The following is a 57,671-nucleotide window of genomic DNA, read 5'->3' as shown; positions in this document are numbered from 1 at the left end:
GCTTTTCGAATGCGTGTCGTACATGTCGCGTCTAAATAAAAAAAGGGACATCGTCGCTGATGTCCCTTTCTGCTGCATACTTATTTTCGCTCGCCGCTTTGTGCTTGCTCATCCAGCGGAACGGCTTTGTTAATGCCAAAAGCGTAAAAGCTAAGTGTCACGATCCCCAGGAACACGATCCCGGCAATCAGCGAGATGCGCGTGTCATCGTTGATCCACATTCCGACCAGCACCATCAGCAAAAAGGCGATGGTAATGTAGTTCGTCAGTGGAGCAAGCGGCATCTTGAACGGATGGTTGCCCAGTTCGGCCGCTTTTTGTTTGCGGAATCTGATTTGACTGATCAAAATCACAAACCAAGGAATCATCCCTGGAAGCACGCTCGCGCTGTACACGTACACAAACAGATTTTCCGGCGCGATATAGCTCAGGATGACGCCGACACCCAAGCCGACGAGAACACCGATCGTTCCCAAAAGCGGCACACCGTTATGGGACAGCTTGGTGAAAATTTTCGGCGCCTGTCCATTGACACCGAGTGTATACAGCATGCGGCCCGCACTGTAAATCCCGCTATTACAGCCAGACATCGCTGCTGTGATGACTACGAAGTTAATCAGTCCCGCTGCTGCGGTAATGCCGATCTTGGCAAACGTCGCTACGAACGGACTGCCGATCGACTGCAATTGATCCCACGGGTAAACGGTTACAATTACAAAAATCGCACCGATGTAGAAAATCAGAATCCGCCAAATGATGCTCTGGATCGCGCTGGTCAACGTCTTCTTCGGATCTTTTGCCTCACCAGCCGTAATCCCGATCAACTCAACCCCTTGATAAGCCCCGATCACTAATGACAAAGCGAAGAAAAAGCCTGTCCAGCCGCCGGTAAAGAAACCGCCATTTTCCCACAGATTGGATAAGCCAATCGCATGACCGCCGTTGCCGATTCCGAAGAAAATCAGGCCAAGTCCGGCAATAATCATCAACACAATCGTAACGATCTTGATCATGGCAAACCAGAACTCAAACTCACCAAACGATTTAACGGAGAACAAGTTCGCTGCGCCCAAAATCACCATGGCAATAATCCCGGGAATCCAGGCTGGCAAATCAGGGAACCAATACTTCATATACGCCCCGACCGCGATAATCTCCGACATCCCGACGACTACCCACTGAAACCAGTTGCTCCAGGCCGTCAAATAACCAGCTAACGGATGAATGTACTTATGCCCGAAAGTTGCGAATGAGCCAGTGCTTGGCTCCACATACAGCATTTCTCCCATGGCGCGCATGATAAAAAATATAAAAATTCCTACAATTGCATAAGCAAGCATTACGGATGGACCTGTCCATTTGATCGTGCTTGCAGAGCCCATGAATAGCCCTACACCAATCGTGCCGCCCAAAGCGATCATCTGAATGTGACGAGCTTCCAGACCCCTTTTCAATTCTTTGTTTTCCACTTCGGTTCTTCTTCCTCTCTGCCTTGGCTAGCGTATGCTCAGAAAACTGTGGAACATGGGCAAACCATCCACTTCATGTGAGCTCTTGTAAAGCATTCCTAATAGTTGGTCAGATTATTCTTCTCCCTATTAATGCTTTACTTCAGCAACACTTGTTTATTGTAATACGTTTTTTTGATAATAACAATTATATTCCCTGGAAAAATAGCTGGTAAATCAATATATTCGGATTATATAAAATTAAAAAATATATTATAGATAAAATAAATTCTTTTGCACAAAAAGAAAACACCTTATGCAGGTGTCTCGCCTTAGTCTACGTCTTACAACACAATCTCAATCGACGTCCCCTGTCCTTCTTCGCTGCTGATGACAATCTCGCCTTGGTGTGCGTCGATGATATCGCGTGCGATCGCCATCCCAAGCCCCGATCCTTTGTGGGCATCGCCTGTGTTCGTTCCTCGGTAGTAGCGGTCAAAAATCCGTTCCAGTTCCGCCTTCTTGATCCCTTTCCCGTCGTCCTTGATCGAGATATGCACGCGTTCTTGCTTTTCCACGCGCACCTCGATTTTTACCTCGTCATGATTGTGGACGATCGCATTGTAAATCAGATTGTTGATCGCTCTCACCATCAAGATTTCGTCGACTTCCACTGGGATGAACTCTTCGGTTACCGTAAACTCAATGTGGCGCTTCGCATACTTGGGATCGTTCAGGATGTCGATCACGATGCCGCGCAAAAGGGTAACGATGTTGACCGTCTTCTTTTGAATGGACAGTTCTTTGTTCCGCAAGCGTGTCGTCAAATTGAGGTCTTCGATGACTTCTTTGATATACACTGACTTTTTCTCGATAATTCCTGCGTACTCCCTGATCTCGTCCCATGTAAACTGATAGTCCGGGTCCTTGATCATTTCCGAGTAGCCTTGAATCGAAGCAAGCGGCGTCTTCATGTCGTGGGAAATGTTGGCGATCCATTCCTCTTTTAATTGATCGAGCTTTTTGCGCTCCTTTTCGTTCGCCTGCAACTGGTGCGACAGCTGATTCAAGTTATCGAATACGTGCTGGTAGACGCCTTCCGGTTTGTAATGGACGTAAAACTGATTGTTTGCCAACTGCTTGATCCCGTCGATCAGCGAATGCATAGGCTGCGTAAGCCGCTTGCTGAACCAATAGCCAATCCACAAAGCGATCAGGATGTCGATCATAAAAATGATGAGCCCTACATTGAATGCGCGCAAGATAACCTGGTTGTCGTAGAAAATGACGTACCTGTTCAAGTCGCGGTTTTCAATCCCGATCAAGTAGCTGTAGCGCTTTGCTGCACTTGCCTTTTCCCCGACGAAAACGGTCGTATCCCCATCTACTTCCTGGTATTTGTACATTTGAATCATGTCTGCGGGCGTGTAGTGCTTCTTTAGTCCGGCGGGCACTCGGTAAGTCAACACTTCATTGCCGTTTTCGTCCAGAATCTGTAGCCAGGCGTTTTTCTTTTGCAGCTCGTCTTTTCCTTCTGCGGTTATCGCGATGCTGTCTCCCGCTAGATCGAGCCGCTGCTCAAACTCTCTCGTAAATTGCTCGGGAGAAGCCGCCTGATCCTGAAAAATCGGGACGTCGAAGCCTTTTTGAGCAATAAATAATCCCAGCATAACGAAAAAATTGATGAAAATAACCAAAATCACAACCAAGACAACGGACAGCAAATACCGTCCTGTGACCTTCCACTTCATCCATCACTGCTCCTCGATCACCAGTTTATAACCTAAACCCTTCACGGTAATCAAATATTCGGGAGAAGAAGGCTGGTCCTCGATCTTTTCCCTCAGTCGGCGTATGTGCACCATGACGGTGTTGTCGATCCCGATAAAATCCTCGCCCCAGACCGTATCGTACAGCTTTTCCTTGCTGATGACTTTGTTGGCGTTTGCCAAAAAAACCTTTATCAGCCCAAGCTCCTTCGGCTTCAAGTCAATCGGACTGCCGTTCTTCAAAAGCTCTGCTTTTTGCGGGTCCAGCTCAAACGGCCCAGCCTTGAACACAGGGTCTTCCTCAACTACAGGCTCAACGACCGCATAATCGGCTCTTCTCAGTTGCGCTTTGACCCGGTAGGCAAGCTCCTTGGGACTGAACGGCTTCGTAATATAGTCATCGCCGCCAATGGCAAAGCCCAAAATTTTATCAATTTCCTCGGTTTTAGCGGAGATGAACAAAATCGGCACCTTGGAAAAGCCTCTGATTTGTTTGCATACTTCATAACCTTCTCCGTCTGGCAGCATGATGTCCAACAGCACGAGGTCAGGCTTTTTCTCCTGAAATTGAGCCAGGCCGTCCTTGGCGGTGGTCGAAGTCCAGACGTGCTCGATCCCTTCTTTTTTCAGAACCGTTTGAATCAGCTTCAAAATATCTTCTTCGTCGTCAATGATCAGTACCTTTTTCCCGGACATTGCCGCTTCGCCTCCTTTAAAAACCGAACCCTTTTTATGTGAGAGTATGCCTGACCGCCCTCCATTTAGCAAGCCAAGCCGTTCTTCCATAGAGAAAAGGCGCAAAAAGACTTTTGCTGCCAGCCTTTTTGCGCGCGCCATGATTGCTTATTTCGCCTTTTGCTTGCCGTACGTCATAAAGCGCCACATCTTCTCCAATGGCCCCATCGCGAAAAATTTGAACCACACATTGCTGTAAATGATTTGGACGACGAAGATCAGGCTGGCGATGATGACGACATTCACCGGAGATACATACTCCAGCCCCATGATCGAAATGATCAGCAAGCCGATAAAGCTTTGCGCCACGTAATTGGTCAACGCCATCTGTCCGACCCGGGCAACTGGCGCGAAGAAAGCGCGAATCGCCGCATGCTCCAGAAGCAAAAACATCACAGCGACATAGAACAAGACCGTTGGAATCGTGCCAAGCGAAACGATCAGTTGCAAACTCTCGGCTGCTCCTGCCGAAGCAAACCACGTCCAGATCGCAAAACCAGCGACGACAGGCAACAAACCTGCTGCCAGAAGACGCAGCTGCTTTTTGCATTCACCGACGCGTCTGATCAGATCAGCCTTTGCGACAGAGAACCCAGCCAAAAACATAGTGAAAATCAAAGTCCAATCACCGATGATCACATCAAGCACCGTAGACAGGGCACCTTCTGTTCCGATCAGTTTGGCAATCAGCGCCACTACGTACACAGCGACAACTCCGGCGAGCCATTTGTTGATCGTGGCAAGCTTTGCCCGGTAAAACGGCAGCAGGAGAAATCCAATCAGTGCGTAAGCTGGCAAGATCGTGCCCCAAAAAATAAACACATGCACAATTCCGATCAAAAACATCATCAGCAAACGCCGGGAAAAACGGCGCAGCGGCCTGTCTCCCCGCATCTCGGCACGTGAAGCAAAAATGTAAAACCCTACTCCGAACAGAAACGAGAAAATCGAGAAAAATTTCTTTTCAATGAGAATGAGGGTAAGCGTATCAATCCATTGGTTCACTCCTGTAAATTCAGGAATGCTCATTCCTTCCGTCAGAATAATATAGCCTTTGATGTTAATAAACAAAATACCGAACAAGGCAAGACCGCGAATGATATCTAAAGCGACAATCCGTTCCTTTTGCGGGACAGAGGGATTCATTAGCTTGTGCTCCTTTCTTTATTGCAGTTTTTCGTCCGCTTTCTTTGGCAATTCTTCCTTGGCTACTTCCTGATAAGAAGTCACGCCTTTGCCCTCTTTCACAAACAGACTCAAGTATGCTTTTTCCCGCAGTTGTTTATCTGCCGTGAAATTAAATGTCTTTTGACTGCCGTCCTGATCGTAGGCGGGCAACTCGTATTCGTAGCGGACCAGCGTCTCTCCGCCGCCGATTTTGTCGACCAGCTTCTTGCCCTCTCCTTGAATTTGCGTATAGTAGACGTCTGCTCCCAGCCTGTTCAAATTCACTTTTTGCATAAGCGGCACGGCAGCAATCAGGATGACGGCAATGACGATCCACGTAATCATGCTCTTTTTCATGACTTCCTCTCCCAACCTCGTGTCCTTTTGATTGCTTCTGAGACGATTATAGCTGCCCGTACCTTACAGCGTTTTAATCCGAACCTTAACTAATCCTTAAAAAAATAACAGCAAACCTCGCTCAGAGATTTGCTGTTGCGGTTACAACGTATTCACTTTTTGCTCGGAACGATATCGGCGGCGGCATCAAAGTAGAAGGTACGCTCTCCCTTTTTCAGAAGCACGAGCACAACATGCAGGCAGAGAACGGCGACCATGATCGCCATGCACGCGAAGAGGACAACGGTCATCCAGACGTGGATCGGGTACAGTGCCGAATCCATCTCGATCTCCACCCGACTCAAGATTCCAATGAAAGCCGAGACTCCCCAAGGCAAGTACAGGGCAAACGTCCTTTTTAACAGCGCCCTCCACGAAGGAACCTCTCCTTGCGGGCCTGCCAGCCTGAAACGCAGCAATCTCGTTCCGACTGTCTGGCCGCCCCACAGCAACGGAAGGACGAAGTACACAACGAGGAAACCGACCGTGGTGTACACCAGCTCCATCACGTCATTGGACGAGAACAATCCGATCGTGACCAGCCAGACTGCCTGAATCAAGAAATAGTCGACCCACACTGCCAGCAATTGCGACAGCGGCGGCACCAGTCGGCTAGACTCGATTTTTGCCTTTTTCGCAAGCAGCGTCTTTTTGGACGGGAACAAGGCGAGAATGATCGGGCCAATCCAGTAGCCAGCAAGCGCGCCTGTGCTGTTCAGCATCAAATCGTCTACGTCGAAAATGCGGTACGGACAATTGTAGATGCCGTAAATCCCGGTTACCTGCGTGACTTCATAGAACAGGGAGAGGGCAAAGCCGAAGCCAAATGCCTTTTTCCAATACCGCTTGTCTTGCCAAAAATAGCGCAAGTAGACGCCGAACGGCAGCAGCAGCAAGAAATTGAAGGCTGCCTGCCAGAAAGCGCTCTGCTTGAAAATTTGCATGTACGTCGCGGGATTGGACAAGACGATCGCCCCATCCTTCAACGTATCTGTGACGAAGGAAAAAGGGATCAGCGAGTAATACACGGTATCCGCTGATTGGTAGGCGCATGTGTTGCGGGACTCCGGCAAAGGCAACAGCACCAGAAACAAAGCAGACAACATATAGTACATAAAAGAATAGGCCACGATGGAAGCCCACAGGCTCAAAAAGCCGTACTTCCGATAGCTGTAGATCAGCCAGGGAATGACCAGCACGAATCCCAGCAGGATGAATGCGATAAATGCCGTTTGAATCGGTATGAAATATGCCGACATGCTGCACCTCGTTTAATAGTCTTGGACGCTGGACGCCATTTGCGCCACTGGATTGACGCCCGCCCAGCTGTACGGTTAGTCTGTCTCGGTTGACCTTACAAAAATTATCATAGATGTTCGTCAGCGTGCAACGCAAAAAAGGATCAGCTGTCATCTTTTTGACAGCCAATCCGCTTTCTTGTCTTTACTTCGGTTCTTTGCCGGACCACACAAAACGCGGCAGACGGCTAAGCATGGCAGGCAAGACCGTCACATGGTCTTCCCCTGTGAACTTTATCCACTCCAGATGAAGACCTTGCTCGGCAAGCGTCGCCATACCCGCGGCGACTTCTTCTGCGCCTTCCAGCATATCCTCCAGCTCGTCAGCGCCAATGGTCAACAACAGTTGACGCTGATACTCGCCCTGCCAGCCCGCTTTGAACTTCTGCATTTCCTTGAGCACCTCGTTGTTGGCCCACCAGACAGACGGACTGCCCGCCACGTAATGCGTAAACAATTGCGGCCTGGTGAACAGAGCATGCAAGGCAAACAATCCACCCAACGAATGGCCGACCAGCAATTGTCGGTTCGGATCAACCGGCCATTCCTTGGCAATCGCCGGCATCAGCTCAAATTCGAGAAAATCGAGAAACTGATCCGCTTCGCCATGCGGTGGCCACGGTCTGCCATCAGGCCGCTCGGGAAGCGACGCTTCGTCGACATGCATCGTAAAATCACGGCATCGCCGCTCCACATCAAACGGCTCGCGTGAAGGATACCCGATGCCGACAACCAAAATGGGGTCGAAGCCTTTAGGCTTGCGAGTCTGGAGCTTGACTGCTTCGGCAAGCGTCTGGAATAGCGCATCTCCGTCCAGGGCGTAGATGACAGCATACCCGCCGGGAGGTGCCTCATCTGCTGGATTCCCGAGCAAAATCCGGTATTCCAGCTGTCTTTTCGATGTCAGCTTGTATTCGTAGCAACGCTCCGGAATATGAGGTGTTTCGATCATCTTGTTCATGGCTGCATGAACCTCACCACATCGTCAATCACTTTGCTTTGGGCGATAAAACCGCCGCTCAGCCAGTAGTCATTGGATGTCTCAAATACGTGGCCGCTTTTCACTGCCGGGACGTTTTTCCATACGGCACTGTCCTTCAATTCCTTTAAAAATGCATCCCCCTGGTTGCCGTCGTTCACGAGAAAAATGTAGTCGGCATCCAGTTGAGGCAATATTTCCATCGATACTTCAAACGCGCCGTCTTTGACCAGCTTGCTCGGTTCAAAGCCCAAATCGTGGGCAAGCACATAGCCGCTGAAGTAATCGCTGTTCATGAAAAACATTCCTTTTGCGTTAAAGCGGATGATCGCGGCTTTTTTACCCTCTGCTTTTGCCGCAAGCTTTGCCTTTGCATCGGCTGCTTTGTCCGCGTAGTTTTTCAAAGCTTGCTCCGCCTTGTCTTCAACCCCCAGCAGTTTTCCCAACGTGCGAACCGAGCTGTTCAAATCAGTAGAGGCGCTTTTGAAAACGTAGGTGGGAGCGATTTTGGCGTATTTCTCATACGCGCCGTTTTCCGCCGAATACGAATTGTGCAAAATTATGAGATCCGGCTGCGATTCCAAAATGACTTCAAAAGAAGGGGTTCCGCCAGCGAAGCTGATCTGCGGCACGCTGCCAAGCTGGTCTTGCAAGTATTCTTGCGGGCTTACCCCGTTCGACCATTGCATCGCGGGCTTGATCCCGAGTGACAGCAGAGAATCCTCCATGACAGGTGCAAATACTTTTCCAGGCTTGGCCGGAATCGTCAGTTCATGACCAAGCTCGTCTTTTACCGTCAACGGGTAGGCAACCTCTGTCTGGGCAGTACCTTTTGCCGAATCGGTCGGAGTGCTCTCGGCTGCCGTCTGTTGCTTGCTGTCCTGTGGCTTGGCTGTTTCTGTACCGCATGCGGCAAGCAGCCCGGATACGAGCAGCACGGTTGACAGCAGGGCCATTGTTTTGTGGGCGCGACTTGGTCGCTTGCTCCATCTCTTTATCATAAATAAGTCCCCCTTTTCGAATGATAACCATTCTCACAAGAAAGGATTATAGAAGAAAACATCAGGTGACTCCATGGACAGGAACAAGAGAAGAGGCTGGATTTTTCCCTGTTAGCATCAGCGTCGCTTCTTCCATCATCCGAATAATCGCCAGGGCGGAATACTCAAACCACGGGTTGGACGGAATGACGTACAGCTTGCTGTTTTTGACCGCCTCAAGACTTCTCCATTGCATGTGATACTGCAAGGAAAGCCAAAATTTTCGCGTCCGCGCGTCCGGGCAGATCAATACCAGCAGTCTGTCAGGATTAATGTGAGACAGTTGGTCGAGCGAAATCACTTCGTTGCACAGCTGTTTCTGCTCCGGGATCGTTGCCAGGGCCAAATCCTGGTACAGCATGTCGCGAATCCCCCTGTTGCTGTAAAGATAGATGTCCTCCCCGGAGATACGCAAGGTGACGAAAACGTCATTTCCAACTGCTTCGCGCACGCTTTGCCTGGCTTGCCCTGCGCTTTCCTCGTAGGCTTGCAGCCATTGCTCACAATCTGATTGTCTGTCCACCATCGCTGCCATTTCCCTAAGCTGCTCCCGCCATTTTGTTGCTTTGATTTCGACGCACTTAATCCCGGCTGTTTCAAGCTGACTGCGAATCGCCTGGTCGTATTCATGGTGCAAAATGAGCAAATCCGGCTTGGCCAAGCTCAGCTTTCTGAGGCTTTCCTCGTCCAACTCCGTCTCCGGTGAGCTTAAATGAATTGGAATCCGGTCTTGATAGTAATAGTGGTAAAAAGGACTCCATTTCGGATCAAGCGGAGCCGCAACCGGAACAATCCCCAGTGCGAGCAGATTTCCCGTCCCGGCCGTGGACGTGACCGCTACCCGCCTTCGCGTCTCCTTGCTGTATGCGGAAGGCGATACGCCGACTGCTTTCTTGAATTTTCTGCTGAAGTAAAACTCGTCCGTGTAGCCGACTTTTCGCGCCACTTCGTGCATGTACAAATCGGAATCGCGCAGAAGCTGCTTGGCACGCCCGATGCGCAGCTCCGTCACATAATCCATCACGCTCTGTCCGTACGCTTTTTTGAACGCATCTCCAAAGTAATTGGGGCTAAGTCCGGTCAACTGGGCCAGCTCATGAATCGATATAGGTTCGGCAAAACGGCTGGCGATATACTCCCGGACTTCCGCAAGCGACAAACGAGCAGCCATGCCGCTTTCCTTGCCTTGATTCCGTTCATTCCTGAACATGCTCAGCCACCTCCTGCGCTTTTTCATAGAAAATCGGTTTTATTCATGATATTGATAATCATTTTCATATTATTACTATAGTCCATCGCCTTATCGAAGACAATCGCGGGTAGCGACCACGCGACCCTCCCCGCAAAATACCACTCCCGGCCACCCCGAGCTGCATCTGCATGGGAACTCCTTTTTGTCTTATCATTTCCATCGCGGATGATCCGCTGCCTGTTGCGCTTTGATTATGCGGCGGGTGAAAAATGAAAAGCTGCCCGCAAAAGTGGCGAGCAGCTTCTGATAACCCGGTCGGTTGACCGTTATTTTTTGTTTGCTTTCGCCGACATGACTGAGACGATTTCGTCCAGCAGCAAGTCCAAGGTCAGCGGGTCATCGTAGTTGAATTTGCTATCCAAAATATACACGCGACCTTGCTGCACAGCCGGAATCGTCTTCCAGACGGAGCTGTCCATCAACTGTTGCTGGAGGGCAACCGTCTCGTTGCCACCATCCGTCAGCAGAAAAATATCGGTGCCCATATAGTCAGGGAGAACTTCGTTCGAGACATCCACGAAGCGCTCGTTTTTGTCTACAAGTTTTTGCGTTCCTGGTGACGGCTTGAAACCGAGCTGGCCGTATACCGTCGTATTCAGCCCTTGATTCCCCATCACATACATCTCTTTGCCCAAAAGCAGCAGCGATACGGCAGTCTCATCGCCTTTCAGTTGCAGCTTCTCCTTGGTCGCTTTTGCTTTTTCCTCGTACGCTTTGAACCAAGCTTCTGCCGCCTCCGTCCGTCCAAGCACATCTGCCGTAAACATCACGCGCTCTTTGGTCGGTGTGGCATCGTCCAGCCCCGTGACGACAGTCGGTGCAATCTTCTCCAGAGCCGCCAGCCCTTTTTCATCCCAGTCGTCGAAAATGATCAGGTCCGGATTTAACGCCAATACTTTTTCCTGCGAGTATGGATAACCGACGTCTTCGATTCCTTTTATTTGTTCAGGGTAGGCAATCTGACTCGCGATGACGCTCAAGGTGGCGCCAATCGGCTTCACGCCGATCGCCAGCAAATCACCCGGATTGCTGCCGACATAAACAACCCTCTGCGCTTGAACCGGGACCTCCACTTCGCGTCCCTGCACGTCTTTTACGACTTTTGTAGCCAGTTTTGTATCGGGAGCAGCGTCTTTGCTTGTCTCGGTACCCGCATTCGCTTTTCCAGCATCAGGTGTGGCAGGTGCAGTCGTTGCGCCGCAAGCTGACAAAAACGCCATCACGAGCAGCAGACCGAGCAGAGAAAGCAGGCGTTCCTTTTTAAACATAGCTGAATCAAAGCCCCTCTCTATTAATGAATAACGATCAATAAAGAAAATGATAATCATTATCACCAAAAGAGTATACATCAAGTGCTCATGCGGGTAAATAAAAAGAAAGCCCTATGCTCCCACCAGCCTATCTTTGCACAAATTCCGTAAAACTGATTTCGCTTACCTCGTACTCCGCACCTATGCTGGCCAGCTCGTTTGCGACCTTGGCAGCGACTGACTCCAGTCCTTTGAACACGAGCAGAGGAGCCGCTTCCAGATGAGCTTTTGCTTGCCCGTAATCGCATTTGAACCATTTTTTGATGAACAGCAGCGTCTTGAGCTTGTCAGCACCCGCACCTGTGATCATAACTTTGTTGTATATAAAGTCTTCCATCTCTTCTACGTCTGTTTCCGTGATGCTCCGCGGTCGCAGAGCGCTGCGCAGCAACTCCGCCAGATTGTCGTACGCGACAGCAAAATCCCAGACTCCCCTGCCGTGTTCTGCGGTATAAATCACGGTGTCGCCTCTGGACAGATCGATGCAGTATGGATCGCCCTCGTCGTTAGCAATCACCAAAAAGCTTTTCGGCCAGTCCTCTATCACTTCATCTGTCACCGGATTGTAGTTGTACCCGAGCTGGCCATCCGGCAAATCCTTTGCCCCGTATATATCCAGGTTGATATAATCATCCGTGCTCCAGGACACAGACTGTGGAACATAGTGCTGCAAAAAGTACACGTACTCCTCAGGCAGCGTCCATGTTTCCGTCACGCTTTTGATTGCTTGCTCGTCTGCTTCGGCAAGCAGTTGCATCGGATGTTTCGCGTAAAAGTCAGGGTCTTGTTCGCACATTGCTTGCACGACTGACCGCATCTGAGAAAGGATAGCATCGATTTGCGAATATACAGGTTCCACGCGGTTCACCACTTTGTCTGAAAATTGTCTCCCGAAATGACTCTCTTTCTTTTTCCACCATTCTCCAACATATTCCTTTGAAATCAGGGAAGTCTTTGAAAATGCTACTTGCGGCCTATCCGTAGCAGTCCCATGCCAGCCTGTCATCCACGAACAGACGAGCGGCTGACCAAGCAAACAGCCAAAATAAAACGGCCTCTCTTCCCGCAACGCAATGTGCAGGAGAAAGGCCGCTTGCTTATGATTGGATTAAAGAACCGTCTGCCGTCTACTGGACAGCAACCAGTTTGTTGTCAAGCCCCAGCGTCTTTGCTGTGTTTACATGAATGTCATGCAACAGCTCTGGATTGTCCATCAAAGACATGCCATAAGAAGGAATCATTTCTTTAAACTTCACTTCCCACTCGGTTACATGTTGCGGGAAGCATTTTTTGAGGACTTCCAGCATGACAGATACTGCGGTAGAAGCACCCGGAGATGCCCCCAACAAAGCTGCGATCGAACCATCGCCAGCCGTGATGACTTCCGTACCGAACTGGAGCGTTCCTTTGCCGCCAGCTTCGGTATCTTTGATTACCTGTACGCGCTGACCGGCAACAACCATATCCCAGTCTTCGCTTTTCGCATTCGGAATAAACTCGCGCAGCTCTTCCATGCGTTGTTCTTTCGAAAGCATGACTTGCTGAATCAGGTATTTGGTCAATGACATCTCTTTCGCGCCTGCTGCCAGCATCGTCATCACGTTGTTCGGTTTGACAGAAGTGATCAAATCGAACATGGAGCCGGTTTTCAGGAACTTAGGCGAGAAGCCAGCAAATGGCCCGAACAGCAACGATTTTTTATTGTCGATATAACGTGTGTCCAAATGAGGTACGGACATCGGCGGAGCGCCGACCTTGGCTTTACCGTATACTTTTGCATGATGTTGCGCCACAATATCCGGGTTTTTACAGACCATAAAAATACCACTTACCGGGAAGCCGCCAATGCGTCTTCCTTCCGGGATACCGGATTTTTGCAGCAAGTGCAGGCTTCCGCCCCCACCGCCGATAAAGACGAACTTCGCTTTATGGCGTTGAACACTGCCGTTATGCAGGTTTTTCACTTTCAGCTCCCAAGAACCGTCGCTGGCCCGCTTGAGGTCATCAACGCTGTGCTCGTAGTTCACTTCAACGTCTTTGCTCTTCAAGTGATCAAACAGCATACGCGTCAAGGCCCCAAAGTTGACATCCGTTCCAGAGTCGATCTTTGTGGCAGCAATTGGCTCGTCGGAGTTGCGGCCTTCCATCACAAGCGGAATCCATTCCTTCAGTTTTTCTGGAGAATCGGAGAACTCCATGCCTTGGAACAAAGGATTGTTTGCCATCGCTTCGAAACGTTTCTTCAAAAACGATACATTTCTCTCCCCTTGCACCAAACTCATATGGGGCAATGGCATAATGAAATCTTGCGGATTGCTGATCAGCTTGTTGTTCACCAGATAAGACCAGAACTGCATGGAAACTTGGAACTGCTCATTGATCTTGATTGCTTTGCTGATGTCGACCGATCCGTCTTTCTTTTCGCTGGTGTAGTTCAGCTCACAGAGTGCAGCATGCCCAGTTCCTGCATTGTTCCACTCGTTGGAGCTTTCCTCTCCTGCTTTTGAGAGCTTTTCAAACACTGTAATTTTCCAGTCTGGTACTAATTCCTTCAGCAGTGACCCCAGGGTCGCACTCATGATGCCGGCACCAATTAAGATAACGTCTGTTTGCATTTGTCTGCTACTCATTTTTACCGTCCTAACTCGCTGGTATTTGGAGAAAAGATGCAGGCGGCTCCTGATCTGGCCCCGTTGCAAGTCAGGGTGCTACCTAGTACACACCTTTTCTGGAATAATTACAACCTGTATATAGTGTAACACTTTTATCTTTAGAATAAAATATTTGCTATATATTGATAGTTATATGCTATTAAAGGTGCCTTAAATTTTAGTAATGATGCACTTTTAATAGAGACATACTGAAAAACGGTCATAAAACCTTATAAAGGCACAAAAACCAAAGCCACTGCTCGATGAGTGTTGCGGGGTTATCGGCAGGGTTCTTCCGTTATTTTGCCTTATAGCGGGATATTATATGATCGCATCGCAAAAAAGCGTTCGGGGATGTGTACAATTGCTTCGCCCCCCACGATATTCATGCCATCTACCCGTCTGGTCAAACATACATTGTTACATTCGATGGCCTGCAACAAGTAGCCTATGTCAGTCGGAACTTGATCACACAATTGTATAAAAGGATCAATTTTTACATATATGCTGGTTGTTTGTGGAAATTTATCTGTTTTTGTCGAACGGTATCAAGCGAAAATCATGCAAAAATAGACTTTCACCAACAATAAATAATTTAAGAGAATACTGGAATTCTTACAAATCCGTTATGATTTTGCCAAATTATATCAAATGTTGTAAGATTGTAGCATAGGCGTCATAGTTTCAGAAGTTTGTTGATGGAGGTAATAAAATGTCAATTTCTGGCACATTTTCGAACTGGCTTAAAAGCACGCAATCGACCTTGCGGGACCAGGTTAAAAAGTTTCAGAATCGTGACTTTATGGATGCAGTCGTCGCGGGATGCGCATTGGTTGCCGCAGCCGATGGACAAATAGACTCCACAGAAAAACAAAAGATGGCCGCTTATATCAACCGAAGCGAAGAATTGAAAGTTTTTAATATGAACGATGTTATCGCCCGGTTCAACCATTTTGTCAGCGGATTTGAATTTGATCATGGCGTAGGCAAGATGGAAGCGCTCAAAGCAATCGGAAAAATCAAAAATAATTCGGAAGCAGCACGAGTTCTCATCAGTGTGTGTTGTGCCATTGGTGCAGCAGACGGCGATTTTGATGAGAAAGAAAAAATGGTAGTTCGGGAAATTTGCCAGACCGTTAATTTGAATCCAGGCGATTTCCAGCTGTAACCAACAAGCGGGATTGCCTTATACCAGAGGCAGTCTTGTTTTTTTTATCGTATGGCGAATTGGGATGAAGAGGGGAGTCGTTTCTTTTTATGCGGCATTTTGATTACTTGCTAGAAGATGAAAGAGCAGAACTGTTCAGTATACACCCTCTTCCGATCAATCGAAGTACCGAAAAGGAAGTGCTGGCCCACGCACTGGGAGCAACGCTCTATATGCCAGCCATGCGGGCTACCATCTCCCAGGACGTCATGACCAAAAAACACGAAGGCTTGATTTCGATGGTGATTTGCCTGGAAGACGCCATCGGTGATCATGAGGTGCCTGAGGCGGAGCAATCGCTGATTCGGCAAGTGCGCGATATTTCCAGCCAAATGCGGCACGGCTTGATCCACCAGGACGATATTCCGATCATGTTCGTGCGGGTACGGGATGTCGCCCAAATGAACCGGATTGTCGATGAGCTGCAAGAAGACTTGATTTGCCTGACAGGGTTTGTGTTCCCTAAGTTTACCAGCCGCAACGCAGAAGAGTATCTGGAGGCGCTGGAATCCTGCAATCGGCATGTTTCCTTTCCCGTGTACGGCATGCCCATTCTGGAATCTGCCGACGTTATTTACAAAGAGACCCGGACAGCCGAGCTGCTCTCTATCAAAAATACGATAGACAAATACCGGCACCTCGTTCTGAACGTGCGTATGGGAGCAACCGACTTTTCCAGCCTGTTCGGATTACGCCGGGGGCCGGACGTGTCGATTTACGATATTTCCACGATTCGCGACTGCATCGGCGACATCGTCAACATGTTTACCCGCCAGGGCAGCGAGCACGTCGTATCAGGTCCGGTCTGGGAGTATTTTGGAACCGGAGAAAGATTGCTGAAACCGCAACTTCGCCAGTCTCCTTTTGAACAAAAACTCGGCGGTTCATCCGGGAGAAGGCTTCGCCAACAACTGTTGAATCACTGGCAGGACGGGCTGATCAAGGAAGTGTTGCTGGACAAGGAAAACGGCCTGACTGGCAAAACCATTATTCACCCGAGCCACATCAAAATTGTCCACTCCCTTGCAGTGATTACACGAGAAGAATACGAGGATGCCTGTACCATCCTGCAAAGCCAGACAAACGGCGTGACCAAGAGCCAATATGCCAACAAGATGAACGAAATCAAGCCGCATACGAGCTGGGCGAAAAAAATCATGATCAAATCAAAAGTGTACGGGGTGTTCCATGAACATAACAACTTTATCAACCTCCTCGCCCGAACATCAAATATTCAACTTCAATATTCTCGGTAATCTGGACATCACCATCCGCGTTCAGCAAAATCCGTATCAACTCCCGCCGGAAGCACTGTTTCAGATGGCTGCCCGCATTAACAAAAAACGAAGCTTTCTGTTTGTCAGCAAAGTTCTCGGCAAGCATTTGCCCGTTCGTCCCGCCACATCTGTGCTGAGCGGAATGGCATTGGCCGCCCGGCTCCTCGAAGAACGGTACTCCCTCGAAGTCGCAGAGCTGCCCGCGATTGTGCAAGGGATCGTCCACCAGGAAAAAAGCGATGAGATTCTTCACCAGCTGCTGCTGCATCCTTTTGAATTGCCCGAACCGTTGTTGTTCATCGGCTTTGCGGAGACGGCTACGGCACTTGGACACAGCATGTTCAGTGCGTTTGGCAGCAAGACCGAATACATTCATACGACCAGGGAGCGCATCAATGAGCTTCCGTCCACGATTGACTTTGAAGAAGAGCATTCCCACGCAGTAGCTCATCACTTTTATCCGGTAAATAAAAACTTGCTACGTTCTGAGTGCCCAATCGTATTAGTAGATGATGAGATTACGACTGGCAAGACAGCGTTGAACATCATTCGCGAGATTCAGCGTCACTTCCCGCGAAAGCAATACATCGTCGCTTCCTTGCTGGATTGGCGTTCCCAAGAGGATCATCGCAAATTCCAGGAGCTTGAAGCCGAATTGGACATCAAAATCACGGCCATTTCTCTGCTCAAAGGGGAGATTGAAGTAAACGGAGCAATAGGCGAGCAACCGACACAGCAAACAATCGTTGCCTCTGCCCACGCAGGCACAGCCCCGGTTGTTATCCCGCTGGAAACGGCTGCGCTGACCAAGCTGTCCTTTTCTTCCATCACTCCATCAGGGTTCATCAACACGCAACCATACTTGCTGGAAACGGGCCGCTTCGGAATAACAGCCGAGAAGCAGCGTAAATTGCACGGCACACTTCGCGAGTTGGGACAAGCTTTGCAGCAATACCGCACAGGCAGGGCCTTATGTATGGGAACGGGCGAATTTATGTACGTTCCGATGATGATCGCCGCTTTTATGGGCGACGACGTCTTGTATCAATCGACGACGCGAAGCCCCATCCATCCGGCAGCAAAAGAAGCTTACGCCGTGCAAAATGCATTTTCCTACGAGAGTCCCGATGATCCTGCCATTCCCAACTTTATTTACAACATCCCGGAGCAGCGGTATAGCGAGTTGTTCCTGTTCCTTGAACGCGGGACGAGCGATGAACGGCTGAACAGTTTGTACGCAGCTTTGGCTCAACTGCCGATTCCGCACAAGTATGTCGTCATGTTTTGCTAACAGCCAAGAGAGGGGGAAACCGCATGGATCGAGGATCAGTATACGCTGTAGAACTTATGAAGCCGCCCCAAATGGGGAGCTATCCAGCAGAAGATGTTACCTTCCTGTTGAAAGATATCAGCGAATTGATGGAAGAAACCAACACGGAAGACCGCGAAGAACTGATTCAGGCAGGCACCCACTATTCGGAAATGCTTCCTGTTGAGTATCAGCCTTCTGCCGAGTACATCTCCTTGTTTCATCACGCCTTGCAGACGACGGCACGCAAAGTGGCGCTGGCGTCAGCAGTCGTAGCTGAATTGATTCTGGCGCGAAAAGGCAGGGAGCTTGTGCTGGCCTCGCTGGCGCGGGCCGGGACGCCCATTGGTGTTTTGATCCGCCGCTATTTGCGCCAAATTCACCAGCTCGATGCGCCTCACTACAGCATTTCGATCATTCGCGGCAAAGGCATTGACGAAAACGCGCTGCACTACATTCTGGAACAGCATCCGGGCAAAAAGATTCAGTTCGTGGATGGCTGGACGGGAAAAGGGGCGATTACGTCCGTGTTGCACGAGGCGATATCCCGTTTCAATCAAAAGTACCTGCTGCGGCTTGATGCCGATCTGGCTGTACTCGCTGACCCGGGGCATTGCGTCCAAACATTTGGCACCCGCGAAGACTTTTTGATCCCCAGCGCTTGCCTGAACTCGACTGTGTCCGGCTTGATCAGCCGTACCGTCCACCGCGATGATCTCCTTGCAACTGGCGAATTTCATGGAGCCAAATTTTATCGGGAATGGATCGCAGAAGATGTCTCGAACTTGTTCGTCGATACGATCTCGGCCCATTTTGCCGATATTGCCGCCGAAGCCAAGGAACAAGCAGCCGAATTGATCCGCCATGAAGACGACTACGTGCCAACCTGGAAAGGAATGCACGATATTTCGCGGATTCAGCAGGAGCTGGAAATAGATGATGTCAATTTGATCAAACCGGGGGTTGGTGAAACGACTCGCGTACTCTTGCGCAGAGTGCCGTGGAAAATCCTCGTCGATTCAGTCGACAACCCGAATCTTGCCCATATCATCATGCTCGCCAAAGACAGGGGTGTATTGGTGGAGGAACGTTCGGATATGAGCTATTCCTGCTGCGGCATTATCCGACCGATGAGAGGGGAAAACCAATGATTTTTGCCAGCGATCTGGATCAGACGCTCCTGTACGGAACGCGCTTCCTTGCAGACCATACACAACCGTTTCAGGTGGTCGAGGTGCTGGACGGCGCGCCTATCTCGCACATGTCTGACCTGGCGATTCACTTGCTTCATGAGGTGCACCTGCAGTGTTTGTTTGTACCAGTGACTACAAGAACGATTGAGCAGTATAAACGCATTGCCATTTTCCAAAACGAGCTTGTACCGCGCTATGCCATTACGAGCAACGGCGGCCATGTGCTTCGTGACGGACAAATCGACGAGCAATGGAGCCGTCAGGTGCGCAGTAAAATGATCAACGAATGCGCAGCAATCCACGACATGCTGGCAGGCTTCGCCCGGATCAGCCACGAGCAGTGGGTCATCCGCGAGCGAATGGCTGAAGATTTGTTTTTCTACAGCATCATCGATCGCGAAAAAATGCCTGTCGACGAACTGCGCGACTTCGAACAGTGGGTCACTGAGCAAAACTGGAGCATGTCCATTCAGGGCCGAAAGCTCTACCTCGTACCGCAAGCCGTAAACAAGCGCGATGCTTCCCTGTACGTGTGCGCATTGGAGCAAGACGATCGGATGATTGCTGCTGGCGATTCCCTGCTGGACATGCCGCTTTTGGAAGCAGCACACCTCGCTGTCGTTCCTCCGCACGGGGAAATCTATCAGCTTCGCGGCCACAATGACGCCGTAGCCAGCTTTCATTTTACGCAAGCATCAGGAATGAGCGCTTCCGAGGAGATTTTGCAGACGGTTCTCGCCTCCTTGCGCCAGGAGCTGCGAGCACGCTAGACAAGAAACGCGGGAAATCGACCGAAAAAGTTACAAATCAGGCATAAATTGAAGTTTTTTGCAAATTTATGTAGATTTTATCGTCATGCAATGAAATAATCGAATTGTAATCTGCAAAAGAATGGGTGAAAACCCGGACAGAGTGGAGGGTGTACATGTCAGTTATCAGTTTGCAAAAAGGGCAAAAAATTGACCTGACCAAAGGAAATGCTGGCTTGAGCAAAGTGCTGGTTGGACTTGGTTGGGACCCGGTGAAAAAATCGGGAGGACTGCTTGGCGGACTGTTTGGTGGTGGACAAGCCAACATCGATTGCGATGCTTCTGTCATCATGCTGAACGAAAACGGAAAATTTACAAAAGAAACAAATCTCGTCTATTTCGGAAATAAGAGAAGTGGTTGTGGCAGCGTCGTTCACTCCGGAGACAATTTGACGGGTGATGGCGATGGAGACGATGAACAAATTTCTGTCGAGCTTTCCCGCGTCCCTGCCGATGTACACAAACTCATTTTCGTTGTAAATATTTACGATTGCGTCAGCCGTCGCCAAGATTTCGGGATGATCGGCAACGCGTATATCCGCATCATGAATCCATCTACCACCCAGGAACTGTGCAAATTCAACCTGACAGATAACTACGCAGGGAAAACGTCGCTAATCGTGGGTGAATTGTATCGCCACTCTGGTGAATGGAAATTTGCTGCTATTGGTGAAGGAACAGCAGATACTTCGATTTCCCATCTTGTCGGACGATACACATAGCTCTTTGCCGGTTGTACTTCCCATCACAATAAAACCCCAATTATTAGGAGGAATCACACATGGCCGTTTCATTGCAAAAAGGACAAAAAGTAGATTTGACCAAAACAAACCCTGGCTTGACCCAAATCAAAGTCGGTCTTGGTTGGGACACCAACAAGTACGATGGCGGCGGCGAATTTGACCTCGATGTATCCGTATTCCTGCTGAATGAACTCGGAAAAGTGGAAGACGACAAACATTTCGTATTCTTCAACAACCCGCAAAGCCCTGACGGCTCCGTGGTTCACTCCGGAGACAACCGCACTGGCGCTGGAGACGGCGATGACGAAGTAATCGAAATCGACCTGTCCAAAGTATCCGCAAGTGTACAAAAGGTTGCTTTCACCATCACAATCTACGACGCGGCTACCCGCAACCAAAACTTCGGTCAAGTATCCAATGCGTATGCGCGTGTACTGAGCGCAAGCAGCGGCGAGGAACTGATCCGCTACGACCTCGGCGAAGATTTCTCCGTTGAAACTGCTGTAGTTGTTGGCGAACTGTATCGTCATGGAAGCGAATGGAAATTCAGCGCAGTTGGTGCAGGCTACAAAGACGGTCTCGCAGGACTGGCTCGCGATTACGGTGTAAACATCGGTTAATAACCCATTACGATTTGTGGAAAGGATGAACTCCCCATGTCAGTAATCAGCTTATCCAAAGGTCAAAAAATTGATCTGACGAAAGGTAATCCTAACCTGACCAAATTAGTCGTTGGACTTGGTTGGGACACGAACAAATACAATGGTGGCTCTGATTTCGACCTTGACGCTGCGGCGTTTTTGCTCCGTGCAGGCGGCAAAGCGACTGGCATTCAAGACTTCGTTTTCTACAACAACATGCAAGGCGGCAACGGCTCCGTTACGCACACAGGCGACAACCTGACAGGTGAGGGCGATGGAGACGACGAGCAAATCAAAATCGATCTGACCAAAGTACCAGCGGAGATCGAAAAAATCGCCATTACTATCACGATTCACGATGCCGAAGCGAGAAGACAAAACTTTGGACAAGTCTCCAACGCCTTCGTTCGCGTCGTTGATGAAACGACAAACCGCGAAGTTCTCCGCTACGATCTGGGCGAGGATTTCTCCGTAGAAACGGCTATCGTCGTGTGCGAACTGTATCGCCACCAGGGCGAATGGAAATTTGCTGCTGTAGGCAGCGGTTTCTCCGGCGGACTTAAAGCGCTTTGCAATAACTTCGGATTACAAGCAGGGTAATTCGTCAACCTGAGGATGCTAGTTTGATAGTAGGGACTAGCATCCTTTCTTGCTTTTTTTAAGCTGGACACAATGCGGCGACGCCATGCTTTTGGCGAAGCCAAGTTTTCGAAGATAAAGGTGATAGTGATGACGATGACGATTGTGAAGGGGCAAAAAGTCGATATTACTAAGCAGTTTCCGGGATTGAGCAAAGTAATTGTCGGCCTTGGCTGGCGCGCTGGCAACGGAATTGAGCTGGATGCATCGGCTTTTCAATTGGGCGCGTCCGGGAAAGTGAATCGTGAGGAAGATTTCATTTTCTACGGAAACCCCAGATCAGTAAACGGAGCGGTTTCCTTGCGCGACGGCTCTGGAGATAATCAGCAATTCGAGCTGGACCTTGCGGCAATAACATCCGACGTGGAAAAGATCGCTTTTACCATTACGATTTACGATGCCATTACACGCGGACAAACGTTCCGTCAGGTTTCCGATCTTTATTTGCGGATCATGCACCCCGTGACCTTTGTTGAAATGATCCGGTTCCCATTGGTTGATTTCACTACGGAAAATTCGATTGTGACTGGTGAATTGTATCGCTACAAGGGTGAATGGAAGTTCAATGCGATCGGGAGCGGCTTTAACGGCGGGCTGGCTGCCTTGTGCGGAAACTTTGGCGTGGAAGTGGCACAGGAACAACCATCTTCTCCACCACCACCTCCTCCAGCGCCGCCAAAGGTTGAGCAACCGCCGGAACCGCCTATCAATCTGTCCAAAGTAGAGCTGACCAAAAAAGGCGAAACGATCAGCCTGCGCAAATCGAGCGGAGCACTTGGGCAAATCAGCGTAAACCTGAACTGGAACAGAAAAGTCAAAAAATCTATCGGGTTTTTAGGTTTTGACAAATCTTCTGGCATCGATCTCGACCTCGGTTGCTTGTATGAGTTGTCAGACGGATACAAAGGGTGCATTCAAGCGCTTGGCAGGAAGTTTGGCCAATATACGGACTTCCCGTTCATCGAGCTGGATGGTGACGACCGCACGGGAGCCAGAACAGATGGGGAGAACCTCCGCATTAACGGCAACCAAGTACGCGAGTTTAGTCGGGTTCTGATCTTTGCCTACATTTACGATGGTGTGGCAAAATGGGCGGAAACAGACGGTGTTGTCACGATCAAACAAGCGGACAACCCGGAAATCGTCGTCCGCATGGATGTTCATGACCCGCGCAAGATCATGTGCGCCATTGCCATGATTGAGAGAAAAGACGATACGTTCCAAATCAAGCGCCTGGTCGAATACTTCAATGGACACGAACAAATGGATCGCCACTATGGTTGGAACATGCGTTGGGCCGCAGGCAGCAAATAGCGTAGGAGGAAGACAAAATGGAATTTTTGAATGGGCTGATTGAAACCTATTCAAGCTTTTTCTCGTGGGAAGTCTTGCAAGGAGTATTAACGAACCCTGCCAACTGGACCATTATTCTCTCGTTGGTCATTCTGGAAGGTTTGCTGTCAGCAGACAATGCACTTGTACTGGCAGTCATGGTCAATCATTTGCCAGAAAAACAAAAGAAACGCGCCTTGTTTTACGGCTTGCTCGGCGCCTATTTATTCCGTTTCCTGGCGATCGGCTTAGGGGTCTTCTTAGTCAAAATGACGGCGATCAAAGTAATGGGTGCCCTCTACTTGCTCAAAATCGCGGCCGATTACTTCGTTGGTGAAAACGAGAAAGCACAAAAAGCAATCAATGTATTGCTCTATCTGGGAATGGCGGCATGCTTGTACTTCATTCCAATCCTGGCGGTACAAATCCTCGGTGGATTGCTGATCGTCTGGCTGCTCTACCGCGTATTCAAAAGTGGCAACGACGACGAACCAGAAATCGAGAACAAAGGAAAAGGTTTCTGGAAAACGGTACTTGCTGTTGAGATGATGGATATCGCCTTCTCCATCGACTCTGTTTTGGCTGCCTTTGGTGTCAGCAACCAGGTTTGGGTACTGTTCCTCGGTGGGATTCTCGGCGTCCTGATGATGCGGGGTGTCGCTCAAATCTTCCTGAAGCTGATCGCACGTATTCCTGAATTTGAGACGACAGCGTTCGTACTGATTGCGCTCATCTCTGTGAAAATGTTCCTGGGCGCAGCTGGCTTCCACATCGAGTCTTACATCTTCTTCGGTGTTCTCGTTCTCACCTTCCTCGCTACATTCATCGTGCATAGGGCGAAAAAGCGCAAACACGGAGATCAAGATGCTTCAAAAGACAAAGTTGCGGAAACAGCATGATAGGAAAGGCAGAAAGCGAGGTCAACAGACACTCGCTTTTCTTTTCGAAAAAAGGAGGCTAGATGATGATATCGTTTGTTAAAGACGTACAGGTGGTCCTGGAAAAGAAAAAGCTGCAACAGGTGAAGGCACGGGTTGCCCTGGTCCTCGATATAACCGGATCGATGCGTCCGTACTATAAAAACGGGACGGTGCAAAAGGTAGTAGAACGCATTTTGGCAGTAGCCAGCCAGTTTGACGATGACCAGACACTCGATGTATGGGTCTATGATCATCGCTTCTCCCGACTTCCATCCGTAACTGAGCAAGACTTTGAAAACTACGTAAACCGTGCCATCCTCGAAAACGCCGCTGTTGAAAAGTTCGGCCGGAACGACGAGCCGTTAGTCATGCGCGATATTATCGCCAAATATACGCAAGAAGAGCCGAGCAGTCTGCCCACCTACATCACGTTCATCAACGATGGCGGCGTGAAAAAAGGAGCAAATGAAGCTGGCGATTCCGTTCAAAAGCTGATCATCGAGTCAGCCACAAAGCCGCTGTTTTGGCAATTCGTAGGGATCGGCAATGCAGACTTCGGCGTGTTGAAAAAGCTCGATACAATCGAAGGACGCTTTGTCGATAACGCCAACTTTTTTCAAATCGATAACATCGACACGATTTCAAACGCAGCTCTCTACGACCTGCTGCTGAACGAGTTCCCGCTTTGGCTGGAAGAAGCAAAACAAAAAGGAGTTTTGGCTTAAATGAAAAAACGGCTCTGGTTCAATCGGACTTTTGCTACGGCGTATCCAATCGTTGAAATGATTCGCAATAACCCTGACAATATCGCCTTCGAGATTTTTGTGACTCACCCGAAACGCCATAGCGTGATGCTGCAAATCGCAGACTATGCTGAACTGGAGCCGACACTCGATGTACCGCAATACATCGACTATTGCCTGTCGTTTTGTCAAAAGCACAAGATTGACGTATTTCTCCCCAACTATCGCCTCGTGGAAATCTCCCAGCATATCGAGGAATTTGAACGGCTGGGCACACAGGTTATGATCGCTCAGGAACACCAGTTGTTGGAGGACATCTCGGATAAAGGCAAGTTGTTTCAACTGTTCCAGGACGTGCCGGAAGTACCGCTTCCCGCGTATCAAATTGTGAACACAGCCGAGCAGTTCCAGTCTGCCTATGAACAGCTCAAGCAAAATGGCGACAAGGTGTGCTTCAAGCCTGCCCGTGGCGAAGGCGGGGCGGGATTTTATGTAGTGGAAGATCAGCTCGATCCGTTTGATCGCCTGTTTCGATCAGCCCACTATCAGATCACGCCAGAAGAAGCGCTCCGCGTGCTGTCCACGCGCGAGACTTTTGACGACATCATGGTTATGGAGTATTTGGACCAGTATGAATACAGCATCGACTGCCTCGCCTACGGAGGACAATTGCTGGCAGCGGTGCCGCGCAAAAAAGTCGAGGGCCGTATTCGCAAGCTGGAACATAACGAAGAGTTGCTGAGCATAGCCGAAGCAGTACAGCAGCGGCTCCAGCTTTCCTACCTGTATAATGTGCAAATCAAATACAAGGACAACGTACCGAAGCTCCTGGAAATCAATCCGCGTGCTTCCGGCGGAATGTATGCATCTTGCCGCTCCGGGGTGAACTTCCCGTACTTGGCGCTGAAGCTGCTGTTGACCGGAAAAGCCGACGTGCCTGTACCGAAGCTGGATATTCTCACGACGCATGTGGAGCGCGAGATTGAATTGGTGCGGTTTTTTGAGTAATAGACACATGCCACTACAGCATGAAAGCCATCCCCTATCAGGATGGCTTGTTCATTTTCAGCGCGATTCCCGCTTGTCGGCTCGGTGAAGCCAATAACCACTTATCCTGTGCTTGGTATATAAAAAGTTATCTTCGTGCCTATACCTGGCGCGCTTTTGATATGAAGTCCCGTCCCGAAGTGCCGCTTCAATCGCTGGTCCGTATTGATCAGTCCAACGCCTGACTTGCTGTTAGCCTTTCTTTCCAGCAGTTGTCGCAAGTGGGCTTCGTCCATTCCAATCCCATCGTCTTCAACGGTTATCTCCACTTGCGTTTCGTGGACAGCAATCCGAATGAGGATTTTCCCCCCAGAATTGCGCTTCATCACGCCATGTATTATCGCATTTTCAACGAGAGGCTGAATCGTCAGATAGGGGATTTTTACTTCCTCACAGTCATCTATCTCCCAAACAACCTCCAGCCTTTCTTCAAACCGCACCTTTTCAATATACAGATACGAACGGATCAGACTCAGCTCTGTTTCGATCGGCACAAGTCCACCCATGTCTTCAAATTTAAATTTATACCGCAAAAAATTGCTGAACTCATAAAGCAATTCACGCATCTTATCCAGATTTATGTCACTCAAAGCTGTCGCAGCGCTTAACGCATTGAATATAAAATGCGGCTGGATTTGCGCTTGCAGCCAGGCAGCTTCTAAGCGCAGTTGTTCCCGAACAGATTGCTTGATCGTAGTTAATGCCTCAATCCGCGATTTGATCTCCATTCCATCTACTGGCTTCGTCACATAATCGTTTGCTCCCGCCAAAAAACCGCTCTGAATATCTTCCGGCTGGCTTCTTGCCGTAAGCAACAAAACAGGCAGTTCAGTGAGCGTAAACCGCTGGCGAATGATCTGCGTCAGCTCATAACCGGACATCTGCGGCATCATAATATCGGAAATGACCAAGTCCCATTCCTTGGTATCCAATAAAGCCAACGCTTCTTTTCCGCTCGTCGCCATTGTTAGATCGTATTGTTCTGGAGGGAGGATCGCTTCGAGCACTTGCAGGTTGATCGGATCATCGTCCACGATTAACAGGCAGGGGCGGCCGCTTTTCGCTTTGACTACTGCTGTTCGTTTCGTAGTCGACAAGCTTTCCGCTTTTTCCTGAATCGACATGGCCGGGACAAAGACCTCTTCCTGCTCTTGCACATTGGCCAGCTCTAACGAAAAGGTAAAGGTTGAACCTTCTCCCAACACAGAGGACACTTCTAGCGTCCCTTCATGAAGTTCAACCAGCTGCTTGCTTATACTTAACCCTAACCCGAAACCGCCTTCAATCATGGTCTCGCTCGTGCTGGCTTGCTCATACGGATGGAACAGGCGCTTGAGCATGTCTTCATCCATGCCGATCCCTGTATCTTTTATAACGATATAAGCCCTTCCCTCCTTGGAAAAAGCCTGAATCGAAATCATCCCTTCGTTCGTGTACTTCACCGCATTATGCAGCAAATTGAACACGATTTGAATCACCCGGTTTTCATCCGCGTGGACGGGAGGGAACTGTTCCGGAATTTCATTGATCATTTTCACAGATTTCACTTCTGCGTTAATTTGCAGCATATCAATCACACCTGTCACAATCGGCTGAATATAAATGACGGTTTTTTGCAGACGCGGATTGCCTTCCCGCAAACTCATCACGTCAATCAAGTCGTTCAAAATCAATGTCAGCCGACGTCCTACCGATAAAACCGTCTCTAGCTCCTTGACACTTCTTTCCTGCAACGAATGCCGTTCCCTGCTTAAAACAGATTGCGACATGTTCAACATGCTATGCAGCGGATTTTTAAATTCATGCGAAGTATTCGCCAAAAATTGATCTTTGTGGTCATTCATTCTTTGCAAGGTTGCAGCAAGCTCTTTTGTTTGGGCATGCATGATGAAGTAACCTTTAAACCATACCGAAGCAATACACCCGATGGAAATGATCAGATCAAACGGATAGTAGACCAGGCTCAAGCCGCTTTCCCGCCAGACCAGCATCCAGATCAGATGGTGAATCAGCGCGAGCAAAGCACAAAGCAGCAGCAGATTGCCCATGACATCCTTGATCAGTCTTTTCAAAATGGAGATCATCGCAACTGCTGCGGCAATCGCACTCAACAGGAGATAGACCGGGAATAGCATCGTTATTTGATCGGGGTTTAAACCCAGCGTAATACCCGCAATCCCCAGGCTGACTATTTTGTAAACCGGATATATTCTGCTCCAATAAGGCAGCTCGCGATGGCTCGTACACGCAAGCAAAGCGTAAGCTCCGAGCATGAAAGAGAAATTAGCCAGACGGAAATCCCAATCGATGCCCATGTAGAAGAATTGATGGAACAACTTTTCATCATTGCTTAACACCGTGCTAAAAGCCGTCGTTAATGCCAGCAACGCAAAATAAAGCAGCCTTCTTTCCTTGTTTCCTAGTACATATAAAATCAGCGCATAAACGGCATGCATCAAAAAGATCAGCGCTGCCAAAAGCTGCGTAAAAACAGATGCTTTCATTTCCTTAGCAATGGTTTCTTCTGAGCCAAACTTGATGGATCGAACAATGCCGCTGCTTCGCCCATCTACATAATTGGCGGCCTGAATGACCAGTTCAATTACGCCGTTTTCATCTGCCGTAAAGGTTGTGGAATAAGGCAAATTCTCGGCAACATAGCTTTCCTTCGATTCCGCTGTCCGTCCCGATTTGGCAAGCAATCGGCCATTCACATATAGTTCCGATGCCGTACGCACGCTTGGTACACGAATGCTGTAACGCCTTTCTTTTTCCGGATTGACATGAAGACGCAAGCGATAAGAAGCAAAGCCGTATGGAGTTGGCTTTTCGCCATTCAACGCTTCATTCCAGCCCCCTGGAACGTAGATAAGTGCCGGCTTCTTCTCGCCTGCTACTTGGTCGGATCGACTCCCCATCAACCATTGCGAGGGGAAAAACTCCCATTCCCCATCAAGCAGCACAATGTCGCCATCTTCTGCGTTCCAGTCGCGCAAATCCAATTGTCCGTTCTGAATCGACACTTGGTGATACCGAAACAAATCCATCCACAAAATGCGCGACACGGACAAGACAACCACTAACAACCCTAGCAGCAGGACAATATGGCTCTTTTTCATGCGGTATTTCGGTGAATCATGTGCCAAGAAGTATTCCTCTCCTACTCTTTTTTTCTTCTAAGACACCGGATCGAGCGGAAACGGTCAGTACACCTTGTATGCTTCGTATCGTTGTTGAAAGTAGGAAATGATAAAGTCTCGCAGCTCGATTACTGCCGGTGGCAAGTGGCGATCTTTCAGCCAGGACAACCCGATCGTATAGGTGGAATCCATATCGGCGATCTTGACGTAAGTTAAATTCAATTTTCTGCACACGGAAACCGGGAGCAGCGCTACCCCTTGGTCCAGCTTGACAATCTCCGCCAACAGTCCCGAATCCAGTTCAAAATTGATGGCAGGAACGAATCCTGCCCGTTCGCAAAGCGCCATGGTAAAGCTGCGATATTCTTCATTGTTAGCCAAGGCAATAAACGGGTCATTGGCCGCTTGGCTTAACGCTACCGCTGTCTCGCCTGCCAGCTTGTGGCCGGAGGGCAGCGCCAGCACGATATCTTCATCCACCAGCACGCAGCTCTCAATCTCTTCATCGGCAATCGGCGGCCCCGCGATCCCTAAATCAAGTTCTCCTTTCTTCAAACTTGTCTGTATCACGCTTCTCGATCCGATTCCTTGCTGGATTTTCGCCCCTGGATGGCAAGCAATGTACTCGCTGATCAGTCCTGAAAGAAATCGGGGGTTCGAGATCGATATTTTGATCGTCCGCGCAGCTTGTTCAGTCTGTGATTGAATCTCCATTTTTGCAGCTTCAATGGCGGTAAAAATTTTGTTCACGTGCTTTAGAAGAATACGTCCGGATGGGCTTAGCTCGATGTGTCTTCCTTTGCGGTGAAACAAGCTTGTGCCTAATTCGTCTTCCAGTCTTTTGATCGTCAGGCTCAAAGAAGGCTGAGCAATCCTCAGCTGCTCGGCGGCCTTGGAAATATGCTCGGTATAGGCGACCGTTTGAAAGTATTTTAATTGAAGCAACTCCATCGATTAATGCCACCCCTATATTTATTATCGTAAATAAATTCATAGTTTATTATGTATTATATTAAATAATAAACTCGCCTTAAAATAGGGATTAGCAGCCCAGGTTAATCGAATGAATACCTCTGCGACGATGGGCTACATGATACCGAGCTGTCATTGGCTTCTCCAACAATCGCATATAATTACTTAGCTAATAAATAAAGGGAGGCTATTCAAATGCGCATTGCCATACTAGGAGCAGGTTCTTTGGGAACAGTTGCCGGAGCTTATATTGCTGCCGGAGGACAAGATGTGGAGTTGATTGACGTTTACCAGGCGCATGTGGATGCTCTGAATCAGTCAGGCGCCAAAATTGTCGGTACGACGGACTTCCAGGCAAAAGTAAAAGCCGTCACCCCGGACAACATGTCAGGCGTCTACGACCTCGTGCTGCTATTGACCAAGCAGTTGCACAACGATTCGGTCCTGCGAGACTTGTTGCCCTTTTTGCATGACCAAAGCGTCGTCCTCTCTTTGCAAAACGGGATACCGGAAGAAAAGGTAGCTTCTATCGTAGGCCGCGAGCGCGTCATTGCCGGATCGGTCGAATTTGGCGCTACGTTTATGGAGCCGGGCGTTTCCAAGCTTACCACCGAGTATAGTCACTTTAAAAAGTATGCTTTTCAAATCGGCGAATTGGACGGTAGCACCACACAGCGGCTACAGCAGATTCAAGCGATTTTAAACCTCGTGGGAGGCACTCACATTTCCGACAACCTGGTCGGAACAAAATGGTCCAAATTGCTGATTAACAACGCGTTCAGCGGCTTGTCAGCGGCGCTTAACACTACGTTCGGCGGGGTACTCGACCATGAAGCCAGCCTGATCAGCGCTGCTCATATTGCCGATGAAACAATCAAGGTCGGCCATGCCAACGGTGTGCAGTTCGCGGCCATGAACGGATTTGATCCGGCATCACTGGAACTGAACAGCGAAGAGGATATTTCCCCAAGCACGCAAAAGCTGCTCCAGCTGATGAAGGCTTCCCGCCTGCTGAAAGCGAGCATGCTGCAAGATCTGGAGAAAAAACGCAAAACGGAAATCGATTGCATCAACGGTGTCATTCCCCGGCTCGCGGCAGGCAAAGATATTTTGACGCCTTACAACGACCTCGTTGTGCAATTGGTCAAGCAGGCTGAGGAAACTCAATCCGTACCGGAGTTTGAGGTCAATATACAACGGCTTGCAGAGCTGAATCGGCGCGGGTGATTGGTTTGTGTCCCTATTGCGCGCCCCGAACAATGCTCCACATGGATTGCAGGCACCAGTTGCAAGGACGGGAACAGACTGGGTGTAAAAAAGCCCAGCGATACTCCAGAAAGACGCAACCTCTTCTCTACAATATCTCTACACCACAAAAGCCCAAGAACCCCCTTGCTCTAAGGGCTCTTGGGCTTTTATTCAGCATAGCTCTTTCGTTTCCCGTAAGGAATAACCAGTGGTGTGCCGAAAAGCGGATCGCGAATCACTTCGCAGTCCAAATCAAAGACCGCTTTGACAACCGCTGCCGATATGACTTCCTCTGGCTTGCCCTGCGCATAAATTCGCTGATCGCGCAGCGCAATTATATGGTCGGCATAACGGCACGCCAAATTGAGATCATGCAAGACCATTACGATCGTACGCCCAGCTTGGCGGTTCAGCTCAAACAGCAAGTCCAGAATCTCGATTTGATGCGTCATGTCGAGGTAGGTCGTCGGCTCATCCAGCAACAAGATCGGGGTATCTTGGGCAAGGGCCATGGCAATCCACGCTCGTTGCCTTTGTCCTCCTGACAAGGAATCAACCGCTCGCTGCGCATGCAAGGTCAGCTGTGTCGCCTCCAAAGCTTGGTTAATCATCCATTCATCTTGTGCGGACTTTGGCGTCAACAAGCCTTGATGCGGGTATCTTCCCTGCTCGACCAGCTGCCTGACGGTCAATCCCTCGGGGGCAATGGGGCCTTGCGGTAAAATCGCCAACTGCTTCGCCAGCTCTTTTGTAGACCACTGGGCCAATTGTTTGCCATCCAATAAAACCGTTCCATCTTCGGGTTTAATCAACCGTGCCAACGAACGCAGCAATGTCGATTTCCCACAGCCATTACTGCCGATCAACACGCTGATTTTGCCTTCATGAATTTGAAGATCTAATGCATCAATGACTGTCTTGTGACCGTATCCTAAAGTCAAACTTTTCGTCTCTAGCTGCAAACTGATAGTCTCCTCCCGAGCGGTATTAGAGGTTTCGATTTCGGTACAACAAATAGATAAAGAACGGCGCGCCAATCGCTGCGGTAAAGATTCCCGCCGGCATATCATACGGCAAAAACAGCGTTCTTCCGATCACATCTGCCGCACATACAAGAAAGCCGCCTAATAACCCGGCTACAGGCACAAGCAGATAGAACGATCGCCCAATCAAGGTTCGGGCAATATGAGGAGCTACCAATCCCACAAAACCGATCGTACCCGCATATGCCACGGCAGAGCCAGCCAACGCTACACTGATCACGATAAAAAGCGTTCGATGGCGCTGCACGGCGTCACCCAAGCCTGTAGCAACATCATCTCCCAGTTCTTGAACGTGCGCTGGCCGAGTCAGTATCAGGGTCAACGGCACCAAAACGCCGATGACGACAAGCATTGCTCCAACCTCCGCGTAATTTGCCGCATAAACAGTACCGATCATCCAAATGTACGCTTGTGAAGCGACCATAGTTGGACTCAGCACAGTCATCATCGTCGTAACCGCTCCTGCTGCCGCTGCCATCCCAATCCCGATCAGAACGAGCCGAATCGGAGTCACGCCTTTATTCCAGGAGAGCAGATAAATAAGGAGAGATACCGTTCCTGCGCCGAGCATGGCGGCAAAAGGTAAGCCAGCCACTCCCCATTTTCCCATCAACAGCGCCGTATACAGCGTAGCGGCTACGGCCGCTCCGTTCGTAATCCCGATAATGTCCGGGGAAGCCAGTGGATTCCGAATGACGCTTTGCAAAATAAGACCCGATATCCCGAGTGCCGCACCCGCCAGAAAAGACAGTAGCACCCGCGGAAGTCTCAGTGTCATGACAATATAAGCATTTTCACCGTCGCCTAAACCGAACAGCTCCGCAATCACTTCCAAAGGAGAAAGCAGGGTCGACCCCAATGTTAATCCCGCCATGCAGACCAGCAATGCCAAGCTTGCTGCCATTACGACTATCATCCGCTGATGCCTTGTCATTTCTTCACAAACCCCCTGCGTGCAATGTAAATAAAGAAAGGGGTTCCCATTAAAGCCGTCAAGACGCCAATCGGCATCTCTTGCGGCATGATGATGAAGCGGGCCAACACGTCCGCGCACAGCAGCAGGCTTGCTCCCATTAGCGCGCAGTAAGGAACAATCCAGCGATAATCCTGCCCGACCAATCCTCTGGCGATATGAGGAACGATTAACCCAATGAAAGCAATCGTTCCTCCCATCGCAACCGAACCGCCTGCCAAAACAACGATTACTACGGCAAGGGCAAATTTCACCCATCCCAGCCTCAGTCCCAAACCGCGCGCAACGTCATCCCCGGAGATCAACACATTCACCGGACGAGCCAGACACAAGGCAAGAATAAAAGCCGCACCCATAATAGGCAGCAGCGGTTGGACGTTCTCCATTGTACGAACCGAGACAGAGCCGCCCATCCAGAACAGCACGCTTTCCAAGTTCTCTTCATTTAAGACAAGCGTCCCTTGCGTAAAGGAAGCAAACAGAGCCGCCACGGCTGAACCCGCCAGCACCATTTTTACAGGAGACAGCCCGTCTCGGCCCAAAGAGCCTAAAAAGTAGACAATGACGGCGGCCACCGCAGCACCCAGAAAGGCGACCCACATATAGACCAGCATCGAAGCTGCCGGAAAAATGGAAAGAGCAAGTACGATAAAAAACATCGCACCTGCATTAATTCCAAATATACTCGGAGAGGCTAACGGATTTCGAGTGAGCGCCTGCATATAGGCTCCGGCAACAGCAAGCGCTCCTCCGATAACCATGGCAATAATCGCTCTGGTTAAACGGGTTGTACGAACAAGCATGTGCTCGGTAATGGCTGGGTCAAAGTGAACGAACGCATCCACGACTGTCGAAAAGGGAATGGTGATCTGTCCGAGAGATACGCTGGCTGTAGCAGCCAGAATAAACAAAACGAACGCAGCCACACACCCCCAAATTTTCTTCGATTGGTCAAACAATAGATGCGCCATGTTACTTCTCTAATCCGAACCGTTGGTAAATATCATCCAGCATGAGATTGGCGGCAATGATCCCTCCACCGACATTCCATGTGACTTCATCAACCAGATGTACATTGTTGGATTTTACTGCATCCAGACCTTTCCACAACGGATGATTCGTCCACTCTTGATACAGCTTTTGCACTTTTTCTGCTCCAGAATCGTCAAACTTGAATACAAAAAGGACCTTTGCATTCATCGAAGGAATGCTTTCTACGCTCGTCAGCTTCATGTGAACCGTTCCTTTATCGGCTTCAGCCTGTAGCGTCTTGGAGCGAATGAACCCCAGCTCATCGAGGATATCCCCTGCAAATCCAGTCACGTAAATACGCGCATGATCTTCCCGGAAATTCAATACGGTTGCTTCGAGCGGCCAAGCGCTGCCAAGCTTTGTTTGAAGTTTTGTTTTTAAATCTGCCACGCGCTTGTCCCACTGATCCAGCAAAACTTTACTTTCCGCCTCTTTATTCAGTGCTTGACCCACGACAGTCAGCGTATTTTTAAAATCGTATAATGGATCGATCATAACGGTTGGAGCGATTTTGCTTAATTGATCGTAGATTTTCTCGTGCCGTGAAATAGAAGCGATAATGAGATCCGGCTTCAACTTGGATACCAGTTCCAGATTAGGTTGTGTTTCTACTCCGAGATTTTCAACATCCTTCAGGCTGTCCCGCAAGTATTCATAGACAGGCTGTTGCGACCATGATTCAACGGCGCCAACTGGTTTCACATTCAGGGCAACTGCTACATCTGTCGCTCCCTGAAATAAAGTCACAACTTTCTTGGGCGTTCCCACGATCTCTGTAGTGCCGAGCGGATGTGTAATTTTGCGAGTTTGCTCGGCTGGCTTAGCCTCCGAATTATTGGATACCTTGTTATCCGCACTACCACACGCTGCTGTAAAAATCGAAAGTACCATCGTCATAAGCAGTAATAGCAATAACTTCGGTTTCTGCTGCATACATCAGTCTCCTCTACTGTTGTCCGATATTAATTCTCATTATCAATTATATGAAGTTATCTTCTTTTTAACATGGACGTATCCGACTGTTATTTGGAGATATAAGACTCTAGCAGCTGATCCATTTGATCCAAAAGCAAATCATGGGATAAAGAGGTATAGCAAGTGTAAAGATGCTGCCTTTGGTACATCGGATAAACAGATGAATTTCTGACTGCTTTCAACTCCTGCCAATCCGCTTGTCTAAACAATTGCTGGACTTCACGGTTGATCGCGTAATTCATCCTCTCTGATCCGTCGTGCCTATAGCTCGTCAAAATAATATGTTCCGGGTCGTACTGTTTCAATGCTTGTACATTCGTTTCCTGATAGTGGGCAATCTGTTCGACACCAGCAGGTACAGCAAGCTGTAGATCGCCATACAGGACAGTCCCGACGTTCCGTTTTCCGTAAATGCACATTTCCCCCGCTCCAATCCCTACAATCAGAAAGGTCTGGCCCTCGATTTTTTGTGCATATTTCCGCCGGATTCGCTCTGCTTTTTCCTCGTATTGCTCAAGCCATGCATTAGCGGCTGACGCCTTGCCTATTGCTTTGGCGATGGATTGCAGGTGAATACGCCAGTCCTGGTGATAAGGCAAGGTAATGGTTGGTGCTATCTGGTTGTATAATTGTTCCTTCAAAGACAAGTCTTCATGGGTATGTTCTCGCATGATGATCAATTCTGGACGCGCCTCTAATAGTTTTTCCAGTTCAGGGGTGCTCTGTCCGATGTTAATGGTGTCTTCCAGACGATCTTCAATCGGGTATATATTATTTTTAACCGCAGCATAAGGCTGAACGTTCAAAGCTACCAGATGCCCGGTTGTTAAATGCTTTAACGAGGCAATTTTATCCGTCATCTTGATTTTATTGATGTAAAAAGTGGGCGACATGCCCGTCTCCAGCTTGAACTTGCGGCTAAAATAAAATTCGTCGCTATATCCTACTTGATGGGCGATTGTGCGAAACGACTCATTTGATAGCAAAAGCGATTGCTTCGCATGCTTGATTCTCACTTGATTTACATACTCGATCGGCGTTTTGCCGTACTTCTTTTTAAAAGCGCGTGAATAGTAATCCGGATTTAGACCAGCTAATGCTGCCAGGTGCTCTCTGGTAATTTCCGAAGCATAAAATTGCTCTATGTACTTGCGGGAATACTCGATGCCCTGCTCGGTAAGCCCATCCTTTTCTTCAGCTGACCCTGTCATTAGCTCCAGCAATAATTCCTGAAACTTGATATTGGCTTTCATTTGCTCCAACTGCATCGCCATTGCATGACCTTGCAGTTGTGCCAGCTCTTTCACGAGGTCGGTAATGCCGGCAAATGGCGATATTGGCACATGGGCAGGCAGGATCGGCGATAAATGAGGCTCATAATTATTGTTTTTCGGTGAGTAGCAAGCAAATTGAAGTTCATAGCAGGATGAAGGCTGAGCAGCAGCTTCCGGCTTCCAGACGAAGGGAGTGTATGGCGCAGCATAGTGCATCTGAGCAGTCTCTTCACCGTTCCGGGATTGATGGACATATAGCAAGGCATGGTGTTCTCTACTCAGCGCTGCGGACAAACTCGCATCGTCCATTTGAATTACCTTGATTAATTTGAACAAATAAGAGCTTGTGTCCTCATGACCTTTATTTGTAAGGTTCGTCGTCCTCATCCATCTTTGCACCCCTTCACCAGATGATAACTATTCTCATTATATTCTTATGAATGTAGTGAAGGCTACGGCTATTTCGTCATTTGTGTTCGTTTTGGGAAGACAGGCTATCATGCAACTGACAGTTATAGTCGTGTCAAAAAGGTTGAGGTTCAGATACAGCGACACCGTAAGCACGAATCCGTAGTTCATTCTAATCGGCATTCTCCTCCTCATCTTCCTCATTCGAAGCCGGCACTAGCAAGATCAGCGTCGATTCATGCCTGTTCCGTTGCTGCCGTCATCTGATCACGCATAAATGTGATGTGCGCATAAGCCGATCAACGGTGGCCACACAAAGCCCGCTCATGGTTGATTGGCGCCACGCACAAAAAACCGCACCTCCAACTGTTAGGTGTTGTCTTGCAAATCAAAAAGGCACCCAATCGGATGCCGGAAAAGAAAGGAAGGGGTCATTGCGATTTGCCAAGCTTCACGCCAGCAACACTCGCCCCCTTATCATTTATAATTGTAGATTTTTCATTTGCGCGATCAGGTCGTCAACCGCTTTATCCACCAGGTAAGGGCCGTAGTTCCAGTTTTCGCGGAATACGTTGATGATGCGGCTGTTCTTGATCGCCGGGATTCCTTGATACAGCGGCTCCTTAAAGCGCTCCAGCAAACCTGGCAATTCTGCCTCGGTCATCTGTGTAAAGAAGTTGTCGGCTGGTTCGGCTACAAATGCCTCGATCGAAAGCCCCGTGCCGCCGTCCTTGAACTTTTTCAGGTTCTTGGGCATTTCGAAGCCATAATCCTCATAAATCAGCTTGCCGAGCGTGCCATCCGTTCCCCCGATCAGAAACTCTCCTTCATAGAAAATGAAGCTCGTCGCCGTCGTGCCTGGTTTGATCTTCACGTCGATCTGGTCGCGAATGCGTTGCAGCTTTTCCTCGAACTTGGCGATCCACGCTTCCGCTTCCGTTTTGCGGTTCACAATGTCGCCCATCGTCCGCAACGTGTTCACGACATCTCAGTCTAACTGCTATCGAATATTTCTGTACGGGGTTATTCCCGAAAGCTTGCTATCACTTGTGATATAGTCCACCTGAATCGTTGTAGTCCATATTTTCCGGCCAAAGTAACTAGATAAAGAATCCGGATAATCTATCTCTCCGTGATACTATGAGGACCGCGTAAAGAGCGTAGGCAGTAGGGAGAGCAGCTTGACCCTCGTTCTCGCGTCCTCGTAGTTCCAATTCCTCTCGTCCAGCACATAGCTGAACCCGTCTTTCACGGCGGGGAGATTGTTCCAGATCGGGCCGTTCATGAACTCCTCCATCGCAGTCCTGGACTCGGCGCTTTCCGGGAGCATCATGAACACGCGATCTCCAGCGTAGTGATGGATGGTCTTGGCCGTGATTTCCTTGTAAGGCCTGCCTGATTTCATGATCTGCTGGACCTTGCCCGCAGGTCGGAATCCATCGGGATGATACAAGATGGCGGACAAACCGATATTCCCCATCACGAACAACCGCTTTCCCCGATGGAAGACGAACACGGAAGCCGTCTCCTCGGGCCGTATGAGCGGCCGAAGCTGACGCCACATCAGCAACGTATCGCTATTATGATGAAGAAGCCATTGCTGGGCTTCTTTTTTTCTGCCGAACCACTCGCCGAGCATGAGCATCCGGTCGTTCAGCGAACCGCGAGAATTGTAGGCGAGGGTGGGTGCGATCCGCGAAATTTGCGAATAGAGCTTCTCATCGGAATGATCGACGATAATTAAGTCCGGCGAGAGCTTGGAAGCAAGCTCCTGATCAAGCGGTGTATCTTTGCAGAAGAGCTGCTTCTCAATTAACGGAATACCCAGCGCGCTAATATCGCCCGCGGTTTCCCCGCAGTACAGAATCCGGTGCGGGTTGGAAGGGATTCGTACTTCGTGGCCGTTCCAATCTTTAACGAGAATGTTCTGTCTCATGGAGACGGCATATTGCCTGGGCGAGAAACCCGTCATGTGCCTGAAGCGCCGACTGAAATAGTATTCATCGGTAAAGCCGACAAGTTCAGCTATTTCCCGAAGGGGGCTCTCCGTGCGGATTAACAACTCTTTGGCGCAATTAATACGCAGCTCCGTCAAGTAATCGAGCGGGTTTTTTCCGGTCAGCTCTTTGAAAATCGACGTGAACTGCCACGAAGGAACATTGGCCATGCGCGCGAGCTGGACAACGGTGATCGGGTCCTGGAAGCTCGTTCGCATGTATTGGATCGCTTGCTCTACCGCTTGGGTGGGACCCTGCAACTGATCGCCCCCCATATTATGCTCCAGCAGAAAGGCAATGACCTCCTGGAACTGCAATTGTTGACGGTACGCCTCTATGCCGTGCCGGCTTGCATGGCCAACATACAACTGGGCCAACAATTCGTTCCATTGCGACTGCGGATAAACGCGAAGCTCTTGGCGGTCCGGGAATAAAGGTTGACTGTAAGGCTCAGCTTTGCCGTCCTCAATATGGAACACTCCAAAGGCGATCCGAAAATATTCGATTCGCCCATCGTCCATGCTCTCGAATTGGTAAACGGCGGCAGGCGGAAGTAGAAAAACACTGTCCGTCGAGAAGGCCGCGCTGAACGACTCCGTATAGATTCTCCCTTTACCACTCTTAAACACGAATAACGTATAACTTGAAGTAACTTCTTCGGCTAATACCGCGCCGGCGCCATGGTTGAGCAATTCGACATTTATATAATGAAACAACAAGGAATGCAGCGGTATAGGGACTGTCGGAGACGGAGTCATAGGACACCTTCTTTCCATATGTGAGAACGATTATCAATTGAGGACATTATAAATAAAAAAAAGAAGCTTTTCAACAAGCGTTGAAGAGCTTCTTCATGTTGGCTTTAGGTTTCGGGAGTTAATGATTCCCTTTTTGGTTTAACAATACTTTGGGCAATTCCGTAATCATCCATTCCCTCGATGTCGCATCGCTGTTTGCTTTCAAAATATCGAAGTCGTAGACCTTACCGCTCTTCACTGCGGGAAGATTCAGCCAAACTTCACTTGCACGAAGTTCTTTCGTGGAATCCTGCGCCGCAGAATCGACGGGATTCAGAATGAAGATACGGTCGGCCGCATATTTCGGAAGGAGTTCCGTGGATATCTCGATGAATCCGGTCTGCTGGTCGATTAATTCTTGAACGATCGGCAACGGTTTGAACCCGCCCTTTTCATACAAGAATTGAGGGAGGCCCGCCCCTGCCATTACGAAAAGACGATTGCCCGGGTACATCGTGAATACAGAGGCCGTTTCGCCCTCCTGTATGCCGTTTGCACGCAGGTTTGCCCACATATCCGCCGCTTTAACCGTATAAGCCGCCAACCATTCCTCCGCCTCTTGCTTCTTATTCAATAGATCGCCCAAGGTGCGCATCCGTACTTCCAGCGTATCGAACGTATTGAAGGTGACGGTGGGAGCCACCTTCGAAATCGCTTCGTATTGCTGTGTGTCGGAGTTAGAGAAAATAATGAGATCCGGGTTAAGCGTCAAAGCCTTCTCTACGTTCAGCGGAAATCCAACGTCCTGGGCAGCCGGCAGCCTGTCTTCCAACACAGTGCCCTCAATAGCCTGCTTCATGATTCCGATCGGTTCGACGCCAAGGGCAAGCAAATCCCCCGTCGTCTCTCCATGATAAATGACGCGCTGCGGTGTGACCGGAACTTCGACCTCATGCTTCGCCCAATCCGTGAACATACGAGTCGTTGCGGCAGACGCTTTCGCCGTTTCAGCGACAGGGCTAGGACTTGCCGATTGGCTTTCCTTCGCCTCGTTGTTGCCGCAGCCTAACAATAGTCCCCCCATCAGCGCAAAAGTGCTTAATAGAACGAATGCTTTGGATCCTCGATGCATATAAGTTCTCCCCCGAAAATTATTAAAGAAAATGATAATCGTTATCAGTATAAAGGTAATCGTAATGGATAACTGTGCCGTACTCAATGGACAAACTAAAAACGGACGATTGATTTTGTCCAAGTTGTATGCGCGCATACGATTACATTGGTTGAAAATGATACGTAGAGCACCAGGCGAGCTGAGTTATGTCATCATATGAGATATTGTCCGCTAAATTCGTTTCGATATAATTCATGGCACTATTCACCTCTCCAACGAATCCATCGTTCTCTTTCCCTGAAGATCCATGCCCCGCAAGGCATTCCGCAAAAACGACCCCTTACTCATAGTAAGGTTCTCCGCGCTGTCTGTAACAGCAAGTTACGAAGGCCATCCTTTGCGGGGATGGCCTTCAAATGATATATATCTGATTTCCTTCCCGTAGCTGTGCCCTTGTACCCACCGCCTTAACTTTCCTCTTCTTGTATCGTTCGATTTTCAGTAAGCCGTACTTTATAAGACTCCCCCCATGCTTTCATTGACATAATGATCGGTTCCAAAGTCCTTCCGAAATCAGTAAGGGAGTATTCCACTCTCGGAGGAACCTCTTTATATATTTCGCGATGAATGACGCCATCCCGTTCAAGCTCTCTTAACTGCAATGTGAGCATAAACTGCGTTATTCCCGGATTGAGGCGCCCTAATTGATTGAATCTTTTCGTTCCGTTTAGGAGCTGATAGAGAATAATCCCCTTCCATTTTCCACCAATAACATCCAGCGTTGTTTCAACCGGACATGCTTGCATATCCGGACTTGCTCCATATTTATTTCTCCGGTCTCCCATCAGCTTATCCCCCAATGGTTTGATTTTTAATACTATACCATAAAAATATGCGTACTTACTTAAAGTAATTGCATCGATTTACAATGCAACTATACAACATTTCCTATTTGAGAGGATGATACCCATGAATACTCACCAAAAGATGAAAGCTGTCGGTGCTTACCAATACCTCCCCATATCCAACCCGGAAAGCCTTATTGATCTGCACTTGGATAAACCAGAACCTACAGGCCGCGATTTGCTTGTACGTGTAAAAGCAATCTCAGTCAACCCTGCCGACGTAGGCGTTCGCGAAACACATAACTACGAAGCCGAGTCACCGAAAATTCTTGGTTGGGATGCCGCTGGAATCGTAGAACAAGTTGGTCCGGACTGCCAATTGTTTAAACCTGGGGACAAGGTCTATTATGCGGGCAGTGTGTCTCGTCCAGGCAGTAACAGTGAATTTCATTTGGTTGATGAACGTATTGTGGGAAATATGCCAAGAAGTTTGGATTTCGCAGCCGCCGCTGCATTGCCGCTTACCTCGATAACTGCATGGGAGAGCCTGTTTGATCGTTTGGGAATTAGCGCAAATACAGGTGAAAACAAAAACATACTGATTATCGGTGCAGCTGGAGGAGTAGGATCGATTGCCATTCAACTTGCAAAAGCAGCAGGTTTGACCGTCATCGGTACGGCTTCACGTCCAGAGTCAATCCAATGGGTCAAAAATCTCGGTGCGGATTTTACCATAAACCACAACAACGCTTTTCACCCTCAACTCAAGGAAGTTGGCATCGACGCTGTAGATTATATCTTTTGCTTGAATGATACTGTTCAACATCTTGAAAACATGGCGGAAGTCATCGTGCCCCAAGGTAAAATTTGCTCGATCGTTCCTGTAAATAAGGCTACCTGGGCAGGGAGCCTGAAAATGGACTTGCTGTTTTCTAAAAGTGTAACATTTGTATGGGAGTTCATGTTCACACGGTCTTTGTTTCATACCAAGGACATGATGAAACAACACCAATTGTTGAATGAACTGGCGAACTTAATCGACGATGGAAAAATTAAAACTACACTGACTGAACGACTGGAGCCCATTAATGCAGCAAACCTTCGTCTCGCGCATGAAAAGTTGGAATCCGGACGGACCATTGGGAAAATTGTTTTGGAAAAATTCTGATACTGCGAAGACGAAGTAGTCATGTTTGGTTCCAAATGGCGGTAATGTGAATAGACAGCTTTAAGGCCCCCTTGCTGATGTGGGGGCTTTTTGAGTATAAATGGTATGGTGCTGGGGGGAGGGTCTGTCAAGATTTTTATGTAAACTCAATCAATCGATATATTAAAGAGGTTTCATTCCCCTAATGGGGACATCTTTTTCGGAGCCAACAGGGTCAAGGGCGTAAGGCGAAGCAAACCCTTGATGCGTTGGTGTAGAAAAAGACAATCCCTTCGGGAATGAAGCCTTTCTTTATTTGTTAACGGATGTGTGGGCGTACGCGATCCTCAAAGAAAACAGATAGCTGCATGAGAATCTGCCCCCAATTGTGGACTCGTCCCGTCCATTTTCGTAAGACATCCATGGTTACGAGATATAGCATCTTTAGAAGGGCATCGTCCGTGGGAAAGATGGCTTTTCCCTTCGTCACTTTTCGAAGTTGACGATGGTAACTTTCAATAACGTTAGTCGTATAGATCAGCTTTACGAATCTCTGGGGGATATTTGAAAAAGGTCGCAATCTCATCTCAGTTGGTACGCCAGGAGCGAACCGTTTTTTTGCTATAACCGTTACGGCTATTGGTTGTCCGCTTGTTTTTCATGTCATGCTTTGCATATCCAAGAGAGGACTCCATCTCTGCTTCGAGCATTTCTTGGATCGTTTCAGCAAACAAATCCTATAAGGCTGATTGTACGTCGTCCACAGATTTCATGTTTTTCTCTTTGATCCACTGCTTGATCTGCTCTTTTGACATCATAAAAATCTCCCAACCTTTCTACTCCTAATTGTAGTGTAGAGGTTGAGAGTTTACACAAAATATTTTACAGACTCAGCTATTACGGAATACATAAATGACTACAATAATCATCGGTACCAGAAAAGGCTAAGCCGTATGATGCCCCTAGAATATAGGCAATATCTACTAAGTTCTGCGGTATAAAGAAGACACCAACCTAGGTTCAGATTGGTGTCTAAGCTTTTTGTTTTTTCACTGTCTACTTGACAGGGGGCACTTCACTTTAAAGAGGGCGACACATTAAGGATATTCTATAGATTAGCGTACACGACTCCAAAAGCTACTTCACTATAATTATTAATAATTAATCGGTTGTTAGTTTAACTTCTTTACTGAACTTTTCAAATGTGTCTTTTAAGCCAGGAGTTACCCATACTATTTTTAGTATGGATGCAGTTTTCTCTTTAAAATCTTTAATTGAATTACTTATGACTTCCCTTGCTTTAACACCATTTTGGACCGCTGGTAATAATGCACTAACAAAGGGAAGCGTAATTTCTAGTGGTCCCTCCCACATAGTCACAGCATCTTCAAGACTACAGTTAATGTCGAACTTTAAACTAAATAGGTCTTTAATAGGCTTATTTAAGAAGTTATCCATACTGCTTGCAATAGCAGCCAATAATACCCACGTGGAACCCCTAATTGAAAGATACTCAAAAATGTCTTTCTCTGATGTGCTTAAATTACTTTTATTATTTTTTAACATATCCTTTTTGCTCTCAATAGCTTGAAATAAAGAATACACAAAGAGAATATGCCTAGCTGTTGTCTTTTCGGAAAAAATACTTGAGTATAATGCGTTATTCTCCCATATTTCTTTCTTTCTATTATATGCCGTATTAGGATCCTGGTGGAAAGCAGATAAACATTGCGCTACCAAATCATGAGGAATTAGATTATTATATCTTTTTATCTTATCCTCACTACCACCACGTCTTCCCCCTAAATAAACAACATTAGGAATCTCCCTGAATTGCCTTCTTAATTCAGTTTGAATTTCATCAGTACTCCTAAAATCGGAAGACGCAACTACGTTTTGTTTATTATTAAACTGAATAATATCCCTTAAAATTTTAGGGTCATCACATTTAATAAATCTAACAGATACTAAAGCATTTTCTCTTGGTCTATTAAGCACAGAACCTATAGCTCCAGTTGTTTGTGCTCCGTTAACTATAGACATTCCCTTTATTTTGATTTTATCGGATGTAATCTCGTCTATTTTGTTCACTAGTATAGTAAGTCCATTGTTATATATAAGAAAATTTGATGGAGTTGTTTCAACAGTATTTTTTATTCCGTTATTAATATTATTTTTGTTATTTAAACTCCTAAGTAACCCTGAATATTTGATGAGAAAAGATCATCTTTAAATTCCTGATAGTTATCATAAAGAAACGTTAGTGGGATTGCAGTCATGTAACTTGTCCAATTATCACCTATTATTTCATATCCGCCTTTTGGGGTTTCTATTTCGAAATCATTAGTAACTAAAATTGGTACAGATGAGGACTTATACCAGTTGCTTAATGTTTCTCTACCAACTTCTAATGAAATAACGTTTATATCAGTTGGGGTATCTGTATATGCATTAAGAGAACTTATCAATGATAATTTGACTGCGTTCATTTCATCAGTAACATTTTTAGATTGAGGAAGATTATGGACATACCATATTTGTATTGTATGTATCTTTTTGGTAATAATTGCTTGTCTTAATTGTGCTGAAGCTGCTTTAATATCTAACGGAAGGTTATCAAGATCTTCATTTAGTAACCATGTAACTGCAGTATTTAAGTCACTAGCTTTATTGGAGGGAGCGGATGTCCTTTCCTTTTGGGACATATAACCTTGAGCTATTATGGCTAGCCCTTCTTCCTCGTCTATATATACCAAATCGCACTTTTTGTCATTATTTCCATCAGTTAATGCATCAGATGCCACGCTCTGTATATCCTCTAGTTGCATTCTCAACTCCAAAGCATACAATAAAAGCGCGTTATCTTTATATTTCTCTATCAGATCTTCTCTAGCTAAGAAACTATCTAAAAAATCCAAAATAGCCACCACCCGTTAATATTCAATAGTTAAATAATACCACCCTAGAGAAGTTCTTTCTATGCCCAATTTCCTAGTACAATTCACTGTCGTTAGCCTAATATGATTTAAATTTGCGTCACTTATGATAAGGTTCACCGTATCTATTGATAGGGTAAATTGATAGAAAAGCAATAGGACAGGTAGAAGGGAGATGCCGTCTACCTGTCCTTGCTACGAAGATAGCACTAGACAATAATATTTTAATTGAACTGCTCAATCTTTGTTTCAGTTAAAAACCACATATCTTCCTTTGAGTCAAAAGACCAACTAAAAAAGTATGTGTTTCCATCAACATTAGAATAATCTTTTGTCTGGAACACCATATATTTAGGATTTTGAATATCCTGCAAAAACAGTTCCATTGTTGGTCCGTCTGGCCATCTGATTTTTATAGGTCGTAACTCTCCAGCTCTTACATAAAAGAGTCTAGCAATAACACCACTTGAACTACCATGCTGTGTAACAACTAAAATATCAGGCTGACCAGGAAAATTAGACTTAATTTTATATACCATTTCCCTTGAGGAATTAAATTCTATTTCTTCTTCATCAAATAGTTTTAATTTTTGGCCTTTCACCTTGCCCATTTCACTTAAATTAATTAAATATCTTCCCTTATAAATTCTGTCCCCTTCATTTGCTCCTGCCCAACCAGTTTGCTCAACATACGTGCTTTCATTTTCTGAATAAATATAAACGGTAAATGGCTTTCCATCCTTATCATTTAGTTCAAAGGAGTAACGAAAGTACCCGTCGCCATTATCCGGCGTCTTCTTACTTGATAATATATTTGACGTTTGTTGGCTTCCATAGTCCGTTGCCAAATCTGATGCTGTCTTTCCTTGATTATCTTGTAAATTCGGGTTCGCACCTTTACTTAAAAGATACTCTACAACATCGACACTGTCATAGGTTACTGCTTTCATTAATGCCGTTTCTCCAAGAGAGTTGGTAGCGTTAACGTCTGCCCCAGCTTCAACCAATATCGACACTATATTCGCGTTCCCTTGAAAAGCAGCACGCATCAATGGAGTCATAAAAGCATTCTCTTCGGTCTTATTTGGATTGGCTCCTCTTTCAAGTAAAAGTTTCGTAATTTCTAAATTGTTCAACAATACGCTGTGCGTTAATAATGGATAGCCTTCTCCACCCAAGATATTTGGGTCTACTCCATCAGTTAGGAGTTGAGTAACTTTCGTTGCATCGCTTTCTTTAATAGCTTTAGTAATTTCTACAACTCTATCGTCAACACTTATAGCCCCTGACTTTTCTAATAAATCTGCAATCTCATTAAACCCTTCATTTTTTGCAATCCACAAAACACTTCTACCTTCAAAGTCTGTTGAATTGGGATTAGCTCCAGCGCTTAATAAAGACCTAACTTTTTCTATATCGTTAGCATATACGGCACCTTCCAGTGTGTTCTCAATACCACTAGAATCATCTATCAAAGAGTAATTTGTTTGGTTAATAGTTTTATTAGCATTATTTTCAACCGAACCTTTCAAGTCTTCAAAACTTTTCCCCATAAGTTGTTTAAGATTTTCAACACGAATGAAAGACATTCTATAGACTTTGTTAAGCTGATTATAGTCTTTGTTAAGCTTGTTACTTTCTTTAATCATATCAGTAACTTCGATATTAAAATTGAAGATAATCAAGTTGGGGCTACTCTTAATAATTATCACTGGCTCTCTAGCAATATCTATTTGTAATAGTTCAAAATCTTTGTACGCATCAATAACCTCCTGGTAAGTGTTCCCAATACCTATCCTCTATTAGATTTAAATTCAATATCCCCAGAAGTAATCGAAACGACTGAATCATTCGCAAACAAAAGTCATAATCTTTATATTTGTATTGAATGACTTTATCTCGTTGTTTCTTTGTTGTTGGTACGCCAAATTTATCAACCACATCATCCTTAGTGCTACCTAGTGTAATTCCATAAATAATTAACTCATCCTGAAGACTAGATTGATTCATTTGATTAGAAGTTGAGGAACATCCACTAAAAAACAAGAGAGAAAGAGCAAAAAAAATTATACCTGTAACTCTCATTAAACCCTCCCAAGACTTTATAACTATTGTCACAGCTACCTTATAATTACGCAAATACTTGCGTTATCTCCGTTATACTTTGGCACTAATTACCATTCACATCTACATTTGTATTAACTAACTTTGGATATTTTATTTGATTTCAAGATAATTTGTCTATAACTTGTACTGGAAACAAAAGATTCTTCTTGTTGGTTGAGGTAGACTGCTCGGAGAAAAAGAAACCGCGACTGACCATATCATCTCGCAATTCTGATGGTAAAAGCGGCTTAAAGCTCCCCAAGGTAAATAGGGTTTCCGACTTTCCTAACTTTCCAGCACGAATGTCATCACCGTATCTATTGATAGGGTAAACTAAAGCTTCAAAATGCAAAAAAGGGATAGGCCTTGAGCCAACAAAAATCAATATTGAGCTCTGGCTCATCCCTTTATTTCATATAGTCCAGTGTCTGCGCGTTCAGCGATACCTTGACCTCTCTCCACATTGGCATAAACTTGTCCATGAGCGAAATGAATCGCTCATTGTGGTTTCTTTCGACAAGGTGAACCAGTTCGTGAAGAATAACGTATTCAAGGCACTCTGGCGTTTTCTTGGCGAGCTGTACATTTAACCATATCTTCCCTGTTTTTGTATTGCATGTTCCCCATTTAGTAGTCATATACTTCGTTTGCCAGCTTGAGGCTTTCAAGCCCGTAATCTTCTCCCACTTGGGTAGTACACGCGCTACCTCAGCTTTCAGTAATTCCCGATACCATTCACGGATAAAGTTTTCTCGTTGTTCGGTGCGGCTTTCCTTACGTACGGTTAGAAGAGCCCTATTGCCAGCCAACACAAGCGAATTCTTATTACCGTAGTGGGTTTCTATGAAATATTGCTTGCCCCAAACATAAAGTGTCTCGCCAGAAACATGTTCTCGTTCCGATTGGCGTAACTGATTGTCGAAATTGCTAACTTGTTTCTTTATCCAACTGACCTTGGTCCGCACAAACCGTTCAATCGCTTCGTCGCTAATTGAGCGCGGTGCAGACACCGTCACTTTACCGTTCGGTGGTTTGACGTAAAGGTGCATATTCTTTATATTCTTTCTACACACCTCAATCGGTATGTCCGAAATCAATAGCGTCATCTAATACTCTCCTTGTTCAACAACGATGTTGTAGACCCGCTCGACCTCGTCTCTGTCATTCAATAACTTAAACAAAGCATGCTTAATTCTTCGCTCCTTGAATGGGTTATGCCGAAAATCTACTTGTTTACTTTCACGTACTGCCTTATCAATGGCGATTGCCAGCGCCTCATCATTGCCACAGTTATCGTAAAACGCCCGCAGCGCCCCGCTATGCCGAATGTTTTCAGGATAGTGTGGGTTGTTTTCAGGCTTCTCGGCATTCTTAACCAGTTCAATATACTTCTCCAATAAATTCTCATAGGCTATAGCGCCCTCGCGCCGTGCCTTGATAAGTTCATCAAGGATAGCCGACATCTTCTCATAGTACTTTGGGTTGATGAGAATTTTCTCAACTACCTTTTTACGAATATTATTCTCAATTGCCTCGGCTACGGCCTCCTTACCCTTGCCACCAAGTTTCTCTCCCTGCGCCAAGACAAAGTCAAGCAGAGTAAAGTCATCAAACTCGCCAATTTTACGGCTGTCTTCTGCTTTGATATAGGTATCGATAAGGCGCCGCATATCTGCTTCATAAGATTTCAGGTCGATAAAGTCGCCACTGGTATTTCCGATGGTTTCTTTCAGTGCGAGATAGAATGTGACTTGCTTATCTATATCCGCTTGTTCGGTATCTGTATATCCTGCATTCGCCATCTCCCCCTTAATCTCAGAGCATGCGCGGACAAGGCGGTTCACAAGTTTATACAGTTTTTCACGGCTCCGAGAGCAGAAATCGTCATCTATGCCGCCTACTCCACTTTCGCCGCAAAAATAATGGATATAATCAATCTCGGCACGTGGAGCTGGTACTCCTCCGCACAGGTCGTCGAGTTCCTCAAGCGTTGCGTCGAGATGCTTCTTGGCTTCTACTAGGCGGTCTTTAATCAGACCTTCAATGTCCTCAGCAGCATATCCTTCGAATGCACCCGATGTATATTTGTTAAGAGCATCTGCCAAATCTTCGAACAACTGCTTGTAGTCCACAATGTAGCCGAAATCCTTTGCCTCGCCGTCAAGACGGTTGACACGACAAATTGCCTGGAATAGTCCATGGTCGTGCATTGATTTGTCTATATAAAGATAGGTGCAGGGCGGGGCATCAAATCCCGTCAGAAGCTTATCAACTACAATAAGCAGTTTCATTTGTGCCGGTTCCTCTATGAACTTCCGCTTCACCTCTGCTTCAAAGTCCTCCACAGTTTGACCGTTTAGCATCTTCTTGTATACTTCGTATTTCTCAAACTCCTCTGCATCTTCGGTTTCTGTGCGAAGATTGCTTTCAAGTGGCACAAACGATGTAACTATCGCACATTGTTTGAATCCGCGTGACTGAAATATCTCATAATACTTGCAAGCTGTATAAATCGAATCCGCCACAAGCATGGCGTTGCCGTTGCCGTCGGCGAGCCGGTTCTTGATATCAAAGTCGGCCATGATATCTTCCGCGATAACCTCAAGCCGCTTGCGGGAACTGTACAACTTCTGCATTTTTCCCCACTTGGACTTAAGTTTCGCTTTAGCAGTGTCATTTAATCCGCGGGTCTTGGCATCAAAGTATGCATCAATCTTGTCCTGCGCAGTGATTATTTGTTCTATGTCTCGTGCCTCATACCGTAAATCAAGAACAACTCCGTCCTCGACTGCTTCGTTATACTTGTAGGTATGGATATACCCTGGCGAAAAAACTTCTATAGTTGTTTTTTTATCTTTTACAAGTAGTGGCGTACCTGTGAACCCTATGAATATGGCATTCGGCAGTATCTCTTTCATCGCTGCGTGGAGTAGCCCGCTCTGAGTTCTATGGCACTCGTCCACGAAAACGACAAAATCACCCTTTGCCTTAAAGTCTCGCGGCAAAGCGGCTTTTAACTCTCTGATATATTGCTCAACGGATTTTTTCGCTTGGTTTTCATTTTTTTCCGAGCTGTTACGCACACCGAACTTATGAATCAGTGAACAAATCAGTCGTTTATCAGTCTTATCCAATCTCTCCACAAGGTCAGCGCAGGAACTCGTTCGGTAAACCCGCTCGTCTACGCCCCGGTAGACTTTCTCCATTTGCTCGTCTAATTCTTGACGGTCAGTGACAATCAAGACGCGGGCATTGGGGTTGTTCGCCAATATCCATTTGGACAGCCATACCATGGTCAGTGTCTTGCCGCTGCCTTGTGTGTGCCAAATTATTCCACCTTGTTTATTGCTGAGTTTCAACTGCGCCTTTTTGATGCCGAAGAACTGGTTATGTCGGCATACTTTTTTAATGCCCTTGTCGAACACGATAAAGTTATGAATCAGGTCAAGTAAACGCGGTTTGTAGAACATACTGAACAATTGCCAATCCAGTTTGTCCGGGAGCTGCTTGCACTTTTCTAGAATATCAAGCGAAACATCATCAAGCGGCTGTGCCTCTGTGTTGACGGTGTCGTTTTTCCACTCAAGGTAATACTTTTCTGGTGTTTCAATTGTGCCATAACGCAAACCCTCGCCGCTGTTCCCAGCCATGGCGAACTGAATGGTGGTGAAGAACGGCTTATTAAAATGCTCATTCTGATTGGAGATGTTTTGTCTTATGCCCTGTGAAACCGACACGGTGGATTTTTTAAGTTCAATCACAGCTATGGCGATGCCGTTGATATACACGACAAGGTCAGGGCGGCGTTGACTTCCCGACTTAATCGTCACTTCCTCAGCGATGGCAAACTCGTTGTTTTGATAGTCCTCCCAATCGATAAAATATACGGTCTTTTCCGGCTCACCGGGGTTCTCCTTGATTTTCGCGCCGTATTTGAGGAGCGAGTACACGTCCTGATTAGCTTTGTATAATCCCTGCTGAAGGTTTCCAGCCGCACGAGTAAGTGTATCAACCGCCTTGATGGAAAGGCTCGTGCTGTAACCGCCGCCTTTTGGTGATACGAGCCATGCCGTTAATTTATCGGTCATTATATTAGTGTTTATCTGGTGGCGAAGGTCACCGTAATACTCATAGCCAAGTACTGCCTTATCACGGAACAAGGCGAGTACACGGTCTTGTATCTTACGCTCAGCTTCGTTAATTCTCGCCATTGTCCGTCTACTCCTTAATTAACCGTATTCTGCCCGATAGCAGTTCGCTCATCATTCCTTGCTTTATGCGCCGTGCCTTTTCGAGCTTCGCTGTCAGCACGTCAATCTCCGCGTCCATATCTGATAGAACGGTAGCGATAGCGGCTTGCTCGGCTACAGTAGGCGGGATTTTCAAAATGAATTTATATACCTGCGCTTGTGATAATGTGGGTATTGCGCCACCTACGATTGTGTCATTGATTTGCTTTTGAAATTCATCAAAAGCTAATAAGTATCCAAAGAATCTGCTATCTGTGGTAATCTCCTTGAATACGACCATCTGCGGATTAATTGTTGCTTCCCACGGTAAAAAATCAATGTAAGCAGTTTTCCCAAATGTTGAACCAGTTTTTACTAAAACCACATCTCCAACTTGCAAGATTATTTCAGGAGACTCTTTATATTTTTCCCATGAAATATACGTTGAATTGTAAAAATTAACTTTGCCGTTTTCGATGTTTGAAGGACTAAGAGAAATAGCCCCCTGCTTTTCTTTCACAATATCTTGCTTGGTGTAACCTCTAAATCCAATTCGGCCAAATATTTTGGCAAGCTCAATAACTTTCTTCTCCATCCACTCGCCCTCAAAACCTGGCAACCGTCGCTTGCCCGTAAGCAGTTCTTGCATTGCGCCTTGCTTGACGGCACGCTTCTTGGCAATCAGCTTTTCGAGCATGGCGATGTACTCGTCTGCGTCTGACAGCGCAGCAGCAATGGCACGTTGTTCGGTCTTAGACTTTGGAAAACAAATCATAATTTTGCCGATGGTTGACTTACTAACACCAGTGACCTTTGTTCCAACGGCGTAGAATTTGAACTGTGATTTAACCGCCGTTGTTTGGAAGCAAAACTCTCGAAACCTCTCATCAAGGTCATCTGTCTTTGCCTTTGCCACAATGGTGTGCAGGCCTGAAATGAAAGGTATTTTCCCCTCATTTCGGACAACAACGTGCCGACTGGCGCCTTCATCATCTTCGGATGCGTCAACAAATACAACATCGCCGTCATCCAACAAAGATTTATTAGATACCTTATTAATATCAATATCAAGTCGTGGTATGGAACTATCGTTGCATACATCAATATAGGGTCTTATTGAAGCATGAATATCTCCGTAATGTAAATAAGGGTATCCTTTATCGGACAGTTGTGCTCTTGAGGCCGAGAGTCCACCCGAGAAATCGAATAAATCTCCCAATGACTTTTCAATCCATCCATTCACCATACAAACCCCATTCTTTCCAGATGAGATTTTACCTTACTTTTAAGTCCCGCTACTTTAGATTCAAGCTCGGGTAAAGTTAGTTCGTAGCGGTCCACGAGTTCCGTCACTCGCTCAGCAATACGGTAGTTTACTGACGTATATAGCGTGTACACACCACCGCTAAGTGAGCGATACCATTTCCGTTCAAGTAAGAGTTCCATAATCTGCTCGTCCGTCAGTTTGGCGTACTGCTCACGGGCTTTCTTATCGAGGACTGATTTCAGGTCTTTCAGAACCGCGCTTTGCTCATCTATCAGCGTTTGCTTTTCTTGCAACGACGTTAAAGCCATGTAATCGTCGGCGTAGTGTTCTGGCACATCGGCAGTTGCTCGAATTTCAGCGATACGCTTTTTAATACTCGCGACGGTGATTGTGCCGTTATCAGTCACAGCATTCTTGCACAGCGGATTGGCGCGGACAAACGCCTCGACTTCCTTCTTTTTGGGCAGTGAGGAATTCAGTAGCGCAAGTAAGGCCTCACTCTCTTCAGTCATTATGCTTGAACGTATCTCTTCAATTTTCTTTTTTAACGCAGTCTTGTTCAACTTTCCTTTGTCTGTTAGAACATCATTAATTGCCGAGCCGTCTTCCGCGTTATCAATAATTTCGTCTAGTTCAGCTTGAGCCGCAGCAATTATTGTTTCGATATCGTCAATCGCTTTCTGCTCTGCCGCAAAGAACGTCTCTATCACAAGGGATTTCGGCACCAGTTTGCCATCCCATCCTGTTTCTATTGTTTTCTTTTCCTCTGTACCGTCCTTTTTCTTCTTAATGCTTGTTTTGTTGAATACTTCAATTTCGCGAACTGCTTTGTAGCCATCCTGAACAAGCAAGTACACGTCATCAGACATTACTTCATTCCAGTATGACATCAATATCTCATAAGCATCGTACTTGTCAACAAGCGTGACAGGCTCGTATTTCACCAGTATCTGCTCGGCGAGTTCGGCAACAAGTAACTTCGGCTTTGTCGAGCCGTCTATACTGCGTAATTTTCCGTCAACATCGTTTTTCCAACTTTCAAAGGCGTTCTCAACCTTATCGGCGTATGCAGAAAAGTCTGAGTCGGAGTATATAGTGTTACGGATTGAGCCTTTGTCCACAGCTAGCGAATAAAACCCGTCGCGAAGCGGCTTAAACAACGCAGCCTTTAGGTTTGGGAATGAACTCCAGTAAAGCGACAGGCCATCAACGTCTGCACTCGGAATACCGCCATTTAGGTGTCCATCGATGTTCTGTAAATCTTCAGAAGCGCCGCTGTCTAAGTAGCGCGCTATGTTGAGGTTGTATGCGTTCTGATTCTTTATCTTGTCATATGGTACAAAGCGTGAGTAATTTGGTAATTCAATTCGCTGATTGAACACCGTCGTGATTTTATAAACATCTCGCTCACGAAGCCGGTTCTTATTGCCTTCCTTAGTGAAGTCGCGGCTCGCGTCAATCATAAATATACCGTCCCGCTCGTCGGCGTTCTCTTTGTCGATGACAATAACGCAAGCGGGTATCCCTGTGCCATAGAATAGATTCGCGGGCAAGCCTATAATGCCTTTGATTAACCCCATATCAATCAGTGATTGCCTTATAGCCGCCTCTGCATTGCCACGAAACAATACGCCGTGGGGAAGTATGACCGCCGCCTTACCGTTTCGCTTAAGCGACTTAATAATGTGGAGTAGCCAAGCGAAATCACCATTTTTCTGCGGTGGGCGGTCACCGTAACCATCAAATCGTCCGTACTCTTTCAAGCCGTGTGTCCAGTTCTTATCGGAGAACGGAGGATTTGCGACCACAAAGTCAAACTGGCGCAACGCCCCGTCATCGTTAGGATTCTTAAACTGAGGGTCGGAGAACGTACTGTAACCACCTTTAATTTCGGCGGTCGCTCGGTTATGCAGAACGAGGTTCATACGGGCAAGACCTGCTGTGGTGCCTTCTTTCTCTTGGCCATATATGGCTACATCGACTGGGGCAGCTTCAGCTGCGCGGATTAGTAGGGAACCAGAACCACAAGCTGGGTCGTACAGCGTGGTATCACCCGCTTTAGCATGCTCAATTCCAACGACTTTAGCAAGGATGCGCGACACTTCGGCTGGGGTATAGAATTGTCCCTTGCTCTTCCCACTTTCGGTGGCGAAGTTCCTCATAAGGTATTCGTAAGCATCGCCGATGATGTCGTCGCCGTCGGCGCGGTGGCGGCTAAAATCCGGCATTAGGTCGCGGAATATGCCAAGTAACTCGCTCAGTTTATCGACCATCTCCTTGCCTTTTCCAAGTTTGTCCTCGTCATTGAAGTGCGCGTTGTCAATAACTCCTCTGAGGTTGTTGGCCTCAGCAAGTTTGGCGATAATTTTGTCCATTTCTTCGCCGATGTTCTTATTACCAATTAGTGCGAGCATATCGTCAAAGCTGCCGCCTTCGGGAACTTCAATGTCGCCGTAAGCAACACCCTTAAACTTGTCTGAAACATACTTCACAAACAAGAGGGTCAATATATAATCCTTGTATTGTGATGCATCCATCCCACCTCTTAATGCATCACAGCTTGCCCACAGGGAGCTATATAATTCACTTTTCTTGACTGCCATAAAATTCTCCTCGCTTTTGCGTTCTAACACTAATGTGACTTGTGTTCTCTCTCAATTACTTTATGTTCTATACCAGCAACAGGCCATAGTTAATATCACTAACTAGTAACCATCAAATCCAAAAACGCGGTAACTGCCACCTATCAGATATACTTCAGATACATTCAACAGTTTAAATGGGATTCCTTCCCCATTCGGGGTTATGGGCATTATTTCTAAAATCATAATTAAGCATAATAACTTGCCGGAAGACGATGATTACGATGTTGATAGCATACTTTTCAGTAGAAAATCTGGCTATGATGACCTAGGTCTGGGCCGCCGAGTTTTGGAGAAGTATTGATAATCTGATGGGAAAATAAATGGAGGCGGGCAGGATTGCCCCCTCCACGTTTTTTAGCTCAGTTCCGTAGCAAGTTCGACTTCATCATCTTCAGTTTCATCTACATCATCAACAACGGTAGTTTCACGGCTTATCTGCTTGCCCATTGCCTTCTCAATTCTATCCAAGAGCGCATTCTGCCTCATGCTGAAGAACTTGTCAAAATCATCGCCGCTCATTGAGTCATAGTTAATAACGTGTGATTCAAGTATTTCTTCCATCCGAGTAACCGTAATACCAGCATACTTCTGCAGCCGTGCAATATAAACACTTGGAGCATTGCCGCCTATCATCCGATTTGTTTTTGCTGACAGCGGCGTCTTATTAACAATGCTATCACATTTCCTTGGGTCAATTCCTTTCGTGTTACAATACGCCCTTGGGAAAATATGATGGATATCTATCCGCTCATCGAAATACATTTGCAAATCCACTGCATCTCCACTGCGGAAATCAAGTGCTCCCTCCTTAAGAAGCAATGCCGATATCCCTTTGTACGCTGCACTATTCCTTGTTCTTAATGTCAATAACCGGGCCGGAGAGAAGTTTGCATCTTGAATCGTTGAAGGAGCCTCTTTACCACCTAACCAATCAATCACTTCCGGCAGGTCCTTTGCAAACCTAGTTTCGATAGCACTTCCGTACAGCTCACCCAATACACCACACCAGTACCACTGTGCTAAGTTGGTACGGATTCCGTCATTATCTGCCCGGTCGCCTAAAACTGCAAAGATTGCCGCTAGAGGAACCGTCTGAGTACGATACGGCATATCCCTTGCCGCAAAAATCCTTTGAGCATATAGGAACTTAGCAACCTTCTCAAAACCTTGTGTAGCTTGTTCTGCCCACGTTTGATATTCGGTTAGTGAAAGCCGAAGAACATCCTTACGCTTGCAGCTTACCGCGACATCCGCGTTCTCCCTCTTCCTCGCATATGTAGCGAGTAACGTAATAGTTTGAAGAAAATCCGTATTTTCAATCGACTCCAAGACTTTGTTATTACGAATACGTCGCTCCCGGGAATTCCAGTCCAATCTCAAATTGAAATCCTCTGCAGCATATGTTGCGGTCAGTAACTCGAACGCAGTCAGTGAGACGCCTCCCGTGTTTACCTTCTCAAACACCTGGCATACTGCTTCCTTGGGATTCTCCTTTCTTAACTGAATGATGGGGATTTGGTACTGTCGGAACCGTTCGATTACCTTTTGAGTAAGCTCGTTCCACTTGTTAACTCTTTCTGCCATCTTACTTGGGTCAGCTTGAAAGTAACACATTTGCCATGCAGTCTGTTTTGTATAGTCAAATATCAGGGATAACGGGAATAGCTCCTCTTCACAT

General features: G+C 47.2%; 47 protein-coding genes and 1 pseudogene (1 of these 48 only partly in view). 15 read left to right on the top strand and 33 right to left on the bottom strand.

What is annotated here, in order from left to right; genetic code table 11:
- Positions 1–80: 80 nt before the first annotated feature.
- The 12 genes from IRJ17_RS04975 to IRJ17_RS04920 all read right to left on the bottom strand — a co-directional run bounded on the left by IRJ17_RS04975 (position 81) and on the right by IRJ17_RS04920 (position 14,024).
- Entirely contained in the window at positions 81–1,469 is a 1,389-nt protein-coding gene (locus tag IRJ17_RS04975; RefSeq protein WP_122962293.1) for an amino acid permease, read from the bottom strand.
- A 323-nt stretch (positions 1,470–1,792) separates the two neighbouring features.
- Positions 1,793–3,199, bottom strand: a complete 1,407-nt coding sequence (locus IRJ17_RS04970; protein WP_242773516.1) for a sensor histidine kinase — start codon at positions 3,197–3,199, stop codon at positions 1,793–1,795.
- A 3-nt stretch (positions 3,200–3,202) separates the two neighbouring features.
- Positions 3,203–3,913 carry a response regulator transcription factor gene (locus IRJ17_RS04965; protein WP_242773513.1) on the bottom strand — a complete coding sequence of 237 codons (711 nt, stop codon included), beginning with the start codon at positions 3,911–3,913 and terminating at the stop codon, positions 3,203–3,205.
- A gap of 147 nt (positions 3,914–4,060) precedes the next feature.
- A complete protein-coding gene (locus tag IRJ17_RS04960; RefSeq protein WP_242773510.1) occupies positions 4,061–5,098 on the bottom strand; it encodes a DUF418 domain-containing protein in 1,038 nt (345 codons plus the stop codon).
- A gap of 18 nt (positions 5,099–5,116) precedes the next feature.
- A complete protein-coding gene (locus IRJ17_RS04955; protein ID WP_242773507.1) occupies positions 5,117–5,476 on the bottom strand; it encodes a YxeA family protein in 360 nt (119 codons plus the stop codon).
- Between the two features lie 152 nt (positions 5,477–5,628).
- Positions 5,629–6,774, bottom strand: coding sequence for a VanZ family protein (locus IRJ17_RS04950; protein WP_242773503.1), 1,146 nt, complete (start codon positions 6,772–6,774; stop codon positions 5,629–5,631).
- Between the two features lie 184 nt (positions 6,775–6,958).
- Positions 6,959–7,774: an alpha/beta hydrolase gene (locus IRJ17_RS04945; protein WP_242773498.1), complete on the bottom strand. Its 816-nt coding sequence runs from the start codon at positions 7,772–7,774 to the stop codon at positions 6,959–6,961.
- Positions 7,771–8,793 (bottom strand): ABC transporter substrate-binding protein, encoded by a 1,023-nt coding sequence (locus IRJ17_RS04940; RefSeq protein WP_173597219.1) that lies wholly within the window; start codon positions 8,791–8,793, stop codon positions 7,771–7,773. Before IRJ17_RS04940 ends, IRJ17_RS04945 begins: the two co-directional genes overlap by 4 nt.
- A gap of 61 nt (positions 8,794–8,854) precedes the next feature.
- Complete coding sequence (locus IRJ17_RS04935) at positions 8,855–10,042, bottom strand: ABC transporter substrate-binding protein (RefSeq protein WP_217021991.1); 1,188 nt, start codon at positions 10,040–10,042, stop codon at positions 8,855–8,857.
- 308 nt (positions 10,043–10,350) lie between these two features.
- Positions 10,351–11,352, bottom strand: coding sequence for an ABC transporter substrate-binding protein (locus IRJ17_RS04930; protein WP_242773485.1), 1,002 nt, complete (start codon positions 11,350–11,352; stop codon positions 10,351–10,353).
- 130 nt (positions 11,353–11,482) lie between these two features.
- The gene (locus IRJ17_RS04925) at positions 11,483–12,253 is read right to left on the bottom strand and encodes an SMI1/KNR4 family protein (protein WP_229049778.1); all 771 of its coding nucleotides are present in this window, start codon (positions 12,251–12,253) and stop codon (positions 11,483–11,485) included.
- Between the two features lie 268 nt (positions 12,254–12,521).
- Positions 12,522–14,024 (bottom strand): malate:quinone oxidoreductase, encoded by a 1,503-nt coding sequence (locus IRJ17_RS04920; protein WP_173598929.1) that lies wholly within the window; start codon positions 14,022–14,024, stop codon positions 12,522–12,524.
- A 733-nt stretch (positions 14,025–14,757) separates the two neighbouring features.
- Here IRJ17_RS04920 and IRJ17_RS04915 point away from each other — a divergent pair.
- The 12 genes from IRJ17_RS04915 (at position 14,758) to IRJ17_RS04860 (ending at position 25,866) form a co-directional block, all read left to right on the top strand.
- Positions 14,758–15,213: a tellurite resistance TerB family protein gene (locus IRJ17_RS04915; protein ID WP_063231626.1), complete on the top strand. Its 456-nt coding sequence runs from the start codon at positions 14,758–14,760 to the stop codon at positions 15,211–15,213.
- An 89-nt stretch (positions 15,214–15,302) separates the two neighbouring features.
- Positions 15,303–16,508, top strand: a complete 1,206-nt coding sequence (locus IRJ17_RS04910) for an HpcH/HpaI aldolase/citrate lyase family protein (RefSeq protein ID WP_122962284.1) — start codon at positions 15,303–15,305, stop codon at positions 16,506–16,508.
- Positions 16,441–17,820, top strand: coding sequence for a phosphoribosyltransferase family protein (locus tag IRJ17_RS04905; RefSeq protein WP_173597214.1), 1,380 nt, complete (start codon positions 16,441–16,443; stop codon positions 17,818–17,820). Before IRJ17_RS04910 ends, IRJ17_RS04905 begins: the two co-directional genes overlap by 68 nt.
- A 23-nt stretch (positions 17,821–17,843) precedes the next feature.
- Positions 17,844–18,989: a cysteine protease StiP family protein gene (locus IRJ17_RS04900; RefSeq protein WP_122962282.1), complete on the top strand. Its 1,146-nt coding sequence runs from the start codon at positions 17,844–17,846 to the stop codon at positions 18,987–18,989.
- A complete protein-coding gene (locus IRJ17_RS04895; RefSeq protein ID WP_122962281.1) occupies positions 18,986–19,801 on the top strand; it encodes an HAD family hydrolase in 816 nt (271 codons plus the stop codon). Before IRJ17_RS04900 ends, IRJ17_RS04895 begins: the two co-directional genes overlap by 4 nt.
- A gap of 155 nt (positions 19,802–19,956) precedes the next feature.
- A complete protein-coding gene (locus IRJ17_RS04890) occupies positions 19,957–20,562 on the top strand; it encodes a TerD family protein (protein ID WP_122962280.1) in 606 nt (201 codons plus the stop codon).
- A gap of 59 nt (positions 20,563–20,621) precedes the next feature.
- Positions 20,622–21,203, top strand: coding sequence for a TerD family protein (locus IRJ17_RS04885; protein ID WP_063231632.1), 582 nt, complete (start codon positions 20,622–20,624; stop codon positions 21,201–21,203).
- A 36-nt stretch (positions 21,204–21,239) separates the two neighbouring features.
- A complete protein-coding gene (locus tag IRJ17_RS04880) occupies positions 21,240–21,824 on the top strand; it encodes a TerD family protein (RefSeq protein ID WP_122962279.1) in 585 nt (194 codons plus the stop codon).
- A 129-nt stretch (positions 21,825–21,953) separates the two neighbouring features.
- A complete protein-coding gene (locus IRJ17_RS04875) occupies positions 21,954–23,177 on the top strand; it encodes a TerD family protein (RefSeq protein ID WP_122962278.1) in 1,224 nt (407 codons plus the stop codon).
- 17 nt (positions 23,178–23,194) lie between these two features.
- The gene (locus IRJ17_RS04870) at positions 23,195–24,094 is read left to right on the top strand and encodes a TerC family protein (protein ID WP_122962277.1); all 900 of its coding nucleotides are present in this window, start codon (positions 23,195–23,197) and stop codon (positions 24,092–24,094) included.
- 65 nt (positions 24,095–24,159) lie between these two features.
- Positions 24,160–24,840 (top strand): vWA domain-containing protein, encoded by a 681-nt coding sequence (locus IRJ17_RS04865; protein WP_233454152.1) that lies wholly within the window; start codon positions 24,160–24,162, stop codon positions 24,838–24,840.
- Positions 24,841–25,866 carry an ATP-grasp domain-containing protein gene (locus tag IRJ17_RS04860; RefSeq protein WP_242773473.1) on the top strand — a complete coding sequence of 342 codons (1,026 nt, stop codon included), beginning with the start codon at positions 24,841–24,843 and terminating at the stop codon, positions 25,864–25,866.
- Between the two features lie 101 nt (positions 25,867–25,967).
- Here the strand turns inward: IRJ17_RS04860 and IRJ17_RS04855 are convergent, their stop codons facing one another.
- Together IRJ17_RS04855 and IRJ17_RS04850 are read right to left on the bottom strand one after the other, a co-directional pair.
- Positions 25,968–29,024, bottom strand: a complete 3,057-nt coding sequence (locus IRJ17_RS04855) for a hybrid sensor histidine kinase/response regulator (RefSeq protein WP_423751960.1) — start codon at positions 29,022–29,024, stop codon at positions 25,968–25,970.
- Between the two features lie 84 nt (positions 29,025–29,108).
- Complete coding sequence (locus tag IRJ17_RS04850) at positions 29,109–29,996, bottom strand: LysR family transcriptional regulator (RefSeq protein ID WP_242773469.1); 888 nt, start codon at positions 29,994–29,996, stop codon at positions 29,109–29,111.
- Between the two features lie 216 nt (positions 29,997–30,212).
- On the opposite strand from IRJ17_RS04850, the gene IRJ17_RS04845 reads away from it, so the two are divergent.
- Entirely contained in the window at positions 30,213–31,244 is a 1,032-nt protein-coding gene (locus IRJ17_RS04845) for a ketopantoate reductase family protein (RefSeq protein WP_242773467.1), read from the top strand.
- Positions 31,245–31,432: 188 nt separating this feature from the next.
- On the opposite strand, the gene IRJ17_RS04840 is transcribed toward IRJ17_RS04845, so the two are convergent.
- From IRJ17_RS04840 to IRJ17_RS04800, 9 genes are all read right to left on the bottom strand, one after another.
- Entirely contained in the window at positions 31,433–32,233 is an 801-nt protein-coding gene (locus tag IRJ17_RS04840) for an ABC transporter ATP-binding protein (RefSeq protein ID WP_278189525.1), read from the bottom strand.
- Positions 32,234–32,252: 19 nt separating this feature from the next.
- Positions 32,253–33,242 (bottom strand): FecCD family ABC transporter permease, encoded by a 990-nt coding sequence (locus IRJ17_RS04835; protein ID WP_173597210.1) that lies wholly within the window; start codon positions 33,240–33,242, stop codon positions 32,253–32,255.
- Positions 33,239–34,252: a FecCD family ABC transporter permease gene (locus tag IRJ17_RS04830; protein WP_242773465.1), complete on the bottom strand. Its 1,014-nt coding sequence runs from the start codon at positions 34,250–34,252 to the stop codon at positions 33,239–33,241. Before IRJ17_RS04830 ends, IRJ17_RS04835 begins: the two co-directional genes overlap by 4 nt.
- 1 nt (position 34,253) lies before the next feature.
- On the bottom strand, positions 34,254–35,246 hold the full coding sequence (locus IRJ17_RS04825) for an ABC transporter substrate-binding protein (RefSeq protein WP_173598923.1): 993 nt from the start codon (positions 35,244–35,246) through the stop codon (positions 34,254–34,256).
- A gap of 89 nt (positions 35,247–35,335) precedes the next feature.
- Complete coding sequence (locus IRJ17_RS04820; RefSeq protein ID WP_173597209.1) at positions 35,336–36,949, bottom strand: helix-turn-helix domain-containing protein; 1,614 nt, start codon at positions 36,947–36,949, stop codon at positions 35,336–35,338.
- 502 nt (positions 36,950–37,451) lie between these two features.
- Entirely contained in the window at positions 37,452–37,952 is a 501-nt protein-coding gene (locus IRJ17_RS04815; protein ID WP_242773463.1) for an ABC transporter substrate-binding protein, read from the bottom strand.
- 156 nt (positions 37,953–38,108) lie between these two features.
- Positions 38,109–39,725, bottom strand: a complete 1,617-nt coding sequence (locus IRJ17_RS04810) for an AraC family transcriptional regulator (RefSeq protein ID WP_242773461.1) — start codon at positions 39,723–39,725, stop codon at positions 38,109–38,111.
- Positions 39,726–39,843: 118 nt separating this feature from the next.
- Complete coding sequence (locus tag IRJ17_RS04805) at positions 39,844–40,836, bottom strand: ABC transporter substrate-binding protein (RefSeq protein ID WP_173597206.1); 993 nt, start codon at positions 40,834–40,836, stop codon at positions 39,844–39,846.
- A 449-nt stretch (positions 40,837–41,285) separates the two neighbouring features.
- A complete protein-coding gene (locus tag IRJ17_RS04800; RefSeq protein WP_242773458.1) occupies positions 41,286–41,663 on the bottom strand; it encodes a winged helix-turn-helix transcriptional regulator in 378 nt (125 codons plus the stop codon).
- A 124-nt stretch (positions 41,664–41,787) separates the two neighbouring features.
- Here IRJ17_RS04800 and IRJ17_RS04795 point away from each other — a divergent pair, with 124 nt between their 5' ends.
- A complete protein-coding gene (locus tag IRJ17_RS04795) occupies positions 41,788–42,831 on the top strand; it encodes a zinc-binding alcohol dehydrogenase family protein (protein ID WP_242773456.1) in 1,044 nt (347 codons plus the stop codon).
- A 298-nt stretch (positions 42,832–43,129) separates the two neighbouring features.
- Here the strand turns inward: IRJ17_RS04795 and IRJ17_RS04790 are convergent.
- A pseudogene (locus IRJ17_RS04790) lies at positions 43,130–43,421 on the bottom strand (transposase); the annotation flags it as partial.
- A 249-nt stretch (positions 43,422–43,670) separates the two neighbouring features.
- Here IRJ17_RS04790 and IRJ17_RS28260 point away from each other — a divergent pair.
- A complete protein-coding gene (locus tag IRJ17_RS28260; RefSeq protein ID WP_423751955.1) occupies positions 43,671–43,811 on the top strand; it encodes an IS3 family transposase in 141 nt (46 codons plus the stop codon).
- 160 nt (positions 43,812–43,971) lie between these two features.
- Here the strand turns inward: IRJ17_RS28260 and IRJ17_RS04780 are convergent, their stop codons facing one another.
- The 9 genes from IRJ17_RS04780 to IRJ17_RS04740 form a co-directional block, all read right to left on the bottom strand.
- Complete coding sequence (locus tag IRJ17_RS04780; RefSeq protein ID WP_242775210.1) at positions 43,972–44,967, bottom strand: AIPR family protein; 996 nt, start codon at positions 44,965–44,967, stop codon at positions 43,972–43,974.
- Between the two features lie 26 nt (positions 44,968–44,993).
- Positions 44,994–45,728, bottom strand: a complete 735-nt coding sequence (locus IRJ17_RS04775; RefSeq protein ID WP_242773445.1) for a hypothetical protein — start codon at positions 45,726–45,728, stop codon at positions 44,994–44,996.
- Positions 45,729–45,970: 242 nt separating this feature from the next.
- Entirely contained in the window at positions 45,971–47,431 is a 1,461-nt protein-coding gene (locus IRJ17_RS04770; protein ID WP_242773443.1) for an ankyrin repeat domain-containing protein, read from the bottom strand.
- Between the two features lie 76 nt (positions 47,432–47,507).
- Positions 47,508–47,831 (bottom strand): hypothetical protein, encoded by a 324-nt coding sequence (locus IRJ17_RS04765; RefSeq protein WP_242773441.1) that lies wholly within the window; start codon positions 47,829–47,831, stop codon positions 47,508–47,510.
- A gap of 428 nt (positions 47,832–48,259) precedes the next feature.
- Complete coding sequence (locus tag IRJ17_RS04760; protein WP_242773439.1) at positions 48,260–48,958, bottom strand: M48 family metallopeptidase; 699 nt, start codon at positions 48,956–48,958, stop codon at positions 48,260–48,262.
- Positions 48,959–52,063, bottom strand: coding sequence for a type I restriction endonuclease subunit R (locus IRJ17_RS04755; RefSeq protein WP_242773437.1), 3,105 nt, complete (start codon positions 52,061–52,063; stop codon positions 48,959–48,961).
- A 7-nt stretch (positions 52,064–52,070) separates the two neighbouring features.
- On the bottom strand, positions 52,071–53,324 hold the full coding sequence (locus IRJ17_RS04750; RefSeq protein WP_242773435.1) for a restriction endonuclease subunit S: 1,254 nt from the start codon (positions 53,322–53,324) through the stop codon (positions 52,071–52,073).
- Positions 53,321–55,951 carry a type I restriction-modification system subunit M gene (locus tag IRJ17_RS04745; RefSeq protein ID WP_242773432.1) on the bottom strand — a complete coding sequence of 877 codons (2,631 nt, stop codon included), beginning with the start codon at positions 55,949–55,951 and terminating at the stop codon, positions 53,321–53,323. Before IRJ17_RS04745 ends, IRJ17_RS04750 begins: the two co-directional genes overlap by 4 nt.
- Before the next feature lie 396 nt (positions 55,952–56,347).
- Positions 56,348–57,671, bottom strand: partial view of a GmrSD restriction endonuclease domain-containing protein gene (locus IRJ17_RS04740; RefSeq protein ID WP_242773423.1) — the 3' portion only. 503 nt of this gene lie beyond the right edge of the window; the window shows 1,324 of its 1,827 coding nt (coding positions 504–1,827); its start codon lies beyond the right edge, outside the window; the stop codon is at positions 56,348–56,350.

Source organism: Brevibacillus parabrevis (assembly GCF_022701015.1).
In the GTDB taxonomy this organism is placed as follows: domain Bacteria; phylum Bacillota; class Bacilli; order Brevibacillales; family Brevibacillaceae; genus Brevibacillus; species Brevibacillus parabrevis.
Note: the sequence above shows the minus strand (reverse complement) of the source record. Positions and strands in the feature narration are given on the sequence as shown.

Bases quoted from the DNA above. Each gene is read 5' to 3' on its own strand.
- IRJ17_RS04910 (WP_122962284.1), top strand. From the start codon at position 15,303: ATGCGGCATTTTGATTACTTGCTAGAAGATGAAAGAGCAGAACTGTTC.
- IRJ17_RS04810 (WP_242773461.1), bottom strand. From the start codon at position 39,725: ATGACTCCGTCTCCGACAGTCCCTATACCGCTGCATTCCTTGTTGTTT.
- IRJ17_RS04905 (WP_173597214.1), top strand. From the start codon at position 16,441: ATGAACATAACAACTTTATCAACCTCCTCGCCCGAACATCAAATATTC.
- IRJ17_RS04885 (WP_063231632.1), top strand. From the start codon at position 20,622: ATGGCCGTTTCATTGCAAAAAGGACAAAAAGTAGATTTGACCAAAACA.
- IRJ17_RS04930 (WP_242773485.1), bottom strand. From the start codon at position 11,352: ATGTTTAAAAAGGAACGCCTGCTTTCTCTGCTCGGTCTGCTGCTCGTG.
- IRJ17_RS04760 (WP_242773439.1), bottom strand. From the start codon at position 48,958: ATGACGCTATTGATTTCGGACATACCGATTGAGGTGTGTAGAAAGAAT.
- IRJ17_RS04965 (WP_242773513.1), bottom strand. From the start codon at position 3,913: ATGTCCGGGAAAAAGGTACTGATCATTGACGACGAAGAAGATATTTTG.
- IRJ17_RS04825 (WP_173598923.1), bottom strand. From the start codon at position 35,246: ATGCAGCAGAAACCGAAGTTATTGCTATTACTGCTTATGACGATGGTA.
- IRJ17_RS04755 (WP_242773437.1), bottom strand. From the start codon at position 52,063: ATGGCGAGAATTAACGAAGCTGAGCGTAAGATACAAGACCGTGTACTC.
- IRJ17_RS04895 (WP_122962281.1), top strand. From the start codon at position 18,986: ATGATTTTTGCCAGCGATCTGGATCAGACGCTCCTGTACGGAACGCGC.
- IRJ17_RS04915 (WP_063231626.1), top strand. From the start codon at position 14,758: ATGTCAATTTCTGGCACATTTTCGAACTGGCTTAAAAGCACGCAATCG.
- IRJ17_RS04950 (WP_242773503.1), bottom strand. From the start codon at position 6,774: ATGTCGGCATATTTCATACCGATTCAAACGGCATTTATCGCATTCATC.
- IRJ17_RS04870 (WP_122962277.1), top strand. From the start codon at position 23,195: ATGGAATTTTTGAATGGGCTGATTGAAACCTATTCAAGCTTTTTCTCG.
- IRJ17_RS04795 (WP_242773456.1), top strand. From the start codon at position 41,788: ATGAATACTCACCAAAAGATGAAAGCTGTCGGTGCTTACCAATACCTC.
- IRJ17_RS04865 (WP_233454152.1), top strand. From the start codon at position 24,160: ATGATATCGTTTGTTAAAGACGTACAGGTGGTCCTGGAAAAGAAAAAG.
- IRJ17_RS04935 (WP_217021991.1), bottom strand. From the start codon at position 10,042: ATGTTCAGGAATGAACGGAATCAAGGCAAGGAAAGCGGCATGGCTGCT.
- IRJ17_RS04765 (WP_242773441.1), bottom strand. From the start codon at position 47,831: ATGAGAGTTACAGGTATAATTTTTTTTGCTCTTTCTCTCTTGTTTTTT.
- IRJ17_RS04745 (WP_242773432.1), bottom strand. From the start codon at position 55,951: ATGGCAGTCAAGAAAAGTGAATTATATAGCTCCCTGTGGGCAAGCTGT.
- IRJ17_RS04830 (WP_242773465.1), bottom strand. From the start codon at position 34,252: ATGGCGCATCTATTGTTTGACCAATCGAAGAAAATTTGGGGGTGTGTG.
- IRJ17_RS04850 (WP_242773469.1), bottom strand. From the start codon at position 29,996: ATGGAGTTGCTTCAATTAAAATACTTTCAAACGGTCGCCTATACCGAG.
- IRJ17_RS04800 (WP_242773458.1), bottom strand. From the start codon at position 41,663: ATGGGAGACCGGAGAAATAAATATGGAGCAAGTCCGGATATGCAAGCA.
- IRJ17_RS04900 (WP_122962282.1), top strand. From the start codon at position 17,844: ATGGATCGAGGATCAGTATACGCTGTAGAACTTATGAAGCCGCCCCAA.
- IRJ17_RS04835 (WP_173597210.1), bottom strand. From the start codon at position 33,242: ATGACAAGGCATCAGCGGATGATAGTCGTAATGGCAGCAAGCTTGGCA.
- IRJ17_RS04955 (WP_242773507.1), bottom strand. From the start codon at position 5,476: ATGAAAAAGAGCATGATTACGTGGATCGTCATTGCCGTCATCCTGATT.
- IRJ17_RS04805 (WP_173597206.1), bottom strand. From the start codon at position 40,836: ATGCATCGAGGATCCAAAGCATTCGTTCTATTAAGCACTTTTGCGCTG.
- IRJ17_RS04880 (WP_122962279.1), top strand. From the start codon at position 21,240: ATGTCAGTAATCAGCTTATCCAAAGGTCAAAAAATTGATCTGACGAAA.
- IRJ17_RS04820 (WP_173597209.1), bottom strand. From the start codon at position 36,949: ATGAGGACGACGAACCTTACAAATAAAGGTCATGAGGACACAAGCTCT.
- IRJ17_RS04855 (WP_423751960.1), bottom strand. From the start codon at position 29,024: ATGAAAAAGAGCCATATTGTCCTGCTGCTAGGGTTGTTAGTGGTTGTC.
- IRJ17_RS04875 (WP_122962278.1), top strand. From the start codon at position 21,954: ATGACGATGACGATTGTGAAGGGGCAAAAAGTCGATATTACTAAGCAG.
- IRJ17_RS04890 (WP_122962280.1), top strand. From the start codon at position 19,957: ATGTCAGTTATCAGTTTGCAAAAAGGGCAAAAAATTGACCTGACCAAA.
- IRJ17_RS04945 (WP_242773498.1), bottom strand. From the start codon at position 7,774: ATGAACAAGATGATCGAAACACCTCATATTCCGGAGCGTTGCTACGAA.
- IRJ17_RS04960 (WP_242773510.1), bottom strand. From the start codon at position 5,098: ATGAATCCCTCTGTCCCGCAAAAGGAACGGATTGTCGCTTTAGATATC.
- IRJ17_RS04940 (WP_173597219.1), bottom strand. From the start codon at position 8,793: ATGATAAAGAGATGGAGCAAGCGACCAAGTCGCGCCCACAAAACAATG.
- IRJ17_RS04845 (WP_242773467.1), top strand. From the start codon at position 30,213: ATGCGCATTGCCATACTAGGAGCAGGTTCTTTGGGAACAGTTGCCGGA.
- IRJ17_RS04860 (WP_242773473.1), top strand. From the start codon at position 24,841: ATGAAAAAACGGCTCTGGTTCAATCGGACTTTTGCTACGGCGTATCCA.
- IRJ17_RS04920 (WP_173598929.1), bottom strand. From the start codon at position 14,024: ATGAGTAGCAGACAAATGCAAACAGACGTTATCTTAATTGGTGCCGGC.
- IRJ17_RS04970 (WP_242773516.1), bottom strand. From the start codon at position 3,199: ATGAAGTGGAAGGTCACAGGACGGTATTTGCTGTCCGTTGTCTTGGTT.